The sequence below is a fragment of the Variovorax jilinensis genome, assembly GCF_030316885.1.
GTDB lineage: Bacteria > Pseudomonadota > Gammaproteobacteria > Burkholderiales > Burkholderiaceae_C > Variovorax > Variovorax jilinensis.
Map to the genome: position 1 here is coordinate 1 of NZ_JASZYQ010000007.1, position 56,839 is coordinate 56,839.

At 62.9% G+C, this 56,839-nt stretch carries 57 protein-coding genes and 2 pseudogenes (1 of these 59 cut by a window edge); 20 read left to right on the plus strand and 39 right to left on the minus strand.

Going from position 1 to position 56,839, the window contains the following annotated elements:
* Window positions 1-157 precede the first annotated feature (157 nt).
* From QTH87_RS21490 to QTH87_RS21600, 23 genes and pseudogenes are all read right to left on the minus strand, one after another.
* Window positions 158-296 (minus strand): annotated as a pseudogene (locus QTH87_RS21490) (IS30 family transposase); the annotation flags it as partial.
* A gap of 88 nt (window positions 297-384) precedes the next feature.
* On the minus strand, window positions 385-3,420 hold the full coding sequence (gene mobF / locus QTH87_RS21495; protein ID WP_286612102.1) for a MobF family relaxase: 3,036 nt from the start codon (window positions 3,418-3,420) through the stop codon (window positions 385-387).
* A gap of 1 nt (window position 3,421) precedes the next feature.
* A complete protein-coding gene (locus tag QTH87_RS21500) occupies window positions 3,422-3,589 on the minus strand; it encodes a hypothetical protein (protein ID WP_286612103.1) in 168 nt (55 codons plus the stop codon).
* Window positions 3,564-5,030, minus strand: coding sequence for a type IV secretion system DNA-binding domain-containing protein (locus QTH87_RS21505; protein ID WP_286612104.1), 1,467 nt, complete (start codon window positions 5,028-5,030; stop codon window positions 3,564-3,566). Before QTH87_RS21505 ends, QTH87_RS21500 begins: the two co-directional genes overlap by 26 nt.
* Window positions 5,031-5,325: 295 nt before the next feature.
* Window positions 5,326-5,895, minus strand: coding sequence for a phospholipase D family nuclease (locus tag QTH87_RS21510; protein ID WP_444812829.1), 570 nt, complete (start codon window positions 5,893-5,895; stop codon window positions 5,326-5,328).
* A gap of 38 nt (window positions 5,896-5,933) precedes the next feature.
* On the minus strand, window positions 5,934-6,809 hold the full coding sequence (locus QTH87_RS21515) for a lytic transglycosylase domain-containing protein (protein WP_286612106.1): 876 nt from the start codon (window positions 6,807-6,809) through the stop codon (window positions 5,934-5,936).
* A complete protein-coding gene (gene virB11 / locus QTH87_RS21520; RefSeq protein ID WP_286612107.1) occupies window positions 6,796-7,815 on the minus strand; it encodes a P-type DNA transfer ATPase VirB11 in 1,020 nt (339 codons plus the stop codon). The genes QTH87_RS21515 and virB11 overlap by 14 nt, the downstream gene beginning before the upstream one ends.
* A gap of 23 nt (window positions 7,816-7,838) precedes the next feature.
* A complete protein-coding gene (locus QTH87_RS21525; RefSeq protein ID WP_286612108.1) occupies window positions 7,839-9,050 on the minus strand; it encodes a TrbI/VirB10 family protein in 1,212 nt (403 codons plus the stop codon).
* Between the two features lies 1 nt (window position 9,051).
* Window positions 9,052-9,780, minus strand: coding sequence for a TrbG/VirB9 family P-type conjugative transfer protein (locus tag QTH87_RS21530; RefSeq protein WP_286612109.1), 729 nt, complete (start codon window positions 9,778-9,780; stop codon window positions 9,052-9,054).
* Between the two features lie 58 nt (window positions 9,781-9,838).
* A complete protein-coding gene (locus tag QTH87_RS21535) occupies window positions 9,839-10,513 on the minus strand; it encodes a VirB8 family type IV secretion system protein (RefSeq protein ID WP_286612110.1) in 675 nt (224 codons plus the stop codon).
* Window positions 10,510-11,484, minus strand: coding sequence for a TrbL/VirB6 family protein (locus QTH87_RS21540; RefSeq protein ID WP_286612111.1), 975 nt, complete (start codon window positions 11,482-11,484; stop codon window positions 10,510-10,512). The genes QTH87_RS21535 and QTH87_RS21540 overlap by 4 nt, the downstream gene beginning before the upstream one ends.
* Window positions 11,485-11,486: 2 nt before the next feature.
* The gene (locus tag QTH87_RS21545; RefSeq protein WP_286612112.1) at window positions 11,487-11,813 is read right to left on the minus strand and encodes a hypothetical protein; all 327 of its coding nucleotides are present in this window, start codon (window positions 11,811-11,813) and stop codon (window positions 11,487-11,489) included.
* Window positions 11,806-12,021, minus strand: a complete 216-nt coding sequence (locus QTH87_RS21550; protein ID WP_286612113.1) for a hypothetical protein — start codon at window positions 12,019-12,021, stop codon at window positions 11,806-11,808. The genes QTH87_RS21545 and QTH87_RS21550 overlap by 8 nt, the downstream gene beginning before the upstream one ends.
* Window positions 12,022-12,067: 46 nt before the next feature.
* Window positions 12,068-12,736, minus strand: coding sequence for a TrbJ/VirB5 family protein (locus QTH87_RS21555; protein WP_286612114.1), 669 nt, complete (start codon window positions 12,734-12,736; stop codon window positions 12,068-12,070).
* Window positions 12,737-12,783: 47 nt separating this feature from the next.
* Window positions 12,784-15,372, minus strand: a complete 2,589-nt coding sequence (locus QTH87_RS21560) for a VirB4 family type IV secretion/conjugal transfer ATPase (RefSeq protein ID WP_286612115.1) — start codon at window positions 15,370-15,372, stop codon at window positions 12,784-12,786.
* 58 nt (window positions 15,373-15,430) lie between these two features.
* Entirely contained in the window at window positions 15,431-15,730 is a 300-nt protein-coding gene (locus QTH87_RS21565) for a VirB3 family type IV secretion system protein (protein WP_286612116.1), read from the minus strand.
* 13 nt (window positions 15,731-15,743) lie between these two features.
* Entirely contained in the window at window positions 15,744-16,073 is a 330-nt protein-coding gene (locus tag QTH87_RS21570) for a KfrB domain-containing protein (RefSeq protein WP_286612117.1), read from the minus strand.
* A complete protein-coding gene (locus QTH87_RS21575) occupies window positions 16,070-16,435 on the minus strand; it encodes a TrbC/VirB2 family protein (RefSeq protein WP_286612118.1) in 366 nt (121 codons plus the stop codon). Before QTH87_RS21575 ends, QTH87_RS21570 begins: the two co-directional genes overlap by 4 nt.
* Before the next feature lie 135 nt (window positions 16,436-16,570).
* A complete protein-coding gene (locus QTH87_RS21580) occupies window positions 16,571-17,617 on the minus strand; it encodes an OmpA family protein (protein ID WP_286612119.1) in 1,047 nt (348 codons plus the stop codon).
* A gap of 20 nt (window positions 17,618-17,637) precedes the next feature.
* Window positions 17,638-19,416, minus strand: coding sequence for a YadA family autotransporter adhesin (locus QTH87_RS21585; RefSeq protein WP_286612120.1), 1,779 nt, complete (start codon window positions 19,414-19,416; stop codon window positions 17,638-17,640).
* A gap of 65 nt (window positions 19,417-19,481) precedes the next feature.
* Window positions 19,482-20,849, minus strand: coding sequence for a conjugal transfer lipoprotein TrbH (locus QTH87_RS21590; RefSeq protein ID WP_286612121.1), 1,368 nt, complete (start codon window positions 20,847-20,849; stop codon window positions 19,482-19,484).
* A gap of 1,310 nt (window positions 20,850-22,159) precedes the next feature.
* Window positions 22,160-22,687, minus strand: a complete 528-nt coding sequence (locus tag QTH87_RS21595) for an H-NS family nucleoid-associated regulatory protein (protein WP_286612122.1) — start codon at window positions 22,685-22,687, stop codon at window positions 22,160-22,162.
* A gap of 170 nt (window positions 22,688-22,857) precedes the next feature.
* Window positions 22,858-23,886 carry a tyrosine-type recombinase/integrase gene (locus QTH87_RS21600; RefSeq protein ID WP_286612123.1) on the minus strand — a complete coding sequence of 343 codons (1,029 nt, stop codon included), beginning with the start codon at window positions 23,884-23,886 and terminating at the stop codon, window positions 22,858-22,860.
* A 183-nt stretch (window positions 23,887-24,069) separates the two neighbouring features.
* Between QTH87_RS21600 and QTH87_RS21605 the strand changes: the two genes are divergently transcribed.
* The 19 genes and pseudogenes from QTH87_RS21605 to QTH87_RS21690 all read left to right on the plus strand — a co-directional run bounded on the left by QTH87_RS21605 (window position 24,070) and on the right by QTH87_RS21690 (window position 39,905).
* On the plus strand, window positions 24,070-24,201 hold the full coding sequence (locus QTH87_RS21605) for a hypothetical protein (protein WP_286612124.1): 132 nt from the start codon (window positions 24,070-24,072) through the stop codon (window positions 24,199-24,201).
* Window positions 24,202-24,207: 6 nt separating this feature from the next.
* Window positions 24,208-24,474, plus strand: a complete 267-nt coding sequence (locus tag QTH87_RS26210; protein ID WP_353506159.1) for a helix-turn-helix domain-containing protein — start codon at window positions 24,208-24,210, stop codon at window positions 24,472-24,474.
* 199 nt (window positions 24,475-24,673) lie between these two features.
* Window positions 24,674-26,131, plus strand: coding sequence for a catalase (locus QTH87_RS21610; protein WP_286612125.1), 1,458 nt, complete (start codon window positions 24,674-24,676; stop codon window positions 26,129-26,131).
* A gap of 72 nt (window positions 26,132-26,203) precedes the next feature.
* The gene (locus QTH87_RS21615; RefSeq protein ID WP_286612126.1) at window positions 26,204-26,857 is read left to right on the plus strand and encodes a hydrolase; all 654 of its coding nucleotides are present in this window, start codon (window positions 26,204-26,206) and stop codon (window positions 26,855-26,857) included.
* A 15-nt stretch (window positions 26,858-26,872) separates the two neighbouring features.
* Complete coding sequence (locus tag QTH87_RS21620) at window positions 26,873-27,169, plus strand: XapX domain-containing protein (protein ID WP_286612127.1); 297 nt, start codon at window positions 26,873-26,875, stop codon at window positions 27,167-27,169.
* A complete protein-coding gene (locus QTH87_RS21625) occupies window positions 27,162-29,045 on the plus strand; it encodes an amidohydrolase (RefSeq protein WP_286612128.1) in 1,884 nt (627 codons plus the stop codon). Before QTH87_RS21620 ends, QTH87_RS21625 begins: the two co-directional genes overlap by 8 nt.
* Window positions 29,045-29,443: pseudogene (locus QTH87_RS21630) on the plus strand (DoxX family protein); the annotation flags it as partial. The gene QTH87_RS21625 and the pseudogene QTH87_RS21630, both read left to right, overlap by 1 nt.
* Before the next feature lie 335 nt (window positions 29,444-29,778).
* A complete protein-coding gene (locus QTH87_RS21635) occupies window positions 29,779-30,612 on the plus strand; it encodes an alpha/beta fold hydrolase (RefSeq protein WP_286612129.1) in 834 nt (277 codons plus the stop codon).
* A 167-nt stretch (window positions 30,613-30,779) separates the two neighbouring features.
* The gene (locus QTH87_RS21640) at window positions 30,780-31,661 is read left to right on the plus strand and encodes an MBL fold metallo-hydrolase (protein ID WP_286612130.1); all 882 of its coding nucleotides are present in this window, start codon (window positions 30,780-30,782) and stop codon (window positions 31,659-31,661) included.
* A gap of 73 nt (window positions 31,662-31,734) precedes the next feature.
* Complete coding sequence (locus QTH87_RS21645; RefSeq protein WP_286612131.1) at window positions 31,735-32,172, plus strand: DsrE family protein; 438 nt, start codon at window positions 31,735-31,737, stop codon at window positions 32,170-32,172.
* Window positions 32,173-32,209: 37 nt separating this feature from the next.
* A complete protein-coding gene (gene wrbA / locus QTH87_RS21650; protein ID WP_286612132.1) occupies window positions 32,210-32,809 on the plus strand; it encodes an NAD(P)H:quinone oxidoreductase in 600 nt (199 codons plus the stop codon).
* Between the two features lie 18 nt (window positions 32,810-32,827).
* Window positions 32,828-33,829, plus strand: coding sequence for a helix-turn-helix domain-containing protein (locus QTH87_RS21655; RefSeq protein WP_286612133.1), 1,002 nt, complete (start codon window positions 32,828-32,830; stop codon window positions 33,827-33,829).
* A gap of 221 nt (window positions 33,830-34,050) precedes the next feature.
* Window positions 34,051-34,458: a hypothetical protein gene (locus tag QTH87_RS21660; RefSeq protein WP_286612134.1), complete on the plus strand. Its 408-nt coding sequence runs from the start codon at window positions 34,051-34,053 to the stop codon at window positions 34,456-34,458.
* 285 nt (window positions 34,459-34,743) lie between these two features.
* Window positions 34,744-35,244, plus strand: a complete 501-nt coding sequence (locus QTH87_RS21665; protein WP_286612135.1) for a hypothetical protein — start codon at window positions 34,744-34,746, stop codon at window positions 35,242-35,244.
* 306 nt (window positions 35,245-35,550) lie between these two features.
* Window positions 35,551-36,984, plus strand: coding sequence for a cytochrome ubiquinol oxidase subunit I (locus tag QTH87_RS21670; RefSeq protein WP_444812825.1), 1,434 nt, complete (start codon window positions 35,551-35,553; stop codon window positions 36,982-36,984).
* Entirely contained in the window at window positions 36,974-37,981 is a 1,008-nt protein-coding gene (gene cydB / locus QTH87_RS21675) for a cytochrome d ubiquinol oxidase subunit II (protein WP_286612137.1), read from the plus strand. The genes QTH87_RS21670 and cydB overlap by 11 nt, the downstream gene beginning before the upstream one ends.
* Window positions 37,982-38,001: 20 nt before the next feature.
* Window positions 38,002-38,127: a DUF2474 domain-containing protein gene (locus QTH87_RS21680; RefSeq protein WP_353506163.1), complete on the plus strand. Its 126-nt coding sequence runs from the start codon at window positions 38,002-38,004 to the stop codon at window positions 38,125-38,127.
* Window positions 38,128-38,374: 247 nt separating this feature from the next.
* Window positions 38,375-39,061, plus strand: coding sequence for an HD domain-containing protein (locus QTH87_RS21685; protein ID WP_286612139.1), 687 nt, complete (start codon window positions 38,375-38,377; stop codon window positions 39,059-39,061).
* 7 nt (window positions 39,062-39,068) lie between these two features.
* Window positions 39,069-39,905: an SDR family oxidoreductase gene (locus tag QTH87_RS21690; RefSeq protein ID WP_286612140.1), complete on the plus strand. Its 837-nt coding sequence runs from the start codon at window positions 39,069-39,071 to the stop codon at window positions 39,903-39,905.
* 102 nt (window positions 39,906-40,007) lie between these two features.
* On the opposite strand, the gene QTH87_RS21695 is transcribed toward QTH87_RS21690, so the two are convergent.
* The 8 genes from QTH87_RS21695 to QTH87_RS21730 form a co-directional block, all read right to left on the minus strand.
* A complete protein-coding gene (locus tag QTH87_RS21695; protein WP_286612141.1) occupies window positions 40,008-41,003 on the minus strand; it encodes an AraC-like ligand-binding domain-containing protein in 996 nt (331 codons plus the stop codon).
* A gap of 140 nt (window positions 41,004-41,143) precedes the next feature.
* Window positions 41,144-41,797: an SH3-like domain-containing protein gene (locus QTH87_RS21700; protein ID WP_286612142.1), complete on the minus strand. Its 654-nt coding sequence runs from the start codon at window positions 41,795-41,797 to the stop codon at window positions 41,144-41,146.
* Complete coding sequence (locus tag QTH87_RS21705; protein ID WP_286612143.1) at window positions 41,790-42,422, minus strand: nitrile hydratase subunit alpha; 633 nt, start codon at window positions 42,420-42,422, stop codon at window positions 41,790-41,792. Before QTH87_RS21705 ends, QTH87_RS21700 begins: the two co-directional genes overlap by 8 nt.
* The gene (locus tag QTH87_RS21710; protein WP_286612144.1) at window positions 42,409-43,626 is read right to left on the minus strand and encodes a GTP-binding protein; all 1,218 of its coding nucleotides are present in this window, start codon (window positions 43,624-43,626) and stop codon (window positions 42,409-42,411) included. Before QTH87_RS21710 ends, QTH87_RS21705 begins: the two co-directional genes overlap by 14 nt.
* A gap of 31 nt (window positions 43,627-43,657) precedes the next feature.
* A complete protein-coding gene (gene hpxZ / locus QTH87_RS21715) occupies window positions 43,658-44,050 on the minus strand; it encodes an oxalurate catabolism protein HpxZ (RefSeq protein WP_286612145.1) in 393 nt (130 codons plus the stop codon).
* A 12-nt stretch (window positions 44,051-44,062) separates the two neighbouring features.
* Window positions 44,063-45,484 carry an AtzE family amidohydrolase gene (locus QTH87_RS21720; RefSeq protein ID WP_286612146.1) on the minus strand — a complete coding sequence of 474 codons (1,422 nt, stop codon included), beginning with the start codon at window positions 45,482-45,484 and terminating at the stop codon, window positions 44,063-44,065.
* A complete protein-coding gene (locus QTH87_RS21725) occupies window positions 45,481-45,687 on the minus strand; it encodes an AtzG-like protein (RefSeq protein ID WP_286612147.1) in 207 nt (68 codons plus the stop codon). The genes QTH87_RS21720 and QTH87_RS21725 overlap by 4 nt, the downstream gene beginning before the upstream one ends.
* A gap of 186 nt (window positions 45,688-45,873) precedes the next feature.
* A complete protein-coding gene (locus QTH87_RS21730) occupies window positions 45,874-46,773 on the minus strand; it encodes a LysR family transcriptional regulator (RefSeq protein WP_286612148.1) in 900 nt (299 codons plus the stop codon).
* A gap of 166 nt (window positions 46,774-46,939) precedes the next feature.
* On the opposite strand from QTH87_RS21730, the gene QTH87_RS21735 reads away from it, so the two are divergent.
* Entirely contained in the window at window positions 46,940-47,920 is a 981-nt protein-coding gene (locus tag QTH87_RS21735) for a Bug family tripartite tricarboxylate transporter substrate binding protein (protein WP_286612149.1), read from the plus strand.
* Between the two features lie 686 nt (window positions 47,921-48,606).
* Here the strand turns inward: QTH87_RS21735 and QTH87_RS21740 are convergent.
* The 8 genes from QTH87_RS21740 to QTH87_RS21775 all read right to left on the minus strand — a co-directional run.
* Entirely contained in the window at window positions 48,607-49,155 is a 549-nt protein-coding gene (locus QTH87_RS21740; protein WP_286612150.1) for a 3'-5' exonuclease, read from the minus strand.
* Window positions 49,156-49,191: 36 nt separating this feature from the next.
* The gene (locus QTH87_RS21745; RefSeq protein ID WP_286612151.1) at window positions 49,192-50,082 is read right to left on the minus strand and encodes an AAA family ATPase; all 891 of its coding nucleotides are present in this window, start codon (window positions 50,080-50,082) and stop codon (window positions 49,192-49,194) included.
* Window positions 50,079-50,576, minus strand: coding sequence for an HORMA-1 domain-containing protein (locus QTH87_RS21750; RefSeq protein WP_286612152.1), 498 nt, complete (start codon window positions 50,574-50,576; stop codon window positions 50,079-50,081). Before QTH87_RS21750 ends, QTH87_RS21745 begins: the two co-directional genes overlap by 4 nt.
* On the minus strand, window positions 50,573-51,526 hold the full coding sequence (locus QTH87_RS21755) for a CBASS oligonucleotide cyclase (RefSeq protein ID WP_286612153.1): 954 nt from the start codon (window positions 51,524-51,526) through the stop codon (window positions 50,573-50,575). Before QTH87_RS21755 ends, QTH87_RS21750 begins: the two co-directional genes overlap by 4 nt.
* Before the next feature lie 61 nt (window positions 51,527-51,587).
* Window positions 51,588-53,114 (minus strand): phosphorylase family protein, encoded by a 1,527-nt coding sequence (locus QTH87_RS21760; protein WP_286612154.1) that lies wholly within the window; start codon window positions 53,112-53,114, stop codon window positions 51,588-51,590.
* A 594-nt stretch (window positions 53,115-53,708) separates the two neighbouring features.
* A complete protein-coding gene (locus tag QTH87_RS21765; protein ID WP_286612155.1) occupies window positions 53,709-54,632 on the minus strand; it encodes an HNH endonuclease in 924 nt (307 codons plus the stop codon).
* The gene (locus QTH87_RS21770; protein ID WP_286612156.1) at window positions 54,629-56,521 is read right to left on the minus strand and encodes a DUF2075 domain-containing protein; all 1,893 of its coding nucleotides are present in this window, start codon (window positions 56,519-56,521) and stop codon (window positions 54,629-54,631) included. Before QTH87_RS21770 ends, QTH87_RS21765 begins: the two co-directional genes overlap by 4 nt.
* Window positions 56,522-56,533: 12 nt before the next feature.
* Window positions 56,534-56,839 carry the 3' portion of a nucleotide pyrophosphohydrolase gene (locus QTH87_RS21775; RefSeq protein ID WP_286612157.1) on the minus strand. 45 nt of this gene lie beyond the right edge of the window, so only the last 306 of its 351 coding nucleotides appear in the window; the start codon falls outside the window, past its right edge — the gene reads right to left on this strand; the stop codon is at window positions 56,534-56,536.

A 56,839-nucleotide genomic window follows, 5' to 3' on the forward strand; every position in this document is an offset into this window, starting at 1 on the left:
ATTCCGGCCGCTTCCCAGGCTATGAAGTCTTTCGCGGTCGCCCGTGGCCTTGGTGTCGGCGGGAAGTAAAGCGGCCCAAAGCCGACCTTCGCGTACTTCCGCCAATGGCCGAACTGAGACTTCGGACGTAGCCGAGCGAAAGTCAGCGCTTGTGGATTCAACCGGTCGATGCAACACATTCGCTGAATCTCAGCGGGTGTCTGGAAGCGGAGCGTCTTGCGCGGCCTCTCGTTCAATTGTCTCGCGATCGCGTTGAGTTGAAGCTGTGAGAACCCTGAAACGGCCATGCCCTTCGGCGCGATTCCGGAACGCGTCAGGGCCGAACGGACCCTGAAGGTCTTCCTGTGGAGCCCATACCACTCAGCGCGCTACGTGGGAACTCGATCAACCCGGACTGAACTCAATTCCACCGGTCGCCCCCTCGCGCTGCCGAAGCGGCAACTCGTGCCCGCCAGAGATCGATGGCTTTAGCGCCGGGCCGATCGGTTTGATGTCGCGCTCGCGCTGGATCCCGAGCGCCGTCGTCTTCTGATAAACCTTCGAAATCGCTTCCGGAAGTTCCTTCACCGAGTTTGTATACACGCGTGCCTCATGCCTAGCGCGGCTGATGGCAACATAGTAGAGATTCATCGACGTGGTGCGGCTCTTCGTGTCGATCGACATCAGCGCCCGGTCGCTCGTGAGCCCCTGTGCGCTGTGCACCGTCGCGCAGTAGGCATGGTCCAGGTGTAACGGCTTGTCGGCAACGATGTCGAGCGTCCGCAGCGGCCGACCGTCCTTCTGCTCGACGGATTCGAGTCGAATCAGCGGACCGATCACGTCGGCAACGCGCAGCCGGTCGCTGCTCGTCAGGTCACGCGCCGGATCGTTGCGGGTAACCCGCAGCGTGTCCCCGACCGATATCTCAGCGTGCTCCAGTTCGTATACGCTGAGCTTCGTCACCTTGCGCGGGTTGATGGTTGTGGTGGTGCCGTCGCTGCGCCTCAGGACCAACTCATTGCCCTGAAGTACGTCATCAACACGGTAGATTTCTCCGCGAGCGAGCCCCACCCTTGGGTAATCTGAATCGGGCTGGATCGCCATGCCGCGCGAGTAGCTGGGGGCGAAGCGCCGCTGAGCTTTCGTGGTGTCGACGCGGGTCAGGATCTCCACTTTGCGACCCTTGCCGGCGAGCTCGAGCTTCTCGCGCACCATCGCTGTGACTTGGCGGCGCGCCTGGTTCGTTCCCGTGACGACCAGCGTCTTGGCTCGCTGCTCGAATGTCAGTGCGCAGAAATCGCTTGCGATGGCTTCGTGTCTGACGGCAGGCTCCTCCAATTCCAAGACGTCCTTGATGTGCCGAAGCGACTTCGACGCCTGACCGTCAGCCGTGAGTTCGACCGCAGTCTTCAGCGTTGGATTCAGTTGACGCAGGATCTCGCTGATGCGTGTGGTCAGCATGCCTGCCTCCTGGAGCTGCGCGAAGGGTTTGCCGCGTTCGATGGCCTCGGTTTGCTTCGTGTCGCCAATCAAGACCATGCGCGCACCCGCTTTCTCGACGATCCGCATAAGGTGAGCAAGCTGCCGGGATCCGATCACCCCCGCCTCGTCCAGGACAACGAGCGTGTTGCCGTCGATAGGTTTGTCCTTCATCTTCAAGAAGCTGGCGACGGTACGCGCGTCCAGACCATCGAGCTTGAGCGCCTTCACCTGCGGCCCATAGGGCGCCAGCGCGATGGTTCGATATGCGGCTGTGCTCGTACCGGTTCCGTCACCTGCATTCAGCTCTGAGGCCTGCCGAATGAGCTCGACGGCCGCCTTGACGGAAGTGGTCTTGCCGGTGCCAGCATCGCCCTGGATTCCGACGAAGCGGTTGTTCGTGGCGACGATGGCCTCTACTGCGGCGCGCTGGCCCACCGTCAGCTTGATGGCCTTGCCCGATTGCTGACTTGCCTCGCGTTCGTAGGCATCGATCGAAGGACCTACCGCTGGAGGCTGCACGAAGGCAATCACCTGACGGCGGCCCGCTCGTTCGATGGCAAGGATGATCTTTTCCTCCTTGAGCGCTTCGAGGGTCGTGTAGCGCCTTTCCACGGGAACCAGAGAGCCACGCTTGATCGCGAGGCTGACGTGTTCACGCGCCTGTGCGGGGGACCATCCCTTGTGCTCGTGCACGAATGTCCTCCAGCCCGCCTGCGACAAGGCTGTCGTCCTGCCCGGCTCTGTGGTCCGATAGATGGGGGTCGATTCGATCAACGCGCCTGATTTCACCAAGCGGGCAATCTCGGCACGAACATCGTCCGGACCCGCCAGTCCGACCGCTCGCCGAAGCGCTGTCCCCATCAAATCGCTCTCCGACGCAACCGCCTCACGTTCCGTGAGGTGCTTTATCGCGTACTGGACGACTGCCTGTGCCGGAGTGACGCTGCCTGGCAGGGCGGGGGTGGTCTCCGCCAGACTATCTGGAGCGCGCTCGGAGCTCGAAGTCGCAAGGTCACGCTTGGGGCCACCGCGTCGTTCGGCCCGTACTGCATCGACCGTGTACGCGTCAAGCCGTGATCTGGGCCCGAAGTCGATGCCGAGTTCGCTGCTCTTCTCGATCCAATACCGCTTAACGACTACCCGATCCGATTCGTCCTTCCGTGGACGGGTGATCATCGCAATGACCTGCTTTTCCAGCGTACTGGCCGAGCCACGGGTCATGCCCTTCTGGTCCAGCGCTTCCTCGATCGCCCGCGCGCGAGCCGAAAACGCTTCGATCTGCTCGCGCGTGATGTGGTCGAGCTCGAAGTTTCCCTTGTCGTCCACGACACGGATCGCATAGCCGAGCTGGGTCAGTTCGTGCGCGAGCTGCGTCTGGTAGACCGCATCGATCTCTCGCTTGACCTTGAAGATGTCTTCGTTGGACAAAGATCGCCAGGCACCATCCGAGCGCTGCGTCATGTTGAGGATGACCGCGTGGGTATGCAGTTGCGGGTCTTTCGCGCGGCTCAGCTCGTGGCGAAACTTGCCGATCACCAGCTTGCTGGTGCGTTCGTGATAGCTCTTGCCCTTGACCTTCCTGCGGGCCACCGCCAGGCGCTCCACCTCGCGCATCGCCTTGGTGACCGCCCGATCGTGCGCCTCGGTCACAGCCTTGTCGCCGGCGATCAATGCCTGCATGGACACCGACTTCGGCGCGGAGAAGGTGAGGTCCAAGGCCATGCGCTTCTCGTTAGTGGTCCGGTCGAACGTCAGCTGGATGCGCTCGCCATTCGGAAGCTGCCCATTGAAGAGGCGCGAGAGCTGCTTCTGTTCCACAGGACCGGTCAGGCCGAGGATCCGGGCGCCTTCGCCTTGCCATTCGCCGGCGTGCTCCTTGGCGTAGTAGTCGTCGCCCGATGCAAAGTAGTGCGCCGCAGCGTACTGATTGCTCCCTTTGATCAGGGTGATGCCCAGCATGTCAGGCGGAGCCGCGGGTATGGTTCAGGCCCGAGGGGTCCTTTGTGACCAGTGCCTCGTTGCGATGCGGCCATGAGAAGTAGGGCACATGAATCTTCGCGATCGGGAACGCCTCCGCAAACATCACATAGCCGTGTAGGTCCTCAAGATTGGAGATCTCCGCATCCATGACGACAGGTTCGGGTGGGCTTCCCACCACGTTTCGGCTTCGCCCCCCCGCTGCCGCCTGAGCTGGTGGTCACCTGGACGCGCTCCACGTGTTGCTGGCCCAGAATCTCGCTCGCTCGGTGGGCGTTGTAGGCGTTCGCAGCACCGAAAATGAGGTAGTTCCGAAAGCATGCCAGCAAGATCTTGGCGGCGTCCTTGCCGTAGGTCTCGTCGAGCTGAGCCCAGTCCTGGATCGAGCCCACGATGCGAAGGCCGTGCTTCCGCCCCTTGGTCGCCGCGGGCACGAAGGATTCCAGCCGCCCGAGCGAATCGAGCTCATCCAGGAAGAGCCACAGTCGCGTCTCCTTCATCGGTTCGTTGCTCAGCACGGTGGCGCAGATCGTGTCGATCCAGGCTGCTACCAGCGGGCGTTGAGAGGCCCGCATGTCTTCGCGCCAGGTGATGAAGAGGTTCCCGGCTTCCGGGTCCATCACCCACTGATGAATCGAGAAGGCGCCCTTGCCCATAAAACGGAGGGGCCGGACATACTTGTTCATCATGAACTGGACCGACGCGATGGCTTTTTCGGCGTTATCGCGGAAGTACCCTCGCGAATCGGTGTCCGATAGGAACTCCCGAAGTACCTCCGTGTCGGCGTTTACCAGCATGTCTACGAGTGTGTTGTTGTCGCGCTGGCCGGCCTTGTCGAGCTTGCGCATGGTGTCGGCCAGCACGTCGCGGGTGTAGGCGCACCATTGCTCGTCGCTGGGATCGATCTGCGGTGGTATCACGCTCTTGGCCAGGCGCATGTAGTCGTGCCCGCCCTGGACCTCGTTAAAGATGCTCCAGCCCGCGGATCGTTCGTCGAACGGATTGAGGATCACGTCGCCCGCGAAGCCGAACTTCGAATAGAAGGTGCCGTTTGGGTCGACGACGGCCATCTTGTCGCGCCGCATGATGGCCGAGGCGATCATGCGCTCGATAGCGACCGACTTGCCCGAGCCGACGGAGGCGCAGATCATGGTGTTTCGATTCTCCAGATGCAGGGGCATCGGCATCGCCCCGATCATGATTGGCGCGACGTTCTTCCAGGGACCATCACCGCTCGCATGCTTCTTGCGCAGGCGACGGTTCTCCATCCGATTGGCGGCCTCGACCTTGCCCTTGACGGTGTGCCAGTTGGCGATGCGCGAACCCCGCAGCCAGCGGAGGTAGGGCGTGCCGCGAAACTTATCGTCGCCGTACTCATGGACTATCCAGGCGAGGCCAGCGGCCGCGGCCAAGCCGGTCAAGACCCCGCCCATGATCAAAGGGTGATGTGAGGTGATCTTCAGCGCGGCGCTCAGGGCTTGCGGGAAGGGCGCGAGCGGTACATCAGCCAAATAGGTGCCGGCCAGCCAACCCGCGATAGGAAGGCTGAGGCCGAAGAGGAGGGTCGCGTTCTCGACCTCGTGCTTCTGCATCAGCGTGCCTCCAGCGTGACGGCACCACGCTGTGCCGAGAGGTGTGCGAGGGGAGGATGGCGATGACGTCGACTTTGCAAAACAAGGCATTTGCGCCTGGCCGCCATGCGCAACGCGAAATCCGCCCGCGTCGTGCCCGTGACGCTGCCATGGACGACACCGAACGGGAGGAAAGGGGAGGCGACAGGCAGGGGGTGTCCCCGGTGATTCAGGATCACGACAAAGAGCGATGAAACAGACCGCAGATGATCCGCGCGGGATGGCGATGGGTGTCAGGCATGGCGTCTGTCGAGGGCTAGTAGCTTGATCGGTACTCGATAGCCAGCGCCCATCGGCTTTGCCAATGAGCGAGGTACTGCTTGGCCAATGCCGGGTTGTTCCAGGCCACAAGCACGTTCTCGCTGTTGCGCTTCGCGGCTGATGCCGTGAAGTTGAAGCTGCCGGTCTCCACATGCAGGCCGTCGGCAACGATGAATTTGTCGTGATGGATCGCATAGGCGCTCACGGTCCGCGTCGGGATGCCGGCGTTGACGAGCAGGTTGAGCGCAGCGCGTGAGGCGCTGGAGCGGGTTTCCTGGACGTTGCTTTTATGGTCCACCAGGACCGCCACATCGACGCCGCGCTGTTTCGCATCGACGAGCGCACGGACGACCGTCGGCGATGTGAAGGAATAGGCCGCAAGGCGCACAGACGAGTGGGCCGAGCGAATGACCTTGATCACCAAGGCCTCGGCACCCGCTTCAGGCGAAAAGGCTACCTCGATCGGCGGGTTGCTTCGGGCCTGCGCAGCTGGTCCCGCGGGGGGAAGGCCCCGGGCGTTGGTCGATGGTGCAACGCATGACCAGAAGCCAGCGAAGGTGGCGATGGCAAGATGGCGACGCAAAGAGAATTTCGTTATCACGATCAGTTCACGAACTGGACAAAGGGGGCGGCGTCCCGCGTTACCGCCACGCCTGCGCGGGGTGGCGTCGCGGTCGTAGCGGGAAGTGCGGAAGTTGAGGGAGTAGTGGAAGCAGTGGAAGTAGCGCGAGGCGTGACTAGCTGAGCCGTAGCAGGTGCGCCCGGTGCTTCCGCGAAAACCACCCATTGCGCGGGCATAGGTGCCGACGCCGATGAGGCGGCCGTGGCCTTGGGTTGCAGCGGCGCGGTCGACCGCACGGACACGGCACCGTCTACAGCCTGCAGCTTCACCGCGGGCACGATCGGGCTCGTTGGCGCGACGTCAACCGCGTTGGCGATCACCTTCTGCACGTAGCTGGGCTGGCCCGGGCTGTCGGGCTTGAAGCCGCGCGTGAAGTTTCCGGAGTAATAACAGCTGAAGGCGGCTCGCAGGGCCTCCTGCTCGTCGCCCAGCTTGGCCTTCGCGCGGTGGTAGCAGTCCTTAAGTATCGCGCCACCCGCCTTCAGGTTTCGGCACGGCTCGAAGATTGTTTCGTAGGTCTCGCCGTACTTGGCCAGGTTGTGCCGATTCACCTGCCCGAGCCCCATCGAGAAGTTGAAGCCCTTGCGCTCGAGCTCGCGCGCGGCTGCGACCGCCTCGGCGTGGCTGCGCGGCTGCCGATCCAGGCGCCCACCCACGACGCCGATCGCATAGGGGTTCCAGGACGATTCCGTGGTGACGACGCCCTTGAGTGTGGTCGGATGGATGTCGGGCGCGCACTCGGCCGCAAGCTTTTCGAACGTGAGCGGCTCGGCCGTCGAAGGTGCGGGGGCAGCAAGGACGCCTTGCACACCCTGTCCGAGCGCGGTGACCACCAAAAGCAGCTCACGCGCCCGCATACAGAATCTCCGAGATGTACCGTCCGTGGCGCTCCGTGTATTTCCACTGCACGACGACGTCGACGCGACGCTTCACGCGTTCGATCACTTGGTCGCGCGTGAGCGAGGTGTGGCCGTCCATGAGCTCGCCGAAGCGATCGAACATCTCGCCGGGAGAGTCCGCGTGGATCGTGGTGAGCGAGCCCTTGTGGCCCGTGTTGAGCATGTTCAGGAACTCGACCGCTTCGGGTCCGCGGATCTCACCCATGATGATGCGGTCCGGTGTGAGGCGCATGCATGAGCGCAGCAAGGAGGTAGGCGTCACGGCAGTCTGGTCCGCCGCTTGGTCGCGTGCATAGGACAAGCGCACGCAATTGAGGTGAGGCGGCTCGACCTCTCTCGAGTCCTCGATCAGCGCGAGGCGCTCGTGCAGCGGAACTAGCTGCAGCATCGCGTTCAGGCAGGTCGTCTTGCCGCAGTAGGTGCCTGCAGAGATGGCGATGGTCTTGTGCGCACGCACGGCCCCCTGCAGGAATTCCTGCCAGCGACCTGCGTTGACGAGCTTGGCTAAGTCCTCATCCGACAGATCCTCGTCGTCGACAGGCTGGTTCACGAACCGGAAGGCGCCCTGCGCTTCGTAGAGGGGGAGGGTCATCTTCACGAGCGCCTGCTTGCGGATGGTGAGGGCGACAGTTCCCTCAGGTGCCACGGGCGGCAGGATCATTTCGGTGCGGTAGCTGCCTCGCTCGAAGTCAGCCACGCCGTCGCTCAGGTCCACAGGAAGTTCCGCGGACAGGATCGGGCTCGAGCGGTCCGCCTCCAGGCTCTTGAACGAGGCGGTGACCTCGGCGAGCGAGAGCAGGGAGGCGAAAGTCAGGCCCGGCACATCTACGCGCTCCGAATAGTAGGAGTCCTTCTTGCGCAGCCATGCCTCGAAGGGCTTGTTGACCTGCACCTCGGTGACGTTCGGATCGTCAAGGTACCGGGTGAGGGGCGCGAGCTTGGCCCGAAAAGATGCGATCGACATGGTTCTTGCGGTTCCTTTTCGCCCTACTGGATGAACAGCACGCCGTCGCCGCGTGCCTCGGCCGCCTCGAGCGATGCGGTCTTCTCCACGGCCGTGAAGTCCAGGTCCTTGTTCACGTAGATGCGCACGCGAGATCCCGCTGGCACCGTGATGGTGGGCGGCATGTTGGCGTAGGGCTGGAGGACCTGCTGAGAGGTCTGCGCGGCGGCCTGCGTTACCGACTGGCGGTAGTAGGAGGCCGAGTTCTGTTGGTCCATCGACCCCACCCCCATGGTGGAGGCACCGGCGCCGATGATCGACAACATGGCCGAGATTCCGAAGATCTCCGCGAAGTGCGTATCGACCCGGCCGCCCATGCCCGCCGTGCCGAGCTGGTCGGCGCCGCTGCTGTCGATTGCTACCTGCACGCCGTCAGGCCGGCGCAGCGTGTTCCAGACCACGAAAAGCCGGTCTTGGCCTTTGCGCAGCTCCGCGTTGTAGGTGCCGCACACGCGCGAGCCCCACGGGATGAGCTTCACGCGGCCCTGGGCGCCATAGACGTCGCGCTGCACGTTGGCGCAGATCATGCCGGGAAGATCCGAGATCGCCCGCGGCTCGAGGACGGCTTCGATCAGCTTGCCCTGGAGCACCTTGTACTCCAGGTCGACCAGCCGGTTCGCTCGGCTTACGGCGACGCCGTTGCCGGATACGGCTCGGGCGAAGCGGGAGTTGGCATCCTGCGGGGCCCGCGCGTCGGCCACCATGTGCTGCTTCTCGCCGTCAAGCTGCTCGCGGGCCTCGACCGTGTGCGAGGGCTGCGCTCCTGTGTTCGGGGGGATGATCGACGACTTCATGCGGGCCTCGAGCATGCGGCGCTCCTGCTCGCGGCGCTGCAGCTCCATTTGCTCGCGCTGGGCGCGCAAGGCGTCGTCTTCCTGCGCCACGGTGGCGGGCGTGGGGGCAGGGGTCTCTTTGGCAGCGCCCACGGGCTGCACCGTGGCGGCCTCCGGCGCATTGAGCTTCGGCACGGGCTTGCGCTCGGCCACTGTGTGCTCGGTGTTCGCACGGGCATCGGTGCCGTCGCCTTGCTTGATGAACCAGACTGCGCCGATTGCCGCCAGCGCCACGGCCGCGAAGGCGATGCCGCCTGCCTTCCTCTTGCGATCGTCGGCCACCAGCGAGGCGCGGATCTCTCCGGTTGCGGCGTCGATCTCCGCATCGCGCAGGGAACGTGGCGCTAGCTCAGGCTGCGTCATGTCATTCGCCTCCCGAGGTGCGCATGCCGTCGTTGCGAACGCACAGATGCCAGTTTCCATTTCGAAGCGTGAACTGGCGCGCGATCCGCTCAGCAACCAGGTAGGCGCCTTCCCGGCGCGTGTTCACGATCGACTCGGTGCCGTCCGGCCCCACGGTGTAGATCGCGGGGATCTCGCCATCGGGATCGAACTGGAAGTAGGTGAATTGACCATCGTCGAAGGCGCGGGTGAGCGGGATCGCGGCTCTGTCGCCCGAGGTGCTGTAGTTCACGTTTTTGCGGCCGGTGTTGCCGCCGCCGAAACGGATCGTGCCGGGCGCTTCGGCGCCACGGCTGCCGCCACCACCTTCCGCACCACCCCCGTTCGGCGCGAACTGCATCGTCCTTGACGGATATACGAAGCGCACGAGGAACGTCTGCCCTACCGATCCCTTCGCGCTCGTGAGCTTGAAGTAGTAGGTCCGCTTGTCGGTGATGACGGTGAGGTTCGTGGATGCGTTGGCCTCCACCGGCTTGATGAAAAGTCGGTTCTGGTACGGCACGGTCTGCCAGGCGATGGAGTCGCCCAGCGTCACGACCTTGACCGCCTCGTCGTCCCCGAACTCGATGGCGGTCTGGTAGCCATAGGTGCCCACGATCTCGTAGACCTGGTTCGGATCGAACGCCACCTGCTTGACGCGGGCGTCGGTCACGAGCGCGTTGGGTGATTTGGCGGCCTGCGCCGGGGCCATGCTGACCGTGAGCAGAGCCGCGGTGACAAGGCAGATTTGGTAGTTCTTCATGAGGCGCTCACTGACGACTGAATTCCTGGTCCTTGCGGTACGCGGTGGCGGCGAAGCCCAAGGGGTTCTCCCAGCGGTCGCCCAAGGCCAGCGGCTTGTAGGTGAAGGTGTAGCGAACGAGCGCGGTGAAGTACTCGGTCTTGCTCTCGGTGCCGGCCTTCTCGGTGATGAGCTGGAAAGCCACCTGGTAGGCCTTGTCGCCCACGGAGGTGATGCCGGTGATGCGGGGGTACTTGCGCCCACCCGTGGCGACTTGGTAGTACGGATTGGCCGCGTTCTCTGCTGAGGTCTCCGCGTCGTATTGGCTTGCGACCTGCGGGGTTGAATGCAGCCGGCACATGTCCGCGTTGCGCTGCCGCCAGGCCGGGTCGAACGTGTTGCAGGCCATGACAAAGGCATAGACCTGGCTTTGCACGAAGCTCTCCTCGCCCGCGATGGTCTCCGGGGTGACCACGGTCTGCTTGACCGTGTTCCCGTCCGGGCCCTGTACCGTGATGATCGGGATGAAGGTGTGGCGCTTGGCAAACACGGTGAGCGCGAAGGCGAGGCTCGCCACGCACAGCATCAGCAAGCCGATTGCCAAGTAGGCGCGGTTGCGCTCCTGCTTGAGCCTGTTGCTGCCGCCTAGCTGGATGGCCTGGGTGGTGGGGTCGGTCTTGAACGTTTTCGAGCCGAAGGTCATTTCTTCACGCCGCCCCTGGCTGCACTGGAAGCTCTCGCCGCCCTAGCCGCTCCGCCTGTCCCGGCGCTCATGGCGGTGCGCGCGATCATGATGAGCGTGCCGGTCGAGCCCGAGGCACCGCCGGCCAGAGCCGAAGCCCAGCCGCGCACGCAGAGCATGAACAGTATCAACACGCCCTCGATCAAGACCAGTTGACTGGTTTGACGCGTGCGCAGGCTGTTTGATCCGAAGTAGCTGGCCGCCTCGGTGAGCCCAGGGGCCTGAGGCATCGAGGGCAGGGAGATGCTCGAGGCGGCGGCCTTGCCTGCTTCCTCTATCGCATCGCCAAAAGCGATGAAGCCGAAGCGAACGATCGCGACAACGAGGATGTAGACGAAGCAACAATTCAACATCACGTTGATCCAGTTGGTCGCGAAGTGCCGGGTTTGCTCAAAGAGCGCGAAGCCTGCAAACAGAGGGAGCAACACCATCGTGATGGCCATGCCCCACTTGGCAAGCGTCATGTAGGCCAGCGCGATGACGAACAGCAGGCAGTTCACGACGAACAGCACCAAGCCGTCAAAGATCAAGGTGATTTCGGTCAACTTCGCGTTGCGCAAGGTCCCCGATACGGTATCTGCATTGACCCAGAGCGCATCGAGCATCTGCCCGGTCGGCTGGCCAGCCATGATGGTGGAGGCCGCCGAGTCCGCGAAAGAGAAGAAAATGCGGTAAATGTCCTGCGCGAATCCGCCCCAGTTGAGCGTGCCAAAGACGGCCATCGTCATGAAGGCCCTGGCCAGGAAATCCTTCCACTGCAGGGGTGAGTGGCCTGCATAGATTTTGTAGCCGAAGAGAGCCCAGTAGAGTACTGCGGCGAGGTGAACGGGGGTCGCGACGGCGGAGGCGAGCGCCGGGTAGGTGGTGCTCAGAAAGGTCTGTGCGACGCCATCGGAGGCGCCGATCATTCCCTGGATCGTGATGTCGGCCACCGCTATTTTTCCCCGGTGACGGCGATCCAACGTGCCTTGACTCTGGCATCGCGCAGGTCTTCGGCACTTAGGTACACGCCTGTCATGTCGCGTACCTGGGTGATCGCATGCCTAGCACAGAGGTCGTACTGGCCCTTCGGATCGTTACCCCCGAACAGAATCTGCTGACATGGCAAGAAATACTCTGAGACGAACGTGTTGAAGTCGTACAGCGTGGCGCTGAGCAATGGGTTCGCGGGCTTCTCGACTCCGACGACCATATAGGTTGTTCCACCGCCGATAGCGAGCCCCACCGCCAAGGCGGGAATTAGCATCCAGGACCTAAACATGGTCGGTCTCCTTTGTGGTCGTGTTTTCCAACTGGTGGAACTCGCAGGCGCACGGAGAGCGATCGAAGCGGTTCGACGTGCTTGAGCATCCGGCGAGCCAACCGAAGAGGAACAGCAGCGCAAAGAACTTCCAGCTCTTGGCCAAGAGCCAGAACGGGATCCACAAGGGCCCGGTCAGGACCGCGCAGATGATGAAGAGGGTTTTCATGGGACTAGTCTGTGTGAATCAGTTTCAAGACATCAGCTGGAATCGCTCAGTTCGAGGAGCGGCGGTGGTAGCTCTCGACCGAGGAGGTCGCCTGGTTTTGCTCGTTTAGCATGTTGGCCTGCAGGTTCACGTTCATCGCGGTGAGCTTGGCCATCGCGGTCTGCAACATGCCGTTCTCCACGGCGATGCGGTTCTGCAGGTCCTGCGCGTCCTTGAGGTTGGCGGTGCTGTCGATCTGTTGGCCCAGACGCGTGAGGTTGTTCAGGTGTGTCTGGACCTGGCCGTAGAGCGCATCGCCACTGGACATCGCCGCGCGTACCGAGTCGCTGCTCAACTGATAGGTCGCCGCCCCTTGACCCTTCGGGTCCTGGAACAGCTCCCTGGGCATAGTCTTCAGGACCTGCTCGTATTGGCCCTGCTTGGTGCCGTAGGCGCCCTGGGCCTGTTGTGCGACCACTTCCTGCCAGGAGCCGGGGACGACAGACGCGGCGTTGATGGAATCGTTGAGGCCCAGCTGCCCGCGACCGTAGCTGCCGGTGACGGCTTCGTACTGCTGCTTCATCTGGTCGTACTGCCGCTTCATCTCGGCGAGCTGCTCGGCCCACTTGGCGATGCTCTCGCCCTGATTGAGCGTGGCCAGCATGTCGGACACGGGTGCCACCACCGCGAGCTGGGCCATCACCTGGCCGTGGGCCAGGATGGCGATGGCGCTCAAGACTAATGTGGTGCGAATGACTCTGCGAGGGAATCTCATGAACAGGCTCACTTTCGGTTCAGGTTGTGGGTGTTCTTTTCCATGGCGCGCGCCATGAAGGCCGGGACCCAGGCCTCCGGCTCTTCGGTGCCCAGCTCACGGATGACTTCCTCCATGAGGGCCACGCCCTTGTCGTTGGAGGAAAGGACGGGGATGAACTCGGGCATGTCCGATAGATCGAAAACCGCCTTGATCGACTCGCTGCCACGGCGGATCAAGAACTTGCGGTGTTCGGTCGGCGTGTCGCGCAGCCATTCGAAGTTGGCTTGCGTCTCGCCCAGCACCTCAACCAAGTCATGACGGTTGGCCGCACTGTTCGGAAAATGGATCCTCGTGACTGTCTGCTTCTGGATCGCGTCGGTCTCGCAGTACAGGAACTTCGCATCCGGGGTCAGGAAGGCCAGCAGGCCGTTCTTGCGCCGAATCTGCATGATGTAGCTGTCGATCTTCTTGCGCCAGAACTCGTGGCGCACCAGGTTCTGCCCTTCGTCCAGTACCACGATGAAAGGCTCGCCGTTCATCGCCTGATCGATGCGGTGGAACGGGTAGCTCAGGATCACCGCCAGTTCCGGCTGTGCATTCCCGCCTTTGATGAGCTGCCGCATCTCGAAACAGTAGTGACGGCACTGCGTGAGATCGATCGTGTCATGCTCGTTGTCGAAGGCGCCGGCGTTGGCACCGTTCTGGCCGCCCGCGCCGTGCCAGACACGCATGGCGCGGGCGAGCTCACCCTGACCAAAGCACCAGGCGATGTTGCGCAGGCGCCGATCGGCGAGCGGCAGCAGGTAGCTCTCCTGGACGGCAGCCTGGAAGCGCTCGATATCGTCCTCCGACACCGTTCCGCCGTAGCAGGTGCGCATGAGGGACAGGAGTTCGACGAGGTAGGCGCGGTTCTCGGGGGAGTCACGGAGTTGGAACGGGTTCCAACCCGTGGGCGTCTGGGCCGACAGCGTGGTGAGCTGGCCGCCCATGGCGCGCATGAAGACGGCCGAGCCCTGGAGGTTGTCGAACCAGAAGATGCGCGGGCGCGCCTTGTCGGCCATGGCGATGAGAGCGGCGAGCACGGCCGTCTTGCCCGAGCCGGTTTCGCCCTCGATGGCGATGTGGCCCGCCACCATGCCGTCCATCTCGCGGTGGAAGTTGAAGAAGTAGGGCGTGCCGCTCTGCGTCTCGAAAGCCATGATGGCCGGGCCCCAGAGGTTCCCCTCCATGCGGCCGCTCGCGAAGTTGTGAAAGGAAGCAAAGCCGGCGAAGTTGCCGGACTTGATCTTTCCCCGGCGGCCCATGAAGTGCTGAGCCTGCCCGGGCAGCTGCGCCCAGTAAAAGGTCTCCATGGCGAACCACTCGCGCACGGGCTTGACGCCCAGGCTGACGAAGGACTTCTTGAGCAGGCCCACGGCGTGGTCGAGGTGGGCCAACGTGAGCCGGCGGTTGTCGAGAGCGTCGGAGGCGGTCTCGGCCGCCACGTGGACCAGCATCGTGAGGTGATGCAGACCGTTCACCGAACGCCCGCGGGCAAGGTCCTGCAGGCCCTGGGTGATCTCGTCCATGTCTTCTTCGGCGACGCCTTCGGTGTCGTTCACGCTGATGCGTCGGCGCTCTTGGCGCATGTCGTGCTCGGCGCTGATGCGGTCAGTGAAGAAGAATGATTGCGTGATGATGAATTCCACCGGTTGCTTCAGGAACTCGTCCAGCATTCGCGAGGGTGTGCGCGTGGGCCACTCCGCCATGCTCAGGATGGCGGCGGCGCGCGTGCCGCTCAAGTTTTCGATGGCCATGGTGTGCCCCACGACTCTGAAGTCGATGGCAGAGACGGCGAGCGACCGGTCTAGCGGCAGCGCGGTGATCGGGACGCGCTCGTCTTCCAGATTCACCAGGTAGTGCAGGAAGCCGGCGATCTCGGAAAAGTCTTCACCGAGGTGGTCTAGGACTTCCGCTCGTGCGTACCGATCCTGCTTGCCGAAATGGGACTCGAACTCGTGCCAACTGAGCTGGAACTGATCGACGGCACGCCGCGCATCCATGGCCGCGATCGTCTGGGTCTCGAACACTGGACGGCGCTGGATGCGCAGCTTGCGCGCACCGTAGGAACTGAGCGTCTGGACGACCAGGTTGGCCGCCTCGTTGATGTCCTTGGACTGCTGCTCGAAGGAGTCGAGGTCTTCCTGGGTAAGCTTGATGCCGGAGACCGCGGAGAACATGCGATCGAGGAGGCCGGGGGCACCCTGGCGGAAGCGGTTGCGCACGATTGAAATGTAGATCTCGTTCACGAAAAAGGATCGCTTCTCGTAGCGCGCGCGCCAGGCTGCGTTGAAGGTGCGTGAGAACCAGGTGCCGCCGTCGCCTGCCGGGTAGCGGTTGACCTTGCGGCGAACAAGATGGACATAGATGCCGCGGTCGCTGTTGGCGATGGAGCGCAGCACCGTGTTGCGAATCCGCTCGGCCTGCTTGATCTGGGCAGCGCTCAGGGACTCGAAGTAGAGGCCCTCCAGCTTGATAACCTGCACCAGCCCGTCGTCCTTTGTGACGACGGTCTCGTCGTCGTAGTGGACGGTGTAGGGGATCATGTCGCTGAGCGCCATCTCCTTGGCGTCCACGGCCGCGCCCTCGGGCGTGGGCATGGACAGCGCCATGTCGAACTTGCGCTTCAGGATGTCAGCGAGGCGCATAGCGACGGCACCCCCACAGCGACTTGTTCGCGCACGGCTTCAGCCGCGTCGATGCAGAAAGGATGTTGAAGAGATAGACGTCCTTCAGGCAGACCAGGTAACAGGCCAGCAGCAGGACGGGAACCAGGGCCACGGCCCAGATCGAGCGCGTCACCATGGCGGCCATTCCGGGCAGGTACAGGCTCATCGCAAGGCTGGCGAGCGTGAACCCACCGATCATGGTCGGGCGGGTCATGGCGGCGACCAGGGTCTCGCCTTCGTCGTAGAGATCAGTGTCGTGGGTCACGGTCTAAGGCAGCTCAATCGCCCAGGCCTCGAGGCTCGATGCCCTTGGCAACGCTGGCCTGTCGCTCCCGGGTGTCCCACTCGTTCACGAAGCCCAGGCGCTGGCTCGGGTAGCGGATCTCGACGTTGGCACCCTTCACCAGCTGTGCGCAGGCGCGTCCGTGCAGTTCTGCGCGCTCGTGGCGAACATCCCTGGCGTGCTCGCCTTCGCCCATGCGTTGGATGACCGTGGTCGCGTTGGCGAAGGTGATCGGGCCGCGATAGGACCGACCGACCTCCGGCAATGCGGGCGCTGGAGCGCCCACCTCGCCCGCCGATACCAATGCGTCGAGTTGCGGCTTCATACTTGGCCGCCCGCCTTGGAGCGCAGTTCGCCCACGATGCTGGGTGCGAAGAAGACCAGCGCGATGCCGAAGCCCCAGCCACCGAGCGTCATGAGGTCGATGCGACCGGTCTTCCAGCGGTAGCCTTGCACCGCGAGCGTGATGATGCCGATGTAGTAGCCCCACTCGAAGATCACCAGATTCACGATGGACTTGAGGATTTCGGTGAGACCACCGAACATGGCGCCCCCGCTGGTTTGGGCGTGGGCGAGTTCGGGCAAGAGGGTCAGGATAGGCAGCAGAATGCAAGCCGCTCGGCTGAGGTTTCTGGCAAAGATGGTGGCTTCGTCCGACGATGAGCGCGGTGCGACGGTGTGGTTCATGGGGTGGCCCAAGTTGATTGAGAGTTCGAAGGCGCGTCGGAGAGCCGAGTCGTCTTCTAGGAATGAATGGACGAGCTTCGAGAGAGAAGGACGCGACGGCCCGTCTCCAAGAAGTTCTGCAGGGTGCTCCAAGCGCTATCGGCTGGAGGTAAAGGGCCCGGGCGGCAGGATCCGAACGACCACGCGCCGATCAGGCTGCAGGCAGTCGATCAGGGCCTGCTGCGCCGTGACCGCCTCGCAGCGGTCGCCGGTCAACGGAGCCGAGGCTCCCGCGCCAGAGGGCTCGATCGGCAAGGTCACGCCCGCGCGCTGCAGCAGCTTGGCGACGGTCTCTGCGCGTTCCTTTGACAGCGCCTGATTGCGCTCGGGAAGCCCCAGGCGGTCTGTGTGGCCGATGACCGCGATGGCCCCAGCGGTGGCGCCATGCGCCTTAATCCTGCCGGCGACGGCGTCGATCTCCGCGCGGCCGCCCGCGAGCATGCCTTCGGCCCGGGCCTGATCGAAGCGAAACAGCATGTCCGCCGGCACTTCGACCACCTCGAGCGCCGGGGCCTGAGGCACATCGATGCCATTCAGGCCCGGCGCCTGCGGCACATGGATGGCCTCGAGAGAATCCTGCGCGGTGCAGGCCGCCTCGAATTCACCGCCGGCTTCCTTCGCGAGTGCCACGGCGTGGTCCAGCTCGGGACGGCCATGGTTCCAGCGGGCGCCCTGGGTCTCCTCCAGATTCTCGTAGACCGACTGGCGGGCCACTTCCAGGCAACCCACTTTCGGCGTGCGGCAGTTTCGCTCACGGTAGCGGGCAAGAACTGACTCGACGTTCACGAGGTCGGCACGCCACTGTGGGCGACCGTAGCGACCGGACGCGGCCGGCAGGATCTCCTGACCGAAGAGCGGGCGCTCCAGGCTGGCTGTCGGCTCCTCGCCCTCGCTAAGGGCCGTGCGGATGCGAGCGGCATTGCCGCCTGCGATCGCCGGGGTATTTCTTGTATCGCCCTGCGAGGCTTCCGCCTTCGCGAGGTCGGCCCAGCACTGGGCCTTGCCGCTCCAGTAGGCCTTGGCCACCGATGCCTTCGTCAGGGGCTCGACGAAGTCTGGGGCGGTCTGAGCGTGGGCCACCATGGCCGCAGCGCTGTAGAAGAGAGCGCAGAGGCGGACGCGCTTCATGGCGAGCTTCACCATTCCGTTCTTCCGTCTCTTGCTCAGAACGAGAAGGTCGCGCCGACGCCGAAGCCGACCTTGGCCGGTCCAGACGAGGTGACACCGACCTTGGCGTTGAGCAGGATCTGGTTGCTGGCGTAGTAGTTCACGCCCGCGGCGATAGCGCCTTCACCGTTGTAGGAGCCCGCACCGATGCTGATGCTCGTGTTGCCCTCAGCGCGTGCGTTGGGTACGAGGGCTGCAGCAGCCATCGCCATCGCGCCGATTCCCGACATCTGCTTCTGGCTCTTCTGGTCGAGTTGCTCGATCTGGCGGTCGGTGTACGCCTGGGACTGCTGGACGCCTCCGCCCACCATGCTGCGTACCTGGTTCAGGTTCGTGGCGTCGGTGCCCTCGGTGCCTGGCGCGACGTTGGCGAGCTGCCGTTCGGCGCCGGGCCTGCCGAAGCTCACGGTGTTGTCGCGGTCCGCCGTGCTGCCGCTGCCGATCGCTACCGAGTCTTTGCCGGTGGCGGATGCACCAGGGGCGCCGCTGGTGTTGCTGCCAGTGATCGTGGAGCCGATCGCGTCCAGAGCGCTGCCCACGTTGTTGTAAACGACGTTGTTGACGGTGTAGGCCGGGGCTGTGATCGCGCCGGTGCTCGGGTCGTAGGTGCTGCCACCACCGAAATTGCCAGCGGTGGCCGAGCCCAGGTTGCCGACGCTCGCGCCTAGTGCTGTGACAGCCTGGTTCGTGGCGTTTAGCTGGCTACCGTTGATCGCGTCCGTGCTGGTGGCGTCGAGCCGGCCGGCCGCAACGTTCGTCATGGTGCGTTCGGCGCCCTCGCTACCGACGCTGACCGTGCTGACGGGCGCGGTGCCGGCGAAGGTGTATTCGGTGCCATTGATCATGGCACTGCGCGTCGCCACCGCGGCACTGGTGGTGGAGCCTTGGCCGAGCGCGACGTCGCCCACGTTGCTTGCGACGGCGCCGGCGCCAAGCGCAGTCGCCCCATGGGCCTGCCCCTTGGCGCTCGCGCCGAACACCACGCTGTCGTTGCCCATGGCTTCCGAGTTCACGCCACCCGCGATCGCATTGCTTCCGCTCACGACGGCGCCTGGCCCCATGGCAAGCGAATCGGTGCCGGTCGCGACCGCGTCGGCACCGGTCGAGTTGGCCTTGAAGTACTTCGTCTTCTCGTCGGTATAGGCGTTGCTCTCTGCCGCCTTGTTGTCGATGTACGTGTAGGTGTCGCCCAGCTTGGTGTCGGTGTACTGCGCTGCCTGATTCAGCGCGTCGGAGTTCAACGCGTCGGCATACTGATTGGCTCGGTTCAGCGTGTCGGCTGAGGCACTATTGAGTTGGTCGAGGTTGACGGCATCGCTACCTTCGGTCCCGGCGGCAAGCCCAGTCATCTGCCGACCGCCAACCTCGACGCTGTTGTCGCGGGTGGTCTGCGAGAAACTGCCAAGCGCTACGGAGTTCGTGTGTGACGAAGCCGCACCGAAGCCGATGGCGCTCGATCCTGCGCCGGACGTCCTGGTCTGTGAGCCCAGCGCGGTGCTGTTTTCTCCGCTCGGAAGTTGGGTGTAGCGTCCGAGGGTTGGGCAGTCGGTGTTCGCACATGTGCCGACTGCGACCGAGCCACCGCCCGTCGCGGTGGCGTGGTGGCCAAGTGCCATCGAGTTCGAGCCGGAAGCGCTTGCCCCGGCGCCTACGGCGGTACTGTTGAGATTGCCGCTCGCGCCCGGCCCGTAGGTCGTGGGCAGGTCTGCGCTTGCAAGTTGGCAGACCAATGCCGTCGTAGCGGCGAGGATGGTTTTCTGGAAAGAGAGAGTCATTGCCTTGATTTGAAATAGTTGTGTGACAGGCTTTTGTTGTCTATTTTTTGATAGCTGTGAGAGTGCTACATGTCGAATACTTGAAGGACTGGTCTCCCCTGATTGGTGTTGTCAAACCTCATACTTAGCGGAACTTCAAATTCGCCAAAGGCGCTTGCCAAGCGCGCGAGTGCGGCCTTGAACGTGCCGGGATAAACGCCCGCCCTGACCGCGTCGGTCACGGGGTAGTCGTGCCGGCTGTCCCACCTGACGCGGAAACCCGCCGTGGATGCCCAGCTCTCGACAACGGCGCGCAGCGACTGGCTTTGGCCGACGGTCCACACGCCTTCCAAGGCGCCCGCCGCCCTCCTCGCTGAGGTGTCCCACGCGGGCTGAACGGCCACTGATGGTCCCCGAGCTTCCTGCTCCGCACGGCCTGCCTGCGGCGGCGGTGCCGCCGCCACGAATCGATTGGCCGGAGGCAACTGCGATGACGGGGTTGCTGGTGCAGGGCGTGGCGCAGCGGTGTGTTCTGGCTTTCGAGTTGCCGGCTGCAGTGAGGGTATCTGCGGCGCGGCGGTAGGTTGCAGCGACGTGGGAGGTATGGCCGCGGCCGCCATGACCACGGGCGCGTCAGGCGACCGCTGCTTGGTGGTAATCGCCAGGAAGTGCGGTGCACGCCGGACGGCGCTGACCTCGATGCCCGTGCGGTAGGTTGCGTAGGTCCGCAGGATCGACGAAGTCGCCTGGTCGACCGAGCTGCCGGCCGAGGCGCGCGCCTCGCGGGTCAGGGGAAGATCGGTGTATGACTCATGTGCGAGCGTCTCCGCCGTGACGCGTCGACCGTTCAAAACGGGAGTCAGTCCGGCCTGCTGCGCCCAGCGCACTAATACCGAAATGAGGCGAGCGTCCGAAGGCGACACCTCGAAGGCGTGGCCGCGCGTGGTCTCTTCAGCTTGAGCACGACCCAGCGTTCCAGCGCCGGCAGTGATCCTCCTTGCTCCGCCGGGGTGCTCGCCGGTCCCCGTGCTGCGCTGCTTTGCGAGATGAGTGAGGACCTTCCCATCGACGCTCACGGTGACACGGTAGAGGTCGTTCGTGGGTTGATCGACGAGATAGTCGAGGGCGAGAGAGCCACCGCCTTGCTTGTCTTGAACCGCATAGCCAGCGCTTCTCAATCGAGCCACCAACGACCTTCCGAAGCGATCGTTGGCGGGTCGCTCCAGAGCAAATCTCGTCTGGACCGAGTGCGACGCCGCAAGTTGAGTGACGGCGTCCTCTGCGAGACTCTCCAGATCCTGAGCCCAACTTGGGCTGCTCACAATCAGTGTGGCTACAACTGAACCAACTCTGATCAATGAGGCCAGGAAAGCGTGTGCACCTTTCTGGCGCCGCGATCGGATGCGACCGCGCACCGGTTCATGGATACTCGAAATACTGACTGCCGAACGCAAGAATCCTCCGATGTTTGAATCCGAGACCGGCTCAAACGTGTCATGCAGACGACTCGTTCAACGCGCTGATTCGGAATTGCATGAGGTTATCGTTCTGGTCAAAAATTGGATGTAGGAACCTTCTTGGCCACGTCGCTGAAAAGGTGCTCATGATGCAAACCGGCCGCAACGATTGGCCTCGGATTCGTCAATTCGTTCAAGTTCGGACTCCCATGACGACCGAACAGGGGAGTGCGCGATCTGAAGGACGAACCTCGGCCTTCGCTCTTCCACAGAAAAAGATTGCGACCGCGAGGGCGGCGGAAAGCTGATAGCTGGCGTGGTCAGCCGGTTGCGCGATGTGCGCTTGGTCTTCAGAGCATCGGAGAAAGCCGTGGAGGAGATGCTGCGCGGGGACTACCGCGGTTCTCGTTCCACCTATCCCAAGTGATTGAAGAAACGGCTCTGGTGGTCCCAGGTTCTGCTCGTGTTTGCTGGCGAAGATTCGGCCGGAGTCTGCCTAGCCGGAGACCTCCTCGTGCGGAAGGTCCGTTGGACCTGGCAATGCGTGCGGTCAAGGCCGATGGTCCACGAGGAAGCGCGTTCGATCGGGACTTCTAGTCAGAGCTCATGCACTGCCGGGTTGACCTTTTCCGCGACAAGCGCGAGACAGTTCGCGACCAGATCTCTTCTTCTGCCTCTTGCCGACTCGGTGACGACCAATGAATATCGCAGCCTTTGCCGTCAGGTCTGAATGTCACTTGAACCGTTGTTGGAGACCGATCAGGCGGACGTCGACCTCGGCCCCGCCGATCGCAACACTGAGGCCGCCTATCGACGCGGGTATCACCAGGCTGTCGGGGATGTCGCTCGGTGCCTCGTTTCCGGGCGCCCTTTGAATGCAGCGGCGCTGACGGCGTGGATCGATGGGGAGGGTAGAAGATGGCGGCATTCCGCACCTCTGGACCGCCACCTTCTACCTCCTGAGATGCGAGACGACGGTATGTGGACCGCGGCCCTGCCTGCGGCAGTAGGAATCGACACGTATGGTTGGCTCGGAAAAGCTGCGATGGATCGCCGCGGCAAGCCCTATCGGCGTTGATCCGATCACTCAAGAGTTTCGCGGGTCGTGCGCCCCTCATGGAGGGCACCTCGCGCGGATCGGTCTGAATGGCTCGTTCGGTTCACCGCGATCACCCGTGCCCTGTGGCCTCTAACCCGACAGGGGCTGTGGCCGCACCTCACGTGCGTGGGGCTACGACCGGAGACCGCCTTCGACGCGGCAAATCTCAGCAATAAGCCCCCGAGTCGGGGGCGCCCTGGGCGTGGCGTCAGGCCTGCTTCACGAAATCCTGCAGCGTCTTGCCACTGTCCAGCGCTGCCTTCAACCATCCGGGCTTCGGTCCTCGGCCGGTCCACGAATTGCCAGCGCCGTCGGTGTAGTTGACCTTTGAAGGCGCGCGCTTGGTCTTTTTCTTGACCGACTTCTTAGTGGATGCGGACTCCTGAGCCATTTCCATGGACAAGGCAAGACTCGACTTGGGAGTGGCGCCCGAGCGGAACTCTTCGATCGAGCGACCTGCGGCCAGCGCTTCGCGCAACCAACGGGGTCGTGGACCACGGCCCGACCAGCTGTTGCCGGCGCCATCGCTGAACTGTGTCGATGCCTTCGCCGAGCGCTTGCCAGCGGATTTGGGCGATGCGGCTGCAAGCCCCAGATGCGCTGCCGTCAAGCCATAGTGCGCGATTGCGACTTTGATGCGCTCGACGACGCCCTTGATTTCGCTGGTTCGTAAGGTCTCCGCCTGACGTTGGAGCTGCTCGATCTGCTTTTGGATCTGCTTGTATGTTTGTGCCATTGCTTGCCTTGATTCAGTTGAGATTGAAAGAGTTCGACGACCCTATGGGCGCGATTCTGCCATCTCAGGTGAAAAAATAATGAATCGAAGATGAAAACGGCCTGAAGTCTGACACATTGCACTGGCGTCTCAAATAGCTTCCAGAGCACTGGAGACGCAAAAGTTGGAGTTCAAGCAGCGTCCATCGGGCCGCTTAGGACGAGCGTGTATCGATCCATCACCGCGACTTCAACCCCCATCCATCGCGCCACTTCCTCAGGAGACGTGCCGCGCCGCAATTGCCGCATTGCGAACGTATGCCGTAGCTTGAAGGTTCCGCCTTCATTGCTGTCGAGACCAGCTTCTGCCAGCAAATTCCGTGTGGCCGAGTAGTGCGATTGCTTGCTCCAAGGCTTGCCGGTCGCCGTCGACGGCAAGAGCATCTCGCCTGGAATCTCCCGCTCCAAGCGAACCTGAATCCAATGCTTCAAGAGCTCGCTCGCCCACGGCGCGATCGGCGTCTCGCGCGCCGATTGATCTCCGTTGGAAGCAATCGAAATTTTCCAAGGCAGGTCGCGCACGCGACCGCCTCTCGAGATTGGGGAATCCAAGGTCAGCGCGCGCACCTCTGCAGGCGTGAGGCCGCCGCCCAGGTGCAGGGCCACCGCAACGCGATTGCGAAGCTCCTGCCAGGTGAACGCCACGTGCGCATGGCGGCGAGCGGCTGCGCCCGGGCGAGGGCGCGCGTTTGAGAGAAACGCGATCAGGTGCTTGGCCTCCGACACGGAAAGAAACTCTGGCAACGGATCGCCGCTGGCAGCCTCGGAATAGCGGACATGCGGGTTCTCGGCGAGCCAATCCGAGACTGCTGTGTTTAACGGTGCGTCGGACTGCGCTGCGCGGTGATGCCGCACCCGTTCGATCAGGCGCAACAGGCGAAGGGCGTGCCGGGGCGAGAGCGAAAGGTCCGGGCTCTTCATGCCGAAGCGGGCTGCCTGAAAGGCCTGTAGGTCTTGCACGTTGAGCGAATCCAGCGTGACTGCTGGCGATTGGGCCAGGCACCAGCCCATGAAGCCGCGCCACATTTCGCGATACACGTCGATGGACCCGGTTTGGCGAAGCGAGCCGATCGCGCGCTGGTCGGTGAGCCAAGCTTCGAAGGCATCGCGTAGACCCGCGGGCGCTGGATGCTCCTCGAACAGCGGGATGGTTGTAGGCATAAGAATATACTAACGGAAGCGCGGAAGCGCGGAAGATGCTGACGCTTAGCTTGCTTGGCAGTTGTTCTTTAGTGTGAGTGGTTGTCCGTTAGTATATTAATAGTCGAGTTGGGGGCCGCGGTGACTCTGGACGCCACGCGTTGGCCGCAGGTGGCCACACAACCTCCGTCGCCGGCCAAGCTCATGACCGACCAGCTCGGCTCCCTGCTGGCACTTAGAACCAACGACTTTGCGGGCCATGAATACGAGAGCGTCCGGACCATGGATGCATTCATCCGCAAGGCCACGGAATGTCTGCACCAGCGTTACGCCTAACAGAGATTGACGGCGCAGGCGATCGCAAAGGACCTCTACATCTCGGAGCGAACACTGCATCGTTGCTTCGCACGCAGTGGGGCCACATCCCTGCAGGACTTGATCAGGCATCGCATGGCAGTGGCCGAGCGCGTGTTGCGGGATTCGCGCTTCGACCGCATCACGGTCTCCGAAGTTGCGCGTCGCGTCGGGCTCGCAGATACCTCCCATTTCATTCGGCAGTGTCGGACCAGCCTGGGTCAGACTCTCGCAGCAATCCGACGAGCCGGTTGAGGGCTGGTGGACAAGAACGCGCGGCATCTTGCATCGCCGCCCGTCTTCGACGAATGCAAGCATGGTTGGCGTTGGCAGTATCGGCCTGCAAGCTTGGCGCAAAGCGACAGTTCGAGCGGATATCAGATTCCTAGAGTAGGGGGCAACAACCAAAGGAATGTATGTCTCCACGCAACACCGCTCCGGCTCGGCGCTTCCGATGAAGCAACTCACCACCGCGCAGGGCGCACCCGTCCAGGATAACTTCAACACGCAGACCGCCGGGCCGAGAGGACCCGTTCTGCTGCAGGATGTCTGGCTGCTCGAAAAACTTCAGAGCTTCAACCGCGAGGTAATACCCGAGCGTCGAATGCATGCCAAGGGTGCCGGTGCGCATGGGACCTTCACTGTCACCGGTGACATCACCCCTTTCACCAAGGCAAGCATCTTCGCGCACGTCGGCAAGAGTACGCCGATGTTTGCGCGCTTCTCCACCGTGGCCGGCGAGCGGGGCGCAGCGGATGCGGAGCGGGACCTGCGCGGCTTCGCCCTAAAGTTCTATACCGATGAAGGCAACTGGGATCTGGTCGGAAACAACACGCCGGTCTTTTTCTTTCGCGACCCACTGCGCTTTCCGGACCTCAACCACGCGATCAAGCGCGACCCGCGCACCGGCCTGCGCAGCGCGCAGAGCAACTGGGATTTCTGGTCCCTGCTTCCGGAGGCATTGCATCAGGTGACGATCGTGATGAGCGAGCGCGGCATTCCCGCGAGCTTTCGCCACATGCACGGCTTCGGGAGCCATACCTACAGCCTCGTCAACGCCGACAACGAGCGCACTTGGGTGAAGTTCACCATGAAGACCCAGCAAGGCATCCGGAACCTGACGGATGCCGAGGCTGAACTCTTGGTCGGCAGGGACCGTGAAAGTCATCACCGCGACCTCTTCGAGAGCATCGAGCGCAAGGAGTTTCCGCGCTGGACGATGTTCGTGCAGCTGATGTCGGAGGCCAATGCCCGCCGGCACCCGGTCAATCCGTTCGACCTGACCAAGATCTGGTCCCATGCGGAGTTTCCGCTGATCGAGGTCGGCGTCTTCGAGCTGAATCGCAACCCCGAGAACGTGTTCGCGGAAGTCGAGCAGGCGGCCTTCTCGCCCTCGACCATCGTTCCCGGCATCGGCTTCTCGCCCGACCGGATGTTGCAGGCACGGCTCTTCGCATACACCAATGCGGCGCACTACCGCCTGGGGGTGAATCATCACCAGATCCCGGTCAACGCGCCGCGGTGCCCGGTCAATAGCTTCCATCGCGATGGTGCGATGCGCGTTGACGGCAACCATGGCGGCACCGTCGCCTATGCGCCCAATTCGCTCGGCGAATGGGAAGAGGAGCCCGACTTTCGCGAGCCGATGCTGGCGTTGGAAGGCGGGGCGGGTCACTGGGACCACCGGTTGGATGAAGATCACTACGAACAACCCGGGGTCCTGTTCCGGGGGATGACGCAGGCTCAACAGCAGGTCTTGTTCGACAACACGGCGCGCGCGCTCAGCGGCGTCAGCGAAGCGGTGCAGCAGCGCCACGTCGCCAACTGTGCGAAGGCGGACGTGGACTACGGCGGCGGCGTCGCCCAGGCCCTGGACGTCATGCGATTGAAGGCTGCATCGCTCATCTTTTGAACGGCCCGCGTGTCGCACCGTTCTCCTCCCGCCAGGTTCTTGCTTTTTTAATTTCACTTCAAAGGAATTCTCATGCCCGTCACCGCCTCGCCTGTCCCGAGCGCCAAGCTGCTCAGCCCGAGGGATCACACCCTGCTGATGATCGACCTGCAGCCGCAGATGGCCTTTTCCACGCACTCGATCGACGCCATCACGCTGCGCAACAACGCGGCGCTGGTCGCCAACGCTGCGGCCGGCTTCGGCGTGTCGACCATCCTCACGACAGTGGCCGAGAAGAGCTTCTCCGGACCGATGTTTGACGAGATCAAGTGCGCCTTTCCCGACCACGGCATGCTCGATCGCACCTCCATGAACAGCTGGGAGGACGCGGCCGTCATCCAGCAAATCAACGACATCGGCAAGCCGCGCATCGTGTTGTCGGGCCTATGGACCAGCGTATGCATCGTCGGCCCGGCCCTGTCGGCCATTGCACAGGGCTTCCAGGTCTATGTGATTGCCGATGCCTGCGGCGATGTATCAGCCGAAGCCCACACCCGCGCGATGGAGCGGATGGTTCAGGCGGGCGCTCAGCCCTTGACCTCGCTGCAGTACCTGCTCGAGTTGCAGCGCGACTGGGCGCGCACCGACAGTTACGGCGTCACCACCGGAATCGCCAAGCGGTTCGGCGGCGCCTACGGACTCGGCATCATCTACGCCAGGTCGATGTTCGCTGCCCACGAAGGCTGAAGCGAGCAGCCCCGGATGAAGCCGTACCTCGTTTCGTTGGCGCTCGGCGTGTTGGTCGGCGTCGTCTATGCGCTCTTCAGCGTGCGCTCGCCGGCACCGCCGATCATCGCCTTGGTCGGGCTGCTGGGCATTCTCGCCGGCGAGCAGCTGCCGCCGCTCGCCAAACGCCTGTTCGACCGCGGTCCGGCATCGAGCTCCTGGCTGCACCAGCAGGTCAAACCGCACATGTTCGGGCGCCTGCCCGAGTGCGCCATGGAAGCGGCGCTGCCGGTCACCGACGCGTCCGACAAGGGGGAGGAGAGACGTGTTTGAAGCACCCTCGCTGATCCTGCACAACGGCCGCGTCACGACGCTGGACCGCGCGAACCCTGTGGCCACAGCGGTCGCCGTAGCGGATGGCCGATTCAGCCGTGTCGGCAGCGACGCAGACGTGCTGCCGCTGGCCGGCCCAGCCACCCGCGTGCTCGACCTGAAGGGCCGCCCGGTGCTGCCCGGCCTCATCGACAACCACCTGCACATCATCCGCGGCGGCCTCAACTTCAACCTGGAGCTTCGCTGGGATGGCGTGCGCAGCCTGGCCGACGCCATGGGCATGCTCAAGTGGCAGGTCGCGATCACGCCGGCGCCGCAGTGGGTGCGCGTGGTCGGCGGTTTCACCGAGCACCAGTTCACAGAGAGACGCCTGCCCACCATCGACGAGCTGAATGCCGTCGCGCCCGACACGCCGGTGTTCCTGCTGCACCTGTACGACCGGGCCCTGCTCAATGGCGCGGCCCTGCGCGCCGTGGGCTACACCAAGGAAACACCTGCGCCGCCGGGCGGCGAGATCATGCGCGATGCCGCCGGCAACCCTACCGGCCTGCTGCTGGCCAAGCCCAATGCAAGCATCCTCTACGCCACGCTGGCCAAGGGGCCCAAGCTGCCCTTCGAGTACCAGATCAATTCCACCCGGCACTTCATGCGTGAGCTCAACCGCCTCGGCGTCACAGGTGCCATCGACGCGGGCGGCGGCTTCCAGAACTTCCCCGAGGACTACCAGGTCATCCAGCAGCTGGCCGACGCCGGCCAGCTCACCATCCGCCTTGCCTACAACCTGTTCACGCAAAAGCCCAAGCAGGAGAAGCAGGATTTCCTGAACTGGACCGCCACCTCGAAGTACAAGCAGGGCGACGACTACTTCCGCCACAACGGTGCGGGCGAGATGCTGGTCTTCTCCGCCGCCGATTTCGAGGACTTCCGGCAGCCCCGGCCCGACATGGCTCCCGAGATGGAGGGCGAGCTGGAGGAAGTGGTGCGCGTGCTCGTTCAGAACAAATGGCCCTGGCGTCTGCACGCCACCTACGACGAGACCATCGAGCGCGCGCTCGACGTCTTCGAGAAGGTCGACCGCGACACGCCGCTGTCGGGCCTGAACTGGTTCTTCGACCACTGCGAGACCATCTCCGAGAAGTCGATCGACCGCATTGCGGCGCTGGGCGGTGGCATCGCGGTGCAGCACCGGATGGCCTACCAAGGCGAGTTCTTCGTAGAGCGCTATGGTGCCGCGGCCGCAGAGGCCACGCCGCCGGTCAAGCGCATGCTGGAGAAGGGCGTGAAGGTCTCGGCCGGCACCGACGCCACGCGCGTGGCCTCGTACAACCCGTGGGTGTCCCTCTCCTGGCTGGTCACCGGAAAGACCGTGGGCGGGCTGCAGTTGACGCCGCAGCGCAACTGCCTGGGCCGCGAAGCCGCCCTGCGCATGTGGACCGAGAACGTGACCTGGTTTTCAAACGAGGTCGCCAAGAAGGGCCGAATCGAGGCCGGCCAACTCGCCGACCTGGTGGTGCTCGATCGGGACTTCTTCGCCTGCCCCGAGTCCGACATCGCCGACACCACGGCGCTGCTCACGATGGTGGGCGGCAAGGTGGTCTATGGCGCCGGGCCCTTCAAGGCCCTGGACGAAGGCACGCCACCGCCGGCCATGCCGGACTGGTCGCCGGTTCGAAGCTTTGGTGGCTACGGGGCTTGGGGCGACAAGGAAGGCAGGCCCTTGCAGGCCACGATGCGCCGCATGGCGGCCGACTGCGCCTGCGCCAACGACTGCAATGTCCACGGTCATCAGCACGCCACGGCCTGGAGCAGCAAGCTCCCCATTGCCGACCTGAAAAGCTTCTGGGGCGCGCTCGGTTGCGCCTGCTGGGCGGTGTGATGATGGGCAGCGTTCGCCGTCTCTTCACCACCCGCGCCGTGCACTGGCTTGCACTGCTTTTCCTGTGCGCCGCCTACCTCCAGGGCGCCTTCAACAAGGCGATCGACTTTCAGTCGGCCATCGCCGAGATGAAGCACTTCGGCCTTGCGCCGGCCGGGCCCATGGCCGCGGCGGTGATCGTGTTCGAGTTCGGCGCGGCCCTGATGATCCTCACCGGCTTCTACCGCTGGCTCGGTGCACTCGGTCTCGCGGGCTTCACACTGATGGCCACTTTTGTGGCGAACCGCTTCTGGGAAATGGCCATGCCCGAGCGCTTCATGGTGGCCAATGCCTTCTTCGAGCATTGGGGGCTGGTCGGCGGCTTCCTGCTGGTGGTATGGCATGACTTGCGCGGACGCAAGGCCTCTGCGCAACTCGCGGGCGCAACTTCTGAGTGCGCAAACCGATGCGGTGTTGGCGGAATCCACCTTCAAGGTTGGCACGACGCGGCCACTCGCGCGCATCCCCAGTACCTACAGTCGATCGACACCCAACGCATGACTCCCTTGTCACGCGGGGCACGCATCTTCACTCCCAACCTCAACCCAAGGAAGCCATGTCTCAACCCTCACTGCCCCTGAATCCTCAACGCCGCGACCTGCTCGCAAGCGGCGCTGCCGTGCTCGCGGGCACCCTCGCGACCATCGGATCCTCCGAAGCCGCCACTCCAACCCCCACCAAACCCATTCACGCCATGACACAGAACACCATCAGCACCAAGGACGGTACCCAGATCTTCTACAAGGAATGGGGCACCGGTCAGCCGATCGTGTTCCACCACGGTTGGCCGCTCAGCGGGGACGACTGGGACACCCAGATGATGTTCTTCTCGTCGAAGGGCTATCGCGTGGTCGCCCACGATCGCCGCGGCCATGGCCGCTCCAGCCCGAGCGCCACGGGCAACGACATGGACACCTATGCAGCCGATGTTGCCGCCGTCACCGAGCACCTGGGCCTTCGCAACGCTATCCACATAGGCCACTCGACCGGCGGCGGCGAGGTCATCCGCTACGTGGCGCGCTATGGCGGCGGCGGCCGGGTCGCCAAGGCCGTGACTATCGGCGCCATCCCGCCGACCTTTCAGAAGTCGGCCTCCAACCCCGACGGCGTGCCGCTCGAGGTGGTCAACGGCATCCGTGCCGCGGTTCTGGCCAACCGTGCCCAGTTCTACCGCGATCTCTCCACGGGATCGTTCTACGGTTACAACCGCCCCGGCGCGAAGGTGTCGACGGCCGTCTCAGACAACTGGTTCCGCCAGGCGATGGTCGGCGACATCAAGGCGCAGTACGAGTGCATCACCGCGTTCTCGGAGACCGACTTCACGGCCGACCTCAAGAAGATCACGCAGCCCGTGCTGGTGATGCACGGCGAAGATGACCAGGTCGCCCCGCTCGCCACCACGTCGCGTGTCGCTGCGAAGTTGCTCAAGAACGGCACGCTCAAGACCTATCCGGGCCTTCCGCATGGCATGGCGACGACGCACGCCGACATCATCAACGAAGACATCCTGGCCTTCATCCGGACGTAGCCCGGCACGCGATGCCTTGGCCCGACATGCCAAGGCGTCGCAGGGCGGATGGCGCATGGCCATCGCCCGTTCGCGATTCAAACCCCAGAGAAATCCCAATGACTATTACAGCAAACTACCTCTCGGTCACGCTTCGAACCCTGGCGGCATGCGCCGTAGGCGTCGCGATGTCGATCCCATTTCTCGTGAGCGCGGAAGTCACGAGCCCTGTCCTGGCCATCAACGAAGACGCGGCCACGGCAAAGATCACCGTCCAGGCGCTGCGAGGCAACGTCAGTGTCCTGATGGGCTCCGGCGGGAACATCGGCGTCCTCTCAGAGCCCGAGGGCAAGCTTTTGGTGGATGCCGGCATCGCCGTGTCGAAGCCGCGCCTGAAGGCGGCATTGGATGGCATCAGCCCGCTTCCTCCGAAGTTCCTCATCAACACGCATTGGCACTGGGATCACACCGACGGCAATGAATGGGTTCACGGCGAGGGTGCGACGATCATCGCGCACGAAAACGTGCTCAAGCGCCTGATGGATCGCACCCGCGTGATCGAATGGGGCTACACATTTCCGCCGGTGGCACCAGGTGCGATGCCGACGGTCACATATACGAAGCAGAAGACGATCAAGTTCGCCGACGAAACCGTCGTGCTGACCAATCACGGCAGTGGGCACAGCGATGGCGACACCATTGTCTACTTCAAGAAGGCCGATGTGCTGCAGCTCGGCGACATTTTCTGGAACGGCCACTACCCCTTCATCGACTACGGCGCCGGCGGCAGCATCGACGGGATGATCCGACTGGCGAACGTGGGCCTCAAGCAGGGAACCGAGAACACCATCATCATCCCCGGCCACGGACCGGTGGGCGATCGCACGCAGCTGCGTGAGTATCGGGACATGCTCGTGGCCATCCGCAGGAACATCTCGACCTTGAAGAAGCAAGGCAAGTCGCTGGCCGAGATCGTGGCGCAGAAGCCGACCGCGAAGTTCGATGCGAAGTACGGGGACTACGTCATCGATCCTGCCTTCTTCATTCTGCTGGTCTACACGGGCGTCTGAACCGGCTGCCGAGCCGTCCGCCAATGACGCGGGTCGACACATCAAATCCAACACCAAAGAAGGCAGCATTGCCATGACTCATCCAGAAAGATCTCTTCATATCGATATCCCCGTCAAGCTGGCCACGGTGAAGAACGTCTTCAGCGTAGGCGCCCTGGCCTTCGAGGGCGATCTCCCGGCATCGATGTTCCATCTCCGACTCCTCAAGAACGACATTGACGACTGGGACGCGCAGGCGCAAGTCATCGCTGTCTTCCACACGAATGCCGGCCACGTGACGCTGAACGACGACGCCTACGACATCGATCGGAACATCGCGACAGGCAATCCCTACAAGGAACTGATCCGGGATCTGCAGCAGCGTGGCGTGTCGATGGAGCTTTGCGGCGCGACCGCCAAGGCGCATCGATGGATCAACGACGACCTTCTGCCCGGGATCCGGGTCAACACCGATGCCATGGCAAGGACGACGCAGCTGGTCCAGGACGGCTTCGTCAAGATCTCGGAATGAGCGTCGCCTTCCATTGCATTCTTCACACGGAGTTCCCATGACAAGAGTTCTGATCCTTTACTACTCGGCCTACGGTCACATCGAGACGATGGCAAATGCCGTTGCCGAGGGAGCGCGCGCGGCAGGGGCGAGCGTCGACATCAAGCGCGTTCCCGAAATCGTGTCGGACGAGGTCGCCAAGGCGGCGCACTACAAGCTGAACCAAACTGCGCCGATCGCACAGGTGTCGGACCTCGAACACTATGACGCGATCATCATCGGGACCGGGACGCGATTCGGTCGGATGACCTCGCAAATGGCGGCGTTCCTCGATCAAGCCGGAGGGTTGTGGGCACGCGGCGCGCTGCATGGAAAGGTCGGCGCCGCATTCACCTCGACCGCGACCCAGCACGGCGGCCAGGAGATGACGATCTTCTCGATCATTACGAACATGCTGCACTTCGGCATGGTCATCGTCGGGCTCGACTACGGTTTCGCGGGCCAGATGGGGCTCGAACTGGCCCATGGCGGGTCCCCGTATGGCGCTACCACGATTGCGGGTGGCGATGGCTCGCGCCAGCCGACGACCGTCGATCTGGAAGGCGCGAGGTACCAGGGCAGGCGCGTGGCCGAGACGGCGGCGAAGCTCTACCGCTAGTCGGTTCGATTGCTCCAGATGACTGATCGAGAAGCGGAACGGACGCTGGGCCCGACGATTTCTGAATCGGGGGTGCGCAAGTGGTCCACCGACGACGTTCCCCAGTCGCAGCGGCTGGACTACTGGGTCGGCGCGATCTGCGAAGGCTTCGAGGAACTGGAAGCCAGCAGCTCCATGGTGACCGCCTTCGGTGCGTCGCTTGAATCGGCGCATTGTGGCCAGGTTCTCGTCAACCAGGTCGTGGGCAGCGCGCAGGACGTCTTCCGGACCCGAACAGCCATCTCGCGGAGCGCCGACAGTTGCTTTTATCTCCTGTGCAAGCTCGATGCCCCCTGGGCTGCAGGGCAGAAGCATGGCGTGTCACGGCTGCTGCCAGGCGACTGCATGCTCTTCGACTCCAAGCAGCCCTACGAGCTGCACTTCGCCGGCTCGGCGGATGTCATCACGCTGAAGCTTCCGGTGGACTGGGTCGAGGCCTGGCTCGCCGATCCTGAGGGACAGTGCGGACTTCGGATCGATGCGACGAACGGCTGGGGTCAGCCACTCAGCAACTTCGTTCGACAGCTCACACCCGAGATGGCGGCGGCGCCACCCCTTCCATCCGCCCTGATGACCGACCAACTCGGCTCACTGCTGTCGCTCGGCACCCACGACCTCGTACCAGATCAGGGGCTGCAGGACCGGGGGGTCAGTGCATTCATCCGAAAGGCCGTCGAATGCGTTCAGCGGCGACACGGAGAGTTTGGCCTGACGGCTCAGGCGATTGCCCAAGAGCTGCACGTCTCTGAGCGTACCTTACACCGGTATTTCGCGCGGAGCGGGGCCACGTTTCAGCAGCACCTCATGAAGAAACGCATGGGCGTTGCCGAAGCCATGCTGCGCGACCCGCGCTTCGACCGTATCAGCGTTTCGGAGATCGGACGCCGCGTCGGGCTTGCTGACACGTCCCACTTCATCCGTCAGTGCCGTACCGGCCTGGGCGTGACACCCGCGACCATTCGACAGTCGCGCTCAGCCTAGTCACTCGCGACCTCCAGGTTTTCTGCCTCTCGCAGTCCCAGCGTCGCTGGCCGGATTCACCTTTCAGGTTGGCACAACGCGGCCACTCGCGCACGTCCGTGGTGCCTACATTCGATTGACGGTCACTTGATTCCATCAAAGCCCTTGCTCGCATCTCCTGCTCGATCAAGTGACTTTCTTGCATCGTCAGTTTCACATTCAGCATCACTTACAGAGTTCACATGAAGCCATTCAATCGCCCCTTTTCCCTCCTGGCCCCGCTGATCCTTGCCTCTGCCGCATTCGCGCAACCTGTACCTGTGGACGTGGCCACAGCCAAGGCGCAGCGATTGGCGCAGGGCATCGAAGCGGCCCGCACATTCGCTCCTGGAGAGGGCAACCCCAAACCCGCCGCCCGCGCGAGAGTCGACAAGGCCGATCGCGTTGCAGCCAGTGCCGCGCGCAGACCCGGTGGCATCGAGGCCGCTCGAAGCTTCAAGCCCGGCGAGGGTGACCCAAAGCCTGTAGCAAGCGTCAAGCTTTCGCGCGCAGAACGCACGACGGCCCAGAGGACGAACCGTGATCAGGTCGCACGGTTGAACAAGGCGGGTCAGCTTCCTACCTACGGTGACAACTACGGCGGGAAATGATGCTGCAGAGCGTTCTCGATGCCAACGGGTTGGCACGCGACGCTGGTGGACAAGTCGGTGTAGCAACCCGGTCTTCTAAGTAAGCGTTTCTGGAGCCTCAATGTCATTTCAAGAATCAGCGAACTGCATCGTTCATCCCGGGCCATTCGCACCTCGTAGCTCGGGCTGCTCGCTGTACTGCGCTCGCACCTCCTTCTCGAGACCGTCGATGCGCCACCGCCAAGGCGGCGAGCTGCAGCGTTCCTGTGAAGTCAGCAATGGTTCGACTGACGTGTGTAGGGCGCGATGCTGAAGCCCCACACCCAAGAGAGCTCAGCGTTGCCTTTCGGCCAGACGTCGAGGCTCTTTCAGCCGGCACCCCGGTTCAAAAGACATGTCTCGCTGGATGCGAGAGACAGCGCATTTGTCTCGATGCTTCCAGCGTTTCGAGAATCCGGTGGCCTCGCCACGGGAGAGGAGATCGGCGCCCGATTCGCGCGACGTCAGCACGACGGGATATCGAACCTGGCGCGGCGAGTCGCTGCAGATCAGCTGATCAGCTTTCACTGGCATGCGAATCTCTGGCTCCCGATGTTCCAGTTTGATCACGAGACGATGGAAATGACTAGGGGAGCGCATCTAGTCTTTGGTGAACTCTCCCGCTTCATGGATGGTTGGGAGATGACGCATTGGTTTGCGACGCCGCATGCATCACTCTGTGGATCCATGCCGGTCGCGATGCTGGACTTGGATCAAGGGGCCACGCTGAACGCCGCAAGGCTCGACCGATTCATTGCGTTGGGATGACGAAACCCTCTTTCGCCAGGAGGCGGGACGATTGCGGCGCACTGGCCTCGAAGCGCTTCACGCATTTCGGGCCAATAGGAGCAGGTAGCCTGCTGCAGAACTTTGCATGCTCGCTTTCGCACAGATGCACCCTGTTCTAGGCGACCCAGCCAACAGATACGAAGCCGATGCCGGCGAACTGATACGCAAAACTCTCCGCGATCTGAATCTGTTCGCGGCGTCCCCGAAGCGCGATAGTCGCTGCATGACGTCGCCATCGATGCAGGCCCCTGCGGCCTGGCAGTTCCTTCCAGGCGGAGCGTGCTGATGGACGCCCTCCTTCTCGCACGCATCCAGTTCGGGTTCACGATCTCCTTCCACATCGTCTTCCCGGCACTCACGATCGGTTTGGCGAGTTATCTCGCCGTGCTCGAAGGACTGTGGCTCAAGACCCGTCGCCCCGTGTACATGGACCTCTATCATTTCTGGTCCAAGGTGTTCGCAGTGGCGTTCGGGATGGGTGTGGTGTCTGGGCTGGTGATGGCCTATCAGTTCGGAACCAACTGGAGTAACTTCTCGCGCTTCGCCGGCGGAGTGACCGGCCCCTTGCTGGCCTACGAGGTGCTGACGGCCTTCTTTCTCGAGGCGGGCTTCCTGGGGGTGATGCTGTTCGGCATGAAGCGCGTCGGGCCGGGCCTGCACTTCATGTCGACGGTAGCCGTCGCGGTCGGGACGCTGATCTCGGCCACATGGATACTTGCATCCAACAGCTGGATGCAGACGCCACAGGGCCACGAGATCATCGATGGCCGCGTCGTGCCGGTCGACTGGCTGCGCGTCATCTGGAATCCGTCGTTTCCTTATCGCCTCGCCCACATGGTGGTATCGGCGTTCCTGGCCACTGCACTGATGGTGAGCGCCAGCGCGGCCTGGCACCTGCTGCGCGGCCGCAACACCGAGCCCGTCCGCGTCATGTTCTCGATGGCGCTCTGGATGATCCTCATCGCCGCGCCGGTGCAGGCACTGATAGGCGACCAGCACGGGCTCAACACGCTCAAGCATCAGCCGGCCAAGATCGCGGCCATCGAAGGCCACTGGGAGAACAGGCCCGGTGAGGGCGTGCCGCTCATCCTCTTCGGCTGGCCGGACATGGCTGCGGAAGTCACGCGATTCGCCGTCGAGATCCCGCGCGCCGGCAGCTTGCTGCTCACGCACTCGTGGGATGGAGACATCCCGGCGCTGAAGAACTTTCCGGCGGCGGACCGGCCCAACGCGACGGTGGTGTTCTGGACTTTTCGCGTGATGGTCGGTCTCGGCGTTCTGATGATCGTGCTGGGGCTGTGGGCGGCATGGCTGCGCTGGCGGCAGCGCCTCCTCGATTCCACCGCCTTCCTGCGCTTCGCTGCGGTGATGGGCCCCTCGGGGCTGGTGGCGATCCTGGCGGGCTGGTACACCACCGAGATCGGGCGTCAGCCCTGGATCATCTATGGCCTGATGCGCACCGCGGACGCCGTCTCGCCGCGTCACACCGCGGGGCAGATGGCAGTCACCATGGCGATCTTCGTCGTGGCCTATCTCTTCGTTTTCGGAGCGGGCACCCTCTACGGCTTGCGCCTGATTGCAGACGGTCCGGCCGTCGACGAGGGTGAGCATCCGCTTGATGGAGGGCCGGGGCAGCCGCGCCAGCCGATGCGCCCGCTTTCGGCTGCTGGCGCCACCGCCTCGATCGACCTGTCCCGCGAGGTGCGCCATGGGCATTGACCTGCCATTGCTGTGGGCCGTGATCATCCTGTTCGGCATCATGATGTACGTCGTGATGGACGGGTTCGACCTCGGCATCGGAATCCTGTATCCGTTCTTCGACGCCAAGGACGATCGCGACGTGATGATGAACACGGTTGCGCCGGTGTGGGACGGCAACGAGACCTGGCTGGTACTTGGCGGCGCCGGCCTGATGGCCGCGTTCCCCTTGGCCTACGCCGTGATCCTGAGCGCCTTCTACCTGCCCCTGATCCTGATGCTGGTCGGCCTGATCTTTCGCGGCGTCGCCTTCGAGTTCCGCTTCAAGGCGGCACCAGGCAAGCGCCGGCTCTGGGACAAGGCCTTCGTGGGCGGATCGGTGACCGCCACGTTCTTCCAGGGCGTGACGCTCGGCGCCTACATCGACGGCATCCGGATCGCCGACGGCAACTACGCCGGCGCGGCGTTCGACTGGCTGACGCCTTTTTCGCTGTTCACCGGCGTCGGCCTCATCGCGGTGTATGCGCTTCTAGGCGCCACCTGGCTGATCATGAAGACCGACGGCGAACTGCACGAGCGCATGCGTGCGCTCGCCCGCCGATTGGCCTGGGTGCTGCTGGCCGTGATCGGGGTGATCAGCATCTGGACACCTCTCGCCCACGAGGCCATAGCGGCGCGCTGGTTCAGCTTGCCCAACCTGCTGCTGTTCGCGCCGGTGCCGATGCTCGTGTTGCTGGCCAGCCATCGTCTGCTACGGGATCTTGAAAGCGACCGTCAAGCCTCGCCGTTCGTCCTCACACTGGCGCTGGTTTTCCTCGGCTACAGCGGTCTCGGCATCAGCCTGTGGCCTTCCATCATTCCGCCGGACGTCTCGATCTGGGAGGCGGCCGGGCCGCCTCAGAGCCTCGGCTTCGCCCTCGTCGGCGCACTGTCGATCATCCCTGTGATCCTGATGTACACCGCCTTCTCGTATTGGGTGTTCCGCGGCAAGGTTCGAGTCGGCGAGGACTTCCACTGATGCAGGGCGATCGCATGCCGATGGTTCGCGTGTGGGGCCGCCGGTTGGCCTGGCTCGCTGCCTTCTGGATGGCCGGAGTGGCCGCCACCGGGGCGCTGGCATGGGTGCTCAAACTGTTGATGCGGGCAGTGGGCCTTGCGGGGTGACACGCGGCGGGTGGCAGCGGGCTCCTTGAGTCGCGTTGCCTGCAGGTGCTCGTTCGTCCGTCGCCAAGTATCTGGACACGACTCGAGGTCGACGACCTGCTGCCGCGATGGCGGTATCCACCACTAATGTTGGCGTGATCTGACCATCCGTCGGGCGAAGGGACTTCTAGACTCGATGTCGGAGATCAGGCTGTCGGCGTCCATGGTGATGCCGCAGCGCTCCGCTCGACATCACCTAGGAGCCACCATGTCCACCTTGATCGCGGGGATCCGCGTCCCCGACAGTCTACTAGCACGCGAAGCGACCGAGCTGGTCCGCGACACCGAGACCGAATTGTTGTTTCACCATTCCAAGCGCGTGTTCTTCTTCGCTGCATTGGCTGGCGAACGACACCGGATGACCTTCGACGCGGAGATGCTCTACATCGGTGCCATGTTTCACGACATGGGCCTGATGCCGGCGTACAGCACTGCGACCGAGCGTTTTGAAGTCGATGGTGCCAACGCGGCGTCTGATTTCCTGAAGCGGCATCAGATTGCTGAAGCGCACATTGACCAAGTGTGGGATGCCATCGCTTTGCACACGACCCCCGGTATCCCCAAGCACAAGAAGCCCATAGTGGCTCTGGTGACTGCCGGTGTCGAAATGGACGTACTGGGCATAGCCTACGATGAGTTCACGGCAGAGCAGCGCGCCCAGATCGTAGCTGCACATCCCCGCGGTGTCGGATTCAAGGAAGGAATTATCGACGCGTTCTTCAAGGGAACGATGCTCAAGCCGGACACCACCTTCGGCAACGTCAAGGCCGACGTGCTGGCGCTGAAGGACCCGACATACAAGCGGCTCAACTTCTGCGGCTTGATCCTCAACTCGTCATGGAATGACGGATGTGGCCATCCAACCTGCGGCGCGCACACCAATGCAAGCGAATGAATCCAACATGAAGACGGTGTTGATCACGGGTGCTTCGTCGGGCTTCGGCGAAGCCGTAGCGCTCCGTTTTGCGAAGGTTGGATGGAACGTGGTCGCCACCATGCGCGATCCTAGCGCGGCGGGTCCAGAACTCGGATCTTGGCCGAACCTGCTCGCCACACGCCTGGACGTTCAAGATCGCCAGACCATCGCGTCAGCTATCGAGGAGGGCATCCAGCGCTTCGGCGGCATAGACGTCGTGGTCAACAACGCCGGCTATGGGCTGTTTGGGATCTTCGAGGGTGTTAGTCGCGAGGCAATCCACGCGCAGTTCGACGTCAACGTATTCGGTGCAATGGATGTCGTGCGCGCGATCCTTCCTCACTTCCGCTCCAAGGGGTCAGGGATGATCGTCAACGTCAGCTCGGGCGCGGGCGCGATCGGCTTTCCGATGGCCTCCATCTACAGCGCATCGAAGTTTGCACTGGAAGGGTGGTCCGAGGGACTGTCTTATGAACTCGACTCGATCGGGATCAAGGTCAAGATCGTCGAACCTGGAGGCGCAACGAGAACCAACTTCATGCAGCGCACAGGCGCAGAGAGCGGCAGACAGCAGCCTATCGAAGACTACGCGCCGTTTCTGCGGAGTATCGGGACGTTGTATGAGGGAATGGGAAGCAGCGCCGATCCTGACGCAGTCGAAAAAGTTGCGGCCGCCATCTTCACGGCTGCGACCGACGGCAGCAATCAGCTTCGATATTCCCCGACTGACGACATTCAGCCGATACTGAACGCTCGCCGATCAAGCTCGGAACAGGCGTACCGCTCCCTCACCCTGGGCATCTTCACCCCTAAGGCAGCGTAAAGAGGGGGGCCGTCCGGCACCGTGGCCCTCACGCTCCTCGCAGCGCTTTGCTCTCCCAGGGATACCGGCAAGCGGCTGCGGTCGTTGAGGATGTCAACGTCCCTATCGCGCGCTTCTCAGTGCTGCTGGTGTCATGCCTAGCGTTGCGCGGCACTGCCGAATGAAATGCGAGGTGTCCGCGAGCCCGATTCGCCGCCCTACTTCCGACACCGTGATGCGGTCGAACCGGGGATCTCGCAGCATGCGTTCGGCAACCGTCATGCGATGCCTGATCAGGTGCTGCAGGAACGTGGCGCCACTGCGTGCGAAGTAGCGATGCAAGGTGCGTTCCGAGATGAAGAGATCCTTGGCGATCGCCTGAGCCGTTAACCCGTGCTCGGCATAGCGTTGGTGCAGGCGCTCCGTTGCCTTGCGGATGAACGCATCCATGGTTCGTGAGCTCTCATTTGCATGGCCGGCGAAGTCGTTGGTTCCTAGTGCCAGCAAGGAGCCGAGTTGGTCGGTCAGGAGCTTGGTCGGCAAAGGCGGCCTTGTGGCCACCTGAGGCGTCAATTGCTGAACGAAGCTGCTCAACGGCTGACCCCATCCGCCTGCCGCGTCGATTCGCAAGCCACATTGCGCCTGCGGATCCGTCAGCCAGGACTCGATCCAATCAACGGGCAGCCGCAGCGTGATGAGGTTCGCTGCGCTTTCGAAGTGCATCTCGTAGGGCTGCTTGGAGTCGAACAGCATGCAGTCGCCAGGCATCAGTCGTGAAACGCCATTGTTCTGCGCAGCTGCCCATGGGGCATCGAGCGTGCAGCGAAGGTAGAAGCGGCTTTCGTCGCTTCGCGAAATCGCCGCTTTCGTCCGGTGGACATCTTGGGGCGTACTTTCAACTGTGTTCACCATGATCTGGCCGCAACCGGCCGACTCGAGCGTCGCGTGGAAATCCGTGCCCGCCGCGCTGGTCACCTCGTGCTCGTCCAGGCCTTGGCAAATTGCATGGAGCCAGTAGTCGAGCCTTTCTGGCGGCGGCACGTCGGCAGTTGTCCACTGGCGGACGCCCAGGGGAGAGGCCGACGCATGTGACGAATCCCGGTCTTCCTCTGTCGCCATTCTTGGTTCCTGTTCAACGGGCCGAGTTGCGCGTCCTGCTTGCGCTTGCGCACCTCATGCGAATTCAGAAGGCTTCGCAGGCGCTCAAGGCACGCAGGCGAAGAAGATCGTGGTCAACTAGCACATACGTGAACGACGGCTTAGACCCTTCTTTGCGTCTGCAACTCGGCCAACTCGAGATAGCTTTCCGATAGATCGACGACCACGGCCCCGTCGTCCAGCGCATCGCTCCAAAGCGATCGGCGATCGAATTCCACACGGTAGGTGAACTCCGAGGTGGCATCCATCCGATGTCCCGCCTCGCCTGGAAATGCGAGAGCGTGACGTCCGCAATGCAGGATCGTGCCGATGTGTCCTCGGACATACGCCGGAGCGCGCACATGGCCATCCGGCAATGGCGAACGAACACGCACGCTGTCGCCCGGCTGGAGGCGGACGGTCTGGGTCGGCGCCGGACCTGAATGCCCCGGCCCCATCGCCTTGACCGCGGGGATCGTGACGTGGTCTTCCAGGTGCGCCTTGATCTCGTCCTCGGTGACGATGCCTGCCTCGATGTGCGCGCGGGTGACCCCGCTCAGCATCCTGTCGAAGTAGGCGTTGTGGAGATAGAACTCGTTCGGTAGCCGTTCAACGGCATGGCGGTAGGCGTCGGTGCGATACCAGCCCTTTTTGACCCCCAGCCGCAGCACCGCCATCAAGGTCCATTCCCACCGTTCGTCGTATTCGAAGTCCCCTTCAATACCGGGAATGGCTCCGAAGCCAGAGGCTCCGCCTAGGTCGTGGACATCAGGCATGCTGGACCTCCGATAGCGACGTGGCGCGCCGCTCATCGCGGACCACCGAATGAACATCTGGCTGCGCCACACCGATCAAGCACTTCTTGGTAACGATCGATGCCAGTTCACGTTCACTCCAAGCCTCTGTGCCCGAGGGACGCTGCGGGATCACCATGTAGCCAGTTTCGGCCGTGATGTCCCAGACCTTGATCTCGACATCCCGATCTAGTTCGAGGCCAAACTCCCGCAGGACGGCCCGGGGCTCGCGCACCAAGCGAGCGCGATAGGCCAGGCTCTTGTACCAGACGGGCGGCTGGCCGATGAGGGATTTGATCGTGCACGAGCACAGAGTGCAGACCAGCACGTTGTGGACCTTGTGCGTGTTCTCCAGTGCGACCGCATCCCAGTCGCCGAACGGGACCGGCTGAACGACCTCGTTCGCTGCCGCCAGCGTATTGCTCAGGAGGCGCTCCCGAAAGTCGGGATCGCACCACGCCCTCGCAACCACGGCCGCACCGTTGTCGGGAGTCCATGATTCGAATCCCTGCTCCGTGGCATCTACCTCTGCCTGGGCATGCAGCCCCTTGGCGAGCAATGCATCGCGCAACGCCAGCGTTCTTTCCTTTTCGTTATTGAAGTACACGGAGTTCTCCTTTCAGTGGTTCAGTCGTGTCGTACCCAGCCCAGGTGTCTGCGCCCTGAGCGATCTCGTCGTCTTCGAGCCGGCAGGCGCCGAGCGCAGTGGTGATCGCCTGCCTGTCGATGCCCTGGCCGATGAACACCAGCTCCTGGCGGCAGTCGCCGACGTCCTCCGACCATCGGCTTCGAATGAATGCACGCTGGTCTGGGTCGCTGGGCCACGCAGGCTCATCAACGAACTGCCACCAGCGTCCAGACCACTCGCAGCACATGGGTGAGCCGCCGGCCTTCGAGAGAACGCCGATCTCGGTCACCCGGTGTGCAAGCCACAGATAGCCCTTGGCGCGCAGCAGGCGGGGGTCACTGCCATAGGTCTCGAGGAACGAGGCAAACCTTGCTGGATGAAAGGGGATGCGGGAGCTGTACACGAACGAGGAGACGCCATATGCATCCTGCTCGGTGTGAGGCTCGCCGCGCATCCTGGCAAGCCAGCCTGCCGCCGAGGCCGCCTGCTGGATGTCGAAACGGTGCGTGTTCATCAGATCGGCCGGCGCCACGGCCCCTTCGCTGGCGACCAGAATCCGTGCCTGGCTGTTCAGACCACGCAGGACGGCCTGCAGTTCGTGCACCTGCTCCGCGGAGATCAGGTCGGCCTTGCTGATGACGATGACGTCGGCGAATTCGACCTGGTTCACGAGCAGCGCGTGCAGATCGGTCTCGCCCGCGTGCCCGGACGTCAGACGCGCCACGAAATCCACCCCGTCGACCACGGTCGCCATGGTGTCCAGGCGGGCGACATCCGACAGGACGTGGCCCGCCTCATCCATGAAGGTGAATGTCTCGGCGATGGGCAGCGGTTCGCCGATCCCCGTGGATTCGACCAGCAGGTAGTCGAAGCGTCCGTCAGCAGCCAGATGCGCCACCTCTTGCAGCAGGTCCTCGCGCAGCGAGCAACAGATGCACCCGTTCGTCATCTCGACCAGCGAATAGTCGGCCCGGGTGAGTACGCCCGCATCCTGAACACGGTGCGCGTCCACATTGATCTCGCTCATGTCGTTCACGATGACCGCGATACGCATGCCGTGAGGCGAGGCGAGCAGATGGTTGAGAAGGGTTGTCTTGCCCGCGCCGAGGAAGCCGCTCAGTACCGTGACCGGCAAGCGGTCGTCTGCCGCAGTAGCAGCGCCTTGGCGGATTGAATCGATCAAGCCAGGTTCGTACGGCATGCGGTTCCTGCGCTCAGCTCGCGGCCGGTTGGGGTATCAGGCTCACATGGGCCGCGACGATCTTCCAGCCCGTTTCGAATCGGACCCAGGTCTGCTGCTGGCGTCCAATGAATCCGGCATGGGCTTCGCGTTCGAAGAGGGTGCTGGCGGTGGCGCTGGCGTGCCCGAACGTGGTGATGATCGTGTGGCTCAGGGAGCGGCTCAGGCCCACAGGTGACCTCTTGCTGCGGTAGGCACGAATTTCATGGATGCCGTGCAGGTTCTCGGCCACGCCATAGCGAACGACCTTGGAGTCGGTCCAGAAGAAGGCGTCGAGCCCTTGCAGGTCGTTCGCGAGCAGGGCGGTCTCGTAGCGATGGAACACCGCCTGGACTTCGGCGACAACGCCGGGATCGTTGATGATCATCTTCAGTCCTCGTCAAAAGGCAGGCTTGCGACAGCCGACGATGCCTTGTCGCTCCAGCGCTCGCGCCACCCGTAGCGCGAGGTCTTCTCGCCACGGAGGTGCAACGACCTGGACGCCGATGGGAAGTAGGGCGTCGTCGTCCCATACCGGAACCGTCACCACGGGCAAGCCGATGAAAGAGATCGGCTGGGTGTAGAGGCCCAGGTTTGGCCGGATGAGCAGGGTCTCGCCATCGAGGACCATGGTCTTTTGACCGATCAAGGGCGCGCGGCAGGGCGTGGCCGGTGCGAGCAGCACGTCCACGGACTTGAACAGTTCAAGGACCTGGTCGCGAAAGTGCCGGCGAAAGCGTTGGGCGGCAGTCACCCAGGCCGCGGGCGTTGCCAGTCCGCCGATGAGGCGGTTGCGAACTGCGGGATCGAAGTCTGCAGGGCGCTCCTTGAGGCGTCGGGCATGCAGCGCTGCGCCTTCGGCCGAGGTGATGACGATCGCCGACGCCCGCGCGATCTCCACCTGCGGCAGGTCGACCACCTGGCTCACGCCAAGCGTCGCGGCGAGCCGGTCGACGGATTCGAATGCCTCCGCTTGGCCGCCGCGTCGGAAGAATCCACCGGCGATGGCAATTCGCAGAACGCCGCTGCCTTTGCCTATTTCGGCGAGGGTGAGATCGGGCCCCCGCGGATTCTGGACCGGGTCATCGCGATCGTGACCCTGCATCACGTCATAGATGCAGGCGAGATCTGCCACTGAACGCCCGAAAGGGCCCAGGTGATCGAATGACGAGACGAAAGGGAAGCTGCCCGAGCGCGACAGACGACCGTAGGTGGGCTTCAAGCCGAATATTCCGCACAGCGAGGACGGCACGCGAATGGATCCGTTGGTGTCCGAGCCGAGGGCGATGGGAACCAGGCCGGCGGCCACGGCCGCAGCCGATCCGCCGGACGACCCACCGGACATGTGGTCGAGCGCATGGGGATTCCTCGACGCACCGTCATGGCAGTTCTCGCCGGTGAAGTCCGATGCGTACTCGCCCATGTTCAGTCCGCCCACGAGGATCGCGCCTTGCGCTTGCAACCGCGCGACGAGAAAAGCGTCATGCTGCGCCGGCGGGCAGTCCCGATTTATCCTTGAGCCCGCGCGCGTGGGAATACCCTGGATGTCGAACAGGTTTTTTGCGGCGAAAGGCACGCCCGCCAAGGACCCCAACTTCGCGCCACCGGCACGCTGGCGATCCAACGTGTCCGCTGCCGCCAATGCCCGCTCGGCAGTGACGTCGGTGAAAGCATTCACCGCCGGATTGACGGCATCGATGCGGTGCAGTGTCTGTTCGATGACCGATCGTGCGGTGATTTCTCCGGAAGAGACTGAGCGGGCGATGGCCTGGGCGGAAGCAAACGCCAAATGTCCGGCTTCCAACTGGACAGGCGCCGTCATGGGCGGAACACCGCAGCGGGTTCAGCGTCGTCACCCAGGTCGATCGCCAGCACGAGCCGGGCCGCCTGCGCAACGATGTTCAGGAAGAAGCACGCCTCGCTGCGCCAAGCTTCTTCCACCTGCAGGCCGAACAGATCGATCGAGGCCGACAAGAGGGTGTCGAGCGGGTCGCCCGACGGGGACGTGGGGATTCTCTCGGCCATTCGCATCCTTTGGACATGGGCATTTGCGTCGGCAACTTCGTCCGAACTGCAGATGCTCGGGTTCGCCGGTGCCTTGGAAGGTCGGATTCTGCGCAACGACCCCGTCGCGGCAAAGCGAGCTTTGCCAAACACAGCCTTTGTAGATGACGAAAGCACCGCGCCCAGGCCGGGCGACGGGAACTGCCGCTAGATGGCGGGGGCCTGCGGCCTGCAGAGCGTCGCGATCAAGTGACCCAGCTGCCGATTCGCAGACACGGCGCCGCGTCGCACACACACGCGGTGGTGACGCTCGGCCCAAGGTTCCGCCAGGGCGATCACGGCCAGGCGTTCGCGCTCCGAGGCATCGAGTGCCGACTCCGGAACGATGCCGATGCCAGCGCCGGAGGCCACCAGACGCGCCACGGCGGCATAGCCCGCGACCTGCACGCGAACATCCAGGCGTCCACCGAGTGCGGCGGCCTGATTCATCAGGTAGGTGTGCAGCGCGGATCCGTTCTGCAGGCAGATCCACGTTTCTTGGAAACACTCGGCAAAACGCACTGACTTGCGACGACTGAGGCGACCGCCCAATGGCGCGACGATCACGAAGCGGTCCTCGCGGTAGGGCAGGAACTCGAGGTCGGGGTGATCGGACTCGATGGCCACCACGCCGATGTCGGCGCGTCCTTGTGCGACCGCTGCAATGATGTCGGGCCCGAGCCGTTCCTCTAGGGTGATGCGAACGGACGGATGCGCCGCGAAGAAGCGCGCCAGATCGGCCGGAAGGTGCGAGTTGACGGCGTTGTTGTTGGCAAAGAAGGTCAGGTGCGTTCCCAGCCCGAGGGCATAGGGCGAGAGGTCCGAATGCATTTGCTCGAGCCGCGCCAGGCATTGGCGAACATGCTCCAGCATGACGGTGCCTGCCGCGGTGAGCGCGACGCCGCGCGCCTGACGCACGAAAAGGGTGACATGCAGCGCTTCTTCGAGCCCTTTGAGACGCAGGCTGGCCGACGAGGGGGCGAGGTGGCAGCGTGCCGCACCACGCGAAAGGCTACCTTCCTCGGCCGTGGCGAGGAATATCCGCAGGTCTGTGAGGTCGTAGTGCATCGGTCAGGCCCAGGATGAAGTTCCGTCGAATTTGCAGAGGAAGGCGCCGAGACGGTGGGCCCATTCTTGCAAGGTTTTGTATTCTGCAAAAGCTGCCCTTGCAAATGCCCGCTTGTCGCTCGGGTCCGTGCTACAGAAACTGCACGCTTCACCCAGGAGTCCTTCCATGTCCTTGCCCCCATTTGTCCGCGCTTTCGTCGCCGCCACGTTGGCGATCACTGGTGCAGCCGCGGCGGCGCAGCCGGCCTATCCAGAGCGCGCCGTGACGCTGGTCTCGCCTTTTCCGGCTGGCGGCGCCACCGATCTGGTGGCGAGGGTCATTGCGCAAAGGCTTGCCGTGGCCATGGACCAGCCTTTCGTCGTTGACAACCGTGCGGGCGCCACGGGACTGATTGGTGAGGCGTACGTGATGCGCGCTCGCGCCGACGGCTACACCGTGCTGATCGCCAGCAACAGCAGCCATGTGATCGCGCCCCTGCTGCAGGCGAAGAAGCCATTCGACCCGGTGTCGGATTTCGAGCCGATCACCATGTTGGGGAGCTATCCGCTGGCATTGAAGGTGAACCCCGCCGTCTCCGCGAAAGATGTCAAGGAGTTGGTGGCGCTAGCCAAGAAGTCGCCGGGCAAGCTCAACTTCGGCAGCATCGGGACGGGAAGCGTCACGCATCTCGCCGGCGAACAGTTCAAGCTCAAGAGCGGCATCGACATGACACATGTTCCCTACAAGGGAACCGCGGCGCTGGCCACCGCGCTCATCGCCGGCGAGATCGATCTGCAGTTCGACAGCGTCGGGTCCACCAAGCCACTGGTGGATGCGGGTCGGGCCCGCGCGCTCGCTGTGACTGGCAGCAAGCGATCGGCCCTGCTCCCCCAGGTACCCACGCTCGCCGAAGCGGGCGTACCCGGCGTGGACGCCATCGTGTGGGTGGGGGCCTTCGCGCCGAAGGGCACGCCTCCCGCCATCGTTGCGCGACTGCAGCAAGAGATGGTCAAGGCACTCAACGAAGACGCCGGCGTTCGGCGCGTCTTCTCGGACAACGGCATGGACATCGTGGGCAATGACAGCCGGGCCTTCGGCCAATCGCTGCAAAGCGAGCAGAAAAGCTGGGCCGACATGATTAGTGCGGCCGGGATCGAGAAGCAGTAGCGGCAGCACGACGTCCTCGGAATTGCTCATGACCGCAGGCGATACCTCTAGGTCAATCGACAACAGGACCTTCTTGTTCGCACGGATCTTGTCGAGGGCGTCTGCAGGTGCGACGTGGACCGGTTAAGCGGACACCCACGCATGAAACCGGACGAACGAATACTTCTCCATGAGCGGACCCCCAAATAGCTGGGCGTGCTGGTGACTAGCAGGGAGAAGTTCAAGCGATTCGAATGGGTTGGAACGCACGCGCGAAGGTCCACTTTTCGCCGGCAAAGCTAGTTCTCGATCGGGTCTGAAAGCGGACATTGCACGTCGGCGCCTGCAGACGTTCGTCGATTATTGCGAGTCACTGGGAAATTATGTTCATTTCATTCGCGGCGCGCCCCCGCCAAAGGCTGCTCGGAAAAAGCGCGGAGTGAGGAGGGCAGGGGAAGGCGTCAAGCCCGCCAGGGGGAAGGAGGGCTTTTTTAAACCGCTCTTGCCCCGGCAAAGCCCGCTTGGCATGAGGTGAAAAAGGGCGCCGCGGGGTGGCGCGGGGCGGCGACAAACTGTCGCGGCATTGGCGGGGTCGGCATCGGATGTGTGGTCTTCCGGCCTTGTCATATCACCTTGAATCGATCTCGGGCCCGAATCACCGAAAGACTAGCGCTCAGCGTGTCTTAATTTTGCTCAAGGCAGATCACTCAAGGGTTGATTAGACCGCGAGCGAGGCGAAACAGCTCTGCTTGGTAGAGCGCGTCATGGAGGGCGTCGTGATCACCCTGCAGGGTGGGATTCAGCCTGCGAGCCATGGCGCTGGATCTCGTGTCCTGCCAAGTGCTCCCTGTGGCGCCCATATACACAGCTTTGATGTCAACCGCTGTGAAGCCGAACGGGTTTGTGCCTAGGAAGCGATGGAAGTAGTAGTTGACGAACGACCAATCAAACGGGGCGTTGAGGCCCACGAAGACCGGGAGCTCCCACTGCGTGCACTGCGAACCAACCCACGTGGCGAAGTCCTGCATCGCAACATCAGGGGGTAGCCCATCCTTGGCGAGCGACTCCAGCGAAAGGCCGGTAACCTCCAAAGCTTCCGGTACGAACTTGTTGCTGATCGGCTTGATCGAGCAGGAGAACGTCCTGCTCGGCTGGTCCACACAACAGGCGCCCAACGTGAGCATGCTGTATTCGCCAGGGATGGGGCCAGCAGTCTCGACGTCGACGGAGATGAAGATTTCCTGCTTAGCGGTCATGGGCTCTCCCGTTCTAATATTGGCTGCTGAACGCGGTCAATCGGCAAGAGCCGGCGACGGTGAGGTCACCTGCAGCGCCTGCTCGAAGTGGGTGAACGTAAGGCCAGTTTCAGGGAAGGCGAGCGCAACGGCCGCCGGGTAAAGGCGCGTCCGAATGTCGGAGTAGGTCCAGGAGGGTTTCCCGGCCACTGCGCCCGTCGAGGACACCAGCGATGCGATCTGCGATGGCGTCAGGCCCAAGTCCGCGAGATCCATACCGAAGAGGTCCTTGCGCTGCCCGGCATCGGGCCGGCGAAAATGCTCGACTACCGCAGCTCGGCGCTGGATGGCGGGATCAAGAACAGACATCCGATTCGTGCACAGGATCGTGAAGATGCGGCCCTTGTTGGCCCGCAGCTCATCGATGGCCTGGATGAGCGTGTTCACCGCCACCTTGTCTTCGTGGTGGCTATGCTCTTGCGTCCGCGATGCCGCCAGGGAATCACCCTCGTCGATAATCAAGATCGCGCGGCGATCCTTGCCAATGGACTTTTTGATCTCTGCGAAAGCCTCAGATATCAACGTTCCCATTTCGCCGACGTTGCCGGTACCGCGCACACGATTACTCAGCTTGAAGAGCACCGAGTCTTCGACCTTCGCGTCCTTGGCGATGCGATTGCCGATTGCTTCGGCCATGGCCGACTTTCCGGTGCCGACGTCACCATAGAAAATTGCGAACGGGTATTGGTCGCGAAGCGCCTCCACCAGCGCAAGGCGCTTGCCGTGATGCTTTTTGCTCCAGGTCTCCACCTGATCCAGATTGATGAGCAACTGCAGTTGCTTGCTCACTCGGAGATACAGGCTCTCGAAGCCAAGCAACCCATTCGTGCGTGCGGTGATACCTGGGTCGGGAAGAGGGGTCTTGCTCTCGAATACAGAGATGCTCACGTGAAATCCTTTCGTGTCACACCGAATGCGTTGCTACTGTAGTCGCGTCCACCGGATTCCTTGAGGGATGCGTGTGCGGTGCTTGCATCCGTTGGAACCCAACCGATCTTGAGGTTGGGCAGAGTCTTCTCCTTGACTGCAGCTGTGTAGTCGTTGGTGTAGCTGAGGATGATCCGCAAGAAAGGCCGGCTCACCTCCGGCCAAAGGACACCGCCAGGCTTGGACGGGGTGAGATCGTTGCTCCCGACTTGGACCACGTACTGGACAGCCTTAACTTCCGCACCGGCGCTCAGAAGCGTGACATCGACCATCTTGAGGTATCCCCTCTGTGCGAGGTACTCAACGTCATGGCCGTACTTGGCCGCCTCAGCCTCGGTCATGCTCTTTGAGCTCTCCGCGATCATCCTCAAGTCCGATGTGAAACGCCGAACAACCTTGGCAACATCCTCATGCGTGAAGGTGAAGGTCTTGGTACTGCTGCTGGTGCCGCTCATTCGTCATCCTCCACCTTGAAGCGTGGGCCAAATACTTCTTTCCAAAGTTCCACATCGTCCTCCTCTGATGCAAACACTGCGTCTTCCCACGACTGGGTGGCAGCCTGCTTGATCTCTACACGTTCGTTCTCCGTAATCCTTGACGCCGCGTTGTTGCGATTGTTCACTGGGTCCACGATGACGACAGGGTCGGTGAACTGCACGGCTGAGCTGCTGCGGTTCTCGATGAAGTCGATGCGATCCTTCAAGCCGGACTGCGCGATGTAGAGCAGAAAGTCCCTGAAGCGTTTCTCGATGCTGCCGCCAGGGCCGTTCTTCTCCAGCAGATGCGCCATGATCAGTTCGATGTGAAACGACTTCAGGCCGGCCGGCTTGTGATGGTTCTTCCACCGCTTGCCCATCCGGACCAACGTTCTGAAGTGCGTATCGTTGTTCTTCCGATCGGCGACAAACTTGATCGAGCAGGGCGCGCAGGTTTCGCTCTTGGAACCATCCTGGATGTCAAACTGCCAGCCGTAATCCGGGCGCGCGAGATCCTGGATGAGAGGGACGATGTCGACGGCCAAGCCTGACCCGACGAAGGTGACGGTCGCAGCGCGTCGTTGGATCTCAAAGTCCTCAACCTTCTTGTTCGGATAGATCTTTATCAGCAACTCGTAGATGGTGTCGCTCAGCTGCTTGAACGTCTCATGGTCCGCATTCTTGCCGGTGATGTAAAACACCACATCAACGTCGACCGCGTCGTCGTTGGTCTTGCGCAGAATGGTGTACTTCGCGAACGAGCCCGCCTTGACCACCTTGGTGACCTTCAGCTCCTCGCGGTTCTCGACCTGCTTTCGCAGCTCCTTGATCAGGCGATCAACCTGCTCGTGGTACTCAGTACGCTTCTTCTGCTGCAGACGCAGCACATTGCTGTCGTACCATAGCAGTTGTGTATTCGTCAAAGGCAAATCGGTCCTCCTAGTGGGGCTCTACGGCGCGCGTGACTGGGTTGAAAAGTTGTGACGACTCCTAAGAGCCCATGCCAAAGACGACCAGATCAGCAGCGACAATGGCTGCGGCCCTAGACGCCAGATCGTGAAACGTGTTGTCCTTCTTCGTGTCCCCGAAGTCGCTGATGCCGCGAATAATGAGCGAGGGGACGCTGTGCTGCGTGCACGCCGTGAAGATGCCCGCGGCCTCCATCTCAGCCACCTCCACCTTGCCGTGTAGATCGCGCAGCTGCCGGAACTTCTCGGGATCCCGCAAGAGCTTCTCGCCACTGCCGATGGTTGCCGCCTGCGGCATCGAGCGCTTAGAAACTGCTCCAGCTCCAGAGGCTTCCGGGAACACCAGTCCTTGGGCCGCACGCGCGCTATCAATGCGTGCGGTGGCGGACCTCGCCGAGGCGAGGTAGTTCGCGATGTCCTGCTGCACGGAAAAATCCGGGCGATAGATCTCGGGCCGCGATTCGGTCCTGCCGCCTTCTAACAGCGCCGCCCCTTCATACGCGACCACTCGGTCCGCGATGACAACGTCGCCAAGCGCGGTCTTGTCGCGCATGCCGGCGGCGATGCCTATCATGATCACGAGTTTTGGTTTGAACTCCATCAAAAGCGCGGCGGTGATGGCCGCGGCATCAACATTGCCAGCGGTGCCGAACGTGGCGATCGTGCAGGTAGCAAGCGTGCCCCTGTTGGTCTGGATTTGCGCGCGCCAGTGGTTCTGCCCGATATCGGTCTTCGCAGCTGGGGCCTCTTCATCGATCCCAAAGGCCATACGGGCTGCGTTGAGTTCAATAGGCAATGCCGTCAGCACCAATACGTCCGTAGGCGCTGCATGCGCCTCGGCTGCAAGCTCGTTCTCCAGGATCGCGACGACATGCGCCGCGATTTCCGGGATCGGCACGGCGGGCTCTTCAAGGGACAGTGCGGGCGTCTTGGAGACGGCCTCTGCGCCAGTGTGGCTCAGGTAGGACAAGGGCGCCGACATGAACTTCCTGTGCACAACCAGCGCGCCTTCACCGTCCTCGCTGTTGGCCCCGATCTTCAAATCCATCGGATAGACCGGCAGGCCCAGCTTCATCATCTTGTAGGCCCGATCGGAGACCCCCTTGCCCCCACCGAGCGCTAGCATCGCCGACGCGTGAGAGGCTTGCGCATCCCCGACGTTCCCCCCTGTGACAACCTCATCGGGGATGACATCGACCTTGGCAAGTCCACGCAGCGAAAGCCGCGCGATTAGTGCGCGCTGTTCGGGGTTCATGCTTGCTTGGCGATGCCGCTCAGCCAGGACGATGACGACGCGGGGCGATGTCGCCTGAGCAGGATGGCAAGCATCGATCTCACGCAGGATCGTCCAGTCAAAGATCAGCGGTTGCATTGCCGCATTGACCGGCTCAGAGGCGGTGTAGACAACGAATCCATCTCCAGCCTCCAGCACCTTCTTAGTGACTTCGCGTACGAACTCGTGTGCTCGATCGACGGACGTTGCTTCCGCGGACGCCGACGCGCTTCCCGCGAGTAGGAAATACCTAGGCTTGGAATTCGACTGATTCATTCTGCGTCGGAGGACCGCATGCCGTACAGCCGTCGGATGCGTAGCGAACAGCGCAAGGCACCCACGCGCAGCCAGGAACTGCTGGCTGACGTCCATAGCGCCTGGCTGACGTCCTCCGCTTGCCGCCGCCGGTGTCTCCGCTCCGTAGAGTTTGATTTTTAGAGGGCGTAACCAGATGTTGTTAATTGTAGCAGGGCCGACTCTCATTCAGGCACTCTGCGACCGAGTATGAAGGCTGGTTCGACGCGCTCAGAAGCCCAGTCAACAAGCTCATCTCCAAGCAGGCGTTTTTCATGAGTGCACGTCGTACCTCAGAGGACGATTTGCGTTCGTGTTGCCATCGTCTCCCGGCCAGAGCGCACCCCGAGCAACCCGAGGTCCGAGGCCCTTCGTGGGACGGTCGCCGTACGTAGGCGAAGCTGATGTGGCGACCCCCCGTGCAAGCGCACTGCGACGAGTCTGGCATGCAGTTGCAGTGCACGGCCTTTTGGCGGCGTTGCCACCGCAAAGCCGCACTTGGTGAGATGCCACGAGCAGTTTCAAGCGGTACTCAACGCCAGCGTTATGCTGCCTGCGAGCGCGGCGATCGGATCCTCAGGTCGAAGCGAGGAAGGATTCGAAGCGCATTGCCAGTCGATCTCTGTCAGGTCGATCCCGCGTTCGCTGTGGCAGATGAAGCTGCCCCAGGTGGAGCCGTTTCAAAGCCTCCAACAGGGGGCCATCGTTCTGAGCTCGCAGGCGCTCTGAGACGTGCACTTTGAACGACGGATCGATGCCGATGAGATGCGCGTCAAAGGCCGCGTGATGGATCTTCGACAGCGGGATACCGTTAGGTACAACGGGCTGCCCCAGATCTTCATGGCCGTCGGAGATGATATGTGCAGCATCGAGCAGCAGCGCCTCCGGTAAGCCGGACAACGCGCACCGTCCTCGGTAGGCCGCGATCACCGCGTCGCGGAACGACGCTTGGTGCAATCGCTGCTGAACCTGTCTCAGGGCGTAACGTCGTTCGACAACGTCTGTAGGAATCTCCGTTTGCCCCGGCATGCCAAATGCCACGTTCGCCTTGAGCGCTTGCCGATTCCATCCTGAAATGAAGGCCGGGATGATGGCCTGATAGCGTCCCGGCGACGTGCCCAGGAAATAGATGAAAGGGATCTGGGATTCGAGCGCCTCGCGCAGCCACACGTTGTCCGCTGCATCTGGGTTTTGACCCATGAAGGCATAGGAGACCGACTCCTGGCCTTCGTAGATCTGCTTGTGCACCTCGCGCTGGTCGTCGTACCAGACCTTGGCCCCTGACTTGGGATAGACCGTCCGGATCGAGAGCAGGTAGCGCATCTGTCGTGGCTTGAAAATCCCCCTTTGCGGATTGATCAACGGGAGGCGCTCCCCCTTGAACATAAAGCCGGCCCGCAGATGGTCAGAGCTCAGGTGGTCGTTCAACGCCGCCAAACGCCGGACATGCGCAAAGGCGGCTGCCCGGATCTCAGAGTCATCGCTGGAGAGGTCGCTCATAGGCCTTCGACTTCTGCCTGCGGCTTCGACCGCCTGAGATGCGTGCGGAAATGTGCCGCCAAATCTGGATCCGTGCAGTACACATAGCACCCCTTCATCCCGCGCGTCATGAGCGTGCGATACGTATTCCTCACGATCGCGTCCGCAAGGGCACGGGCTTTGACCGGGTCTTCCGCCAGCAGCTTTTTCAGCCCCTTGACCGACTGATCGGAAGAAGCCCGCTTCGAGGCGTCGGGGACCACGCTTCCATCGCGAAAACTCAAGTCCGGGCCAATGATCACGCCGACGTAGTCCAGCTCCAAGCCTTGGCAGGTGTGGATGCAGCCTACTTCCTCCATGGAGTCCGGCGCAACGATCCAGAGGCTGCCGTCCTTGTCCAAATTCCAACGGCGCTGGTAGCCAAAGTCGGGCAGGGTGATGTCCCAAGCTTGCGGGTCCCGCTTGCTGGGCCACTTCCAGCAATAGCCCGCCACCACCCTCGAGCGATTGTTCGTCTCGTTCTTGAGCGCGATGAGCGCATGCATCGCCGCGGGGTCATCGAAGACCCGAAAATCGTAGTCCGCGGTGTTCAAGCTCGAGTTGGCGGTCTGCCTCACGCCAAGGGTATGGTCCAGCCAGGCAAGGTAGCCGTCCGAGCCATTGCACCGGAACTGCGAGGACAGTTCGAGTTCGGTCACTTCGGCGCCGAGCGCCCGCGCATGCCGACGAAGCTCTTCCGTGTGGCCGATGTCAAACAGCGTGACGCGCTGGTCGTCGTCCACAAAGAACACGGTGCAGCGCGCGGAACGGATCAACTCCTTCACCTGGTTGTCGCCGAGGTTGCGGTAGAGGCCGCTTTTCTCGTTCAGACGGTGCGCCTCGTCCACAATCAACGTGTCGTGGCTGTCGGCCTCATCGTTGACGAAGGCACCGGAGCCGCTGAACAAGTTGCTGATGCGCGACTTCGAGAAAGTCCCTGTCAACTTGGCCTCGTACACCGCGCGCGGCGCAGCGTTCTTGGAAACGTAGCGCACGTTGCGCTCGCGCGCGATGAGCGCGGCGAGCAAGTTGATCGCCACGACCGACTTGCCGGTCCCGGGTCCACCCTGGACGATGACCACTTGCTTGCGCTGAGCGGCGCGGGCCTCCGCTTGCAGGATAGTTTCGTGTACCACCTTCTGGTCATCGATCAGTACGAACTCGGGCTTGCCTTGCAACAGACCCGCGACACTGTCGATCAGCATCTTGGATGGTCGGATGCGCCCGTTCTCGATCGCATACAGCGTACCCTTGCGGTCGCCGAAGCGCACATGTTCCCGGATAAAGGCCTGCAGCTTGCTGCGCTCGCGCATGAGGAAGAGCGGCGCACGATCCATGTGCGGCTGGTAGTGGGCGTGGTCGATCTCGCCGTCGCGCGGATGGTTGTGCAGGTAGGCACAGGGCTGCAGTGCCATGCCGCCATCCTGTACTGCGGCATTGAAGTCCTGCAAGAAGGTGGCGTACGACCAGGCCTGGTAGGACGGGTGCGGCCCCTCGCGTTCCGACGTGCGGCCACCGCGCCGTGCCCAGATCACCGCGTCCTTGTCACTGCGGCGCGATTCCGACCATTGCTTGAGCTCGATGATGACGACCTTCGAGCGGGCGGCAGCATCCTCGCCGGCAATGACGAAGTCGATGCGCTTGCGGCTCTGGGGCAACTGGTACTCGATCGCCACACCTGCATCCAATGGGATTTCCTCGTCCTGCAGCACCTTGGCCATCTCCAGCAAAGAGTACTTCCAAGCCTGAATTTCGGAGGGGCCAACGCCATAGCCCGTGGCACTTCGAAACTGTCGAGACACCACCTCTTCGATGTCGTCGCGCAATGCGTGGTGAAGGAAATCGCGCTTGTTGGCTTGGTAGATGATCACCGGGGTTCGCGCTCAAAGTTCGTTGTACTTCTTGCTGCTACCGCGCGCTTGATCGACGGGGTACTTCAAGTCGTTGAGCTGGAGCTTGGCCTGGGCGGCGGCGATCGGGTCGATGCCCAAGGCGCTGGCGAGCTGGACCAGATACAACAGGACGTCGGCCACCTCTGCGCCGACCGCGTCGCGCTTGGCGGGCGAGAGCGCCCGGCTCTGGTCTTCGGTAAGCCACTGGAAGTGTTCGAGCAGCTCGGCCGCTTCGACGGCCAGCGCAGCGCTGAGGTTCTTTGGCGAGTGGAACTGCTGCCAGTCGCGATCGGCAGC

Coding starts and splice junctions, on each gene's coding strand:
- QTH87_RS21585 (WP_286612120.1), bottom strand. CDS start 19,416: ATGACTCTCTCTTTCCAGAAAACCATCCTCGCCGCTACGACGGCATTG.
- QTH87_RS21690 (WP_286612140.1), top strand. CDS start 39,069: ATGAAGACGGTGTTGATCACGGGTGCTTCGTCGGGCTTCGGCGAAGCC.
- QTH87_RS21600 (WP_286612123.1), bottom strand. CDS start 23,886: ATGCCTACAACCATCCCGCTGTTCGAGGAGCATCCAGCGCCCGCGGGT.
- cydB (WP_286612137.1), top strand. CDS start 36,974: ATGGGCATTGACCTGCCATTGCTGTGGGCCGTGATCATCCTGTTCGGC.
- QTH87_RS21605 (WP_286612124.1), top strand. CDS start 24,070: ATGACCGACCAGCTCGGCTCCCTGCTGGCACTTAGAACCAACGACTTT.
- hpxZ (WP_286612145.1), bottom strand. CDS start 44,050: ATGATCATCAACGATCCCGGCGTTGTCGCCGAAGTCCAGGCGGTGTTC.
- QTH87_RS21730 (WP_286612148.1), bottom strand. CDS start 46,773: ATGCACTACGACCTCACAGACCTGCGGATATTCCTCGCCACGGCCGAG.
- QTH87_RS21525 (WP_286612108.1), bottom strand. CDS start 9,050: ATGACGCAGCCTGAGCTAGCGCCACGTTCCCTGCGCGATGCGGAGATC.
- QTH87_RS21620 (WP_286612127.1), top strand. CDS start 26,873: ATGAAGCCGTACCTCGTTTCGTTGGCGCTCGGCGTGTTGGTCGGCGTC.
- QTH87_RS21645 (WP_286612131.1), top strand. CDS start 31,735: ATGACTCATCCAGAAAGATCTCTTCATATCGATATCCCCGTCAAGCTG.
- QTH87_RS21695 (WP_286612141.1), bottom strand. CDS start 41,003: ATGGCGACAGAGGAAGACCGGGATTCGTCACATGCGTCGGCCTCTCCC.
- QTH87_RS21545 (WP_286612112.1), bottom strand. CDS start 11,813: ATGTTTAGGTCCTGGATGCTAATTCCCGCCTTGGCGGTGGGGCTCGCT.
- virB11 (WP_286612107.1), bottom strand. CDS start 7,815: ATGTCGATCGCATCTTTTCGGGCCAAGCTCGCGCCCCTCACCCGGTAC.
- QTH87_RS21575 (WP_286612118.1), bottom strand. CDS start 16,435: ATGAACCACACCGTCGCACCGCGCTCATCGTCGGACGAAGCCACCATC.
- QTH87_RS21610 (WP_286612125.1), top strand. CDS start 24,674: ATGAAGCAACTCACCACCGCGCAGGGCGCACCCGTCCAGGATAACTTC.
- QTH87_RS21735 (WP_286612149.1), top strand. CDS start 46,940: ATGTCCTTGCCCCCATTTGTCCGCGCTTTCGTCGCCGCCACGTTGGCG.
- QTH87_RS21530 (WP_286612109.1), bottom strand. CDS start 9,780: ATGGCCCCGGCGCAGGCCGCCAAATCACCCAACGCGCTCGTGACCGAC.
- QTH87_RS21535 (WP_286612110.1), bottom strand. CDS start 10,513: ATGACCTTCGGCTCGAAAACGTTCAAGACCGACCCCACCACCCAGGCC.
- QTH87_RS21765 (WP_286612155.1), bottom strand. CDS start 54,632: ATGAGCGACCTCTCCAGCGATGACTCTGAGATCCGGGCAGCCGCCTTT.
- QTH87_RS21700 (WP_286612142.1), bottom strand. CDS start 41,797: ATGCCTGATGTCCACGACCTAGGCGGAGCCTCTGGCTTCGGAGCCATT.
- QTH87_RS21635 (WP_286612129.1), top strand. CDS start 29,779: ATGACACAGAACACCATCAGCACCAAGGACGGTACCCAGATCTTCTAC.
- QTH87_RS21500 (WP_286612103.1), bottom strand. CDS start 3,589: ATGGATGCGGAGATCTCCAATCTTGAGGACCTACACGGCTATGTGATG.
- QTH87_RS21740 (WP_286612150.1), bottom strand. CDS start 49,155: ATGACCGCTAAGCAGGAAATCTTCATCTCCGTCGACGTCGAGACTGCT.
- QTH87_RS21505 (WP_286612104.1), bottom strand. CDS start 5,030: ATGCAGAAGCACGAGGTCGAGAACGCGACCCTCCTCTTCGGCCTCAGC.
- mobF (WP_286612102.1), bottom strand. CDS start 3,420: ATGCTGGGCATCACCCTGATCAAAGGGAGCAATCAGTACGCTGCGGCG.
- QTH87_RS21685 (WP_286612139.1), top strand. CDS start 38,375: ATGTCCACCTTGATCGCGGGGATCCGCGTCCCCGACAGTCTACTAGCA.
- QTH87_RS21615 (WP_286612126.1), top strand. CDS start 26,204: ATGCCCGTCACCGCCTCGCCTGTCCCGAGCGCCAAGCTGCTCAGCCCG.
- QTH87_RS21750 (WP_286612152.1), bottom strand. CDS start 50,576: ATGAGCGGCACCAGCAGCAGTACCAAGACCTTCACCTTCACGCATGAG.
- QTH87_RS21580 (WP_286612119.1), bottom strand. CDS start 17,617: ATGGTGAAGCTCGCCATGAAGCGCGTCCGCCTCTGCGCTCTCTTCTAC.
- QTH87_RS21655 (WP_286612133.1), top strand. CDS start 32,828: ATGACTGATCGAGAAGCGGAACGGACGCTGGGCCCGACGATTTCTGAA.
- wrbA (WP_286612132.1), top strand. CDS start 32,210: ATGACAAGAGTTCTGATCCTTTACTACTCGGCCTACGGTCACATCGAG.
- QTH87_RS21720 (WP_286612146.1), bottom strand. CDS start 45,484: ATGACGGCGCCTGTCCAGTTGGAAGCCGGACATTTGGCGTTTGCTTCC.
- QTH87_RS21640 (WP_286612130.1), top strand. CDS start 30,780: ATGTCGATCCCATTTCTCGTGAGCGCGGAAGTCACGAGCCCTGTCCTG.
- QTH87_RS21725 (WP_286612147.1), bottom strand. CDS start 45,687: ATGGCCGAGAGAATCCCCACGTCCCCGTCGGGCGACCCGCTCGACACC.
- QTH87_RS21660 (WP_286612134.1), top strand. CDS start 34,051: ATGAAGCCATTCAATCGCCCCTTTTCCCTCCTGGCCCCGCTGATCCTT.
- QTH87_RS21670 (WP_444812825.1), top strand. CDS start 35,551: ATGGACGCCCTCCTTCTCGCACGCATCCAGTTCGGGTTCACGATCTCC.
- QTH87_RS21550 (WP_286612113.1), bottom strand. CDS start 12,021: ATGAAAACCCTCTTCATCATCTGCGCGGTCCTGACCGGGCCCTTGTGG.
- QTH87_RS21570 (WP_286612117.1), bottom strand. CDS start 16,073: ATGAAGCCGCAACTCGACGCATTGGTATCGGCGGGCGAGGTGGGCGCT.
- QTH87_RS21760 (WP_286612154.1), bottom strand. CDS start 53,114: ATGAATCAGTCGAATTCCAAGCCTAGGTATTTCCTACTCGCGGGAAGC.
- QTH87_RS21595 (WP_286612122.1), bottom strand. CDS start 22,687: ATGGCACAAACATACAAGCAGATCCAAAAGCAGATCGAGCAGCTCCAA.
- QTH87_RS21665 (WP_286612135.1), top strand. CDS start 34,744: ATGCTGAAGCCCCACACCCAAGAGAGCTCAGCGTTGCCTTTCGGCCAG.
- QTH87_RS21515 (WP_286612106.1), bottom strand. CDS start 6,809: ATGCGGGCGCGTGAGCTGCTTTTGGTGGTCACCGCGCTCGGACAGGGT.
- QTH87_RS21680 (WP_353506163.1), top strand. CDS start 38,002: ATGGTTCGCGTGTGGGGCCGCCGGTTGGCCTGGCTCGCTGCCTTCTGG.